Here is a 57671-nt window from a genome sequence, read left to right as displayed (position 1 = left end):
ATGCCGAGAGTTAGGCGTTTCAGTTCCTGAAGAAGTCTCCATAACTGGTTTTGACGATCTGCCTTTGTGCGAGCACCTCACCCCAAGCTTAACCACGATACATGTCCCTTCTCAGATGATGGGGGAGAGGGCAGCAGAGTTTATTCTGGATAAAATTGCTGGTCGAGAATGCCCCAGCCACATCGAAGTCCCAACACAATTGGTTGTTCGAGAAAGCACTGCACAGGCACCGAGCTAGGAGTGCCACGCATAGTATTATTCACAAACCACTTAATCTCGATTTGATTTGACCTATCCCCCCGATTGATGTGCTCACCAACATTCCATCTAGCCATACGCACCTACAGTCGTGAGAGCTTTGCGTAAGCCATTGCCCTGAATGGCTCAGACTTCTTGTTTCGCTTCCACTAGCTGGCATAGCTGACCTTTTTGGTCGGGTTCTGATACAGATTCATTGCGTTTTATTCCTTAGGTCTAGCCTTACTAAAGGTAAGGAGTTTGAGCTAAATAGGAAATACTATTGGTATTGAAATTTGTTCATAAATTGCCAGTTCAAGATAATGCCCAACATTTTTCATCTTTAACATAATGTTTATATGTAACTTATTTTTAACATGTGATCTGCTCTTAACTTATAAACATTACGTCAGTATTACAGAGCTCATTTTAATCCTTTAGTTTTTGTATTCTACAAACAATGAGTACGCCAAACTATAAAAAATACTGTTACATAAGAAATGATACATTTGTTCAAAAAAATACTAGAAAAGTTGTATTATGAATAAGGATATGTTCAACAGGAAATGTTGACCTTTTGCCATGTTTTCATTGTGACTATTACATTAACTTATTAAGTTATTAATAAAATTTATAAGATAATCAAATATATGTGATGTTAAAGTAGAATGAGAAATGAAAATGTTTGCTATGATTGCCTTTTATAAATCTTCGCCTGAATGTTTTTTGCACGAAGCTTAATCAAGGGAGAGCGGTAATAGCATAAATGGTTAGGCGTCATTTCTTATTTATTAAAGTGGTGCTTATTTGTCCACAAGGATTTGTTGCTTGCAGCAACAAACGTGCGGTGTTATCACTATGATGTTTAGTTGTGAATTAATTGTTATATTTTGAATTGATACCTTACTCCTTCAAGGGATCAGAAAGTTTGTATAAGAATTGATAAATTCTGAAGCCCTTGCCTTTCGGGGTGGATACTGAATTGAGCTAAATATAAAACATATGATTTGCCCTTCTGGGAAGCTCAGATGTTTTTAAATAGTGAATTCAACAACAACTAATAGCTAACGAAGACCCACGAATAGTGCTGGCAAGTTTACGTCAACCCAAGTTGATTGATGAATGATGTCAGCAGAGGTTTGTAGTGACTCAATTTAGAAAGAGAAAGTAAAAATGTTGAGAAATGTAATAGAAATTAAATACTTAAAAACATTCTCATGTGTGGCGAAATGTAAAAGCTTCTCGGCAGCAGCGGAGTCGCTGTTTATTACGCAACCTGCTGTCTCACAACACATAAAAAAAGTAGAAGCCCATATAGGTGCAAGCATTTTTGACAGAGAAGAAGGCTTTGAGTTAACCAAAGAAGGCGAAATTTTGCTCAGGTATACCGAATTGAGTTTGGACCTTTATGAGCAATTATTTGATGAGTTAGGCAAAGCCAAGAACAAGGAACGCTATAAGATCGCCGTGTCCGATTCCTTTTCAACGGAGCTAGTGGACGAAGTTGTAAAAGCGTTCAGAGTATTGAGTCACTTAGATTTGAGCCTAGTCAACTTTAGAAACCCAAAAGATATCGATGCAAGCAAGTTTGATATCATTCTCGGTGTAAATTCGGAACCTTCTCGCAGTGGTCATATGGTGAATGTGAAAAGGACTCAATATGTTGTATGTGATAGGCCCAATGATCCTACACTTACGCGAAAGAATCCAATCCGAGTGGTGCATTGTAACTCGTTAGAACGTGAACAAGTCATCACCTTGCTTGAAGAAACGGGGTTCGGTGTAGAAAACATTCAAAGCTGGTTTAATACTAGCAGTGCCAGACTAATGAAAAGTGAGATGGAAGAGCCTGGAACGGTTTTAGTTTGTCCAAGCTGGTGTATTAAGTCAGATCGATTGTATGCTCATAAAACCTCTAACGCTATTAACTGCTATGCATGGTGCAATGAATCAACATTCAATGAGCTGAGTCAGATTGGATTGACGAATCGAATTAAAGAACTTTTTGTTCACACAGATTCAGCTCTCGAAGTAATGTGATTAATAATAAATAGCATACTTGTATTTTAAGGCGAACATTTTGTTCGCCTTTTTATATCCAAAAATATAATTATATATGTATAAAAATTATTAATTTGACTATCATTTTCATCCCTAAATTTATCTTTTTATCTAATCTATAAGTTTTTGTGATATTTGTATTAATAAAGATTAATTGTTTATCTGATACTGAGTGATATATTAACTTTGTTTTGATAGCCAAAGGAATATATAAAAATGTTATTGAAGATAAGAAAAGTTGTAGGAAAGTTTAGCCGTGATGAGCGCGGAGTAACTGCGGTTGAATACGCAATTATTGCCGTGGTTATTTCAGGTATTGTTTTAGCTGCATTTAACTCTGGTTTAGGTGGTGAAATTCAAAAAGCAATGACTAAGGTTCAATCAAATCTATCCGATGCTCATGAAATTACTACCAAAAAAGAAGGTGAAGACCCTGCAACAGAGACTCCCGAGAAAATATAATTTAAATATGAAGTCTCTTCATAACTAAATTATTGAATATGAATTATTGGGTAGGAATTCCTGCCCAACTTTATAAGTGATCTGTATGAGTAAGCCTGTCCTGTTTGTACTAATTTCAGCTGTTTTGTTTCTAGGGTTGCTTTATGGCAAAGACATCTTCTTTGCCGAAGAGCCTGTCCCCGTAAAGCCTGAGCCTATCGTTGAGACTGTTAAAGTACTTCGGTTGGTGAAACCTGTTAATAAAGGAAGCTTTTACAGCGAACTGGCTACAGAAACTGTGGAAATTTCAGAAGTTCAGGCAAGAAATAACGGACTGATAACAGAAGAACAGAGAATCCCAGATGGTGCTTTGTACAGGGAGCCTCTTAGTGAAAATACTTATTTAAAACATGACTTTATTGCATATCCGAGTGATAAGGATTACATGAACTTCACTCTGTCTGAAAATCACGTACCTTATTATTACACAACAAATGGTAAAAGCGCGGTAGATGCAATTGGGTTGTCCACTGGGGATGCAATAAGTTTTATTTCCACTACGAGTCAGTATTCCAATATTAACAATTCAGGATTCAAAGACATAAGTAATATTATTACTGAAGTGCTCGTACATAAAGCACGTATCGTTCGAGTTATAGACGTAAATGAAGAGAGTCAACAAGACGGCGTATCAATAAATAAAAAGCAGATCGTTGTTGAACTAAAAATAAACGATGTAATGAAGTTGGATATTGCCACAAGAATCTCAAAAATAACTGTCGTTCCGGCGAATATGGTAAACCAATATCTGTCTGTCCGTAGTGTCGATATATTAGAGAAACAACACGGAGTCCGTGAACTTAGAGCAGGAGCAAAGTAATGAGAATTCTGAGTTTAGTGACTTTTTTATTTACAATAAGTTCTCCAATTATTGTGATGGGCTCCGAGCTTGTTTCCATTGATCAAGGTGCTGCAAAAACAGTTAAAACTAACCGCACAATAGATACTGTTTTCGTATCTGACCAGAAAGTGGCGGATTATAAAGTTATTGATGAAACCAAAATTGTCATTCACGGTGTGAGTGTTGGTACTGCAAGCCTCATTATTTTTGATAGAGGTGGAAATGAAATCTATAACTCTGAAATTGTGGTGAACAAAAGCCTTCGTCAGGTGAAACAAATGCTAGTTGCCCATTTCCCTGATGAGGAAGTCAACATCACTAATGTTGGTTCCCAAATCGTGCTGGACGGCACAGTGCAGAGCGAAGAAGTCAAAAACAAGATCTATCGTCTGGTGGGTGAAATGCTACAAAAAACACCCAGTCGCAGTGTATTGAACCCGAGCTCATTGGAGAAAGGATTGAGTAGCGAACTTGCATACACGGAGAAGTTCGTATTCAAAGGCATCATCAACAACCTTAAAGTTCTTTCTACCGAACAAATAAACGTAAAGCTCACTGTTGCAGAGGTTTCAAGTAATTTCCTTTCTGAATTGGGTGTGTCATACAGCAATGTGGGTCAACCAGGTCGCTATGTAAAACAGATCCTCGAATTTTCTGCAGAAGATATTGTCGCTGTTATTGCGGCAAGCAAAGACGACTCTATTGGTCAGGTATTGGCAGAGCCCAACTTATCTGTCATCTCCGGTGAAACAGCCAGCTTCCTCGTTGGTGGTGAATTGCCCCTAGTTGCACGCGATGGGGAAGGTGTGAGTGTTTCTTACAAGGAATATGGCATCAAATTGTCGATGGTCGGAAAGGTAACGGATTCGGAAAACATTCGCCTTACTTTGATGCCAGAGGTGAGTTCGATAGACGCATCCAATAGCCAGAGCAACGCATTCTATAACATGCCTTCTCTTCGTACGCGAAAGGCGCAGACCACCGTGCAGCTCAAAGATGGACAAAGCTTTGTTCTTGCGGGCTTATTAACCACTGAAGAGCGCGAAACACTAAGCCGAATTCCCCTCTTAGGAGATATCCCGATTCTGGGCGCCTTATTTAGTCACACCAAGTCAGACCGAACCAAAACAGAGTTGATTATTGTTGCCACGGTTAACCTGGTGGATCCGGTACAAGCGAAGGACATTAAATTGCCAAAATTCAAAGCCAGCAGCGATTTAGAGCGACTGTTCCGAATCAATTTATCTGACCCTGAAGTAGAACAAACCATTAAAGCGGGAGGATTCTAATGTTATTGCGACTAGCGGTTTTTGCCGTCCCGTTTCTCGTTGGGTGTAGTTCTCCTGTTCCCTCAAACCTAACGCAGGTGGATGAGTTAGAGCAAGTCTATGAATTCAATGTGGTAGACAAGCGTATTTCACTCAAGCGAAGCCTGAGTTTTATCGAAGACGTGAATAAGTCACACCAGAAATCTCTGTTTGAAGTCTATTACGACCCCAAAGAAAGTGAATTTGTCGCTGAATTGATCGAGAACGCTCGTCAAAAAGGCATTCATCGCCACCGTATTAATGCAACGGTTAAAGGAGAAGATTCTGCTCGACCTGATTCTCAACCCTTGTCAGAAAAGTCTATTTCTATTGTTACCAAATACACACTAGTGAACGACAAGCATTGCCAGACGTTGCACATGGGTAATGCCAGTTCGTTCCAGTTTGGTTGTGCTGTCGAATACAACCGGATCAAAAGCCTCGTGAAACCGTTAAAAGGTACAGAATAAAAGATGGATCTAAACAACTTATTTAAGACATCGACCGCCACCAAAAAGCCATCGTCTGAATTTGTTGACCTTCTGGTATCGGACGACGCTGAGTTTATTCAGTCTGTCAAAGATCTGTATGCCATTGAAGGTTTTCCAGCTCCGCTTGAAGTACCCGACATCGATTCAGGCAAAATGCCTGAAAATCAGAAAATTAAGCACGTGATTCTGGACTTTCGAAACTCAGAGAATCTGAATCATGAAATAAGCGACATCACTACCAAACTGGATGTCGGCATTCGCATCATCGCAGTGAGCGATTCAGACTCTATTCGGCTGAAAAATCAAGTTCAGGCGTTAGGTGCAGAATATGTGTTGTGGGATGAACACCTCCAAGACTTGCTGAATACCATAAGTGTCAGCGCACCTAATACGGCTGTCGCCAATAACACTCGGGTTGCGAAACGAGTACTGCTTCTCTCTTGTAAAGGAGGAATTGGGCTTTCGACGATTTCTTCTCTGTTGAGTTATGGGCTATCTGAGCAGGCGCACTTAAAAACCTTACTGGTCGATCATGATTCTAATGCATTTGCGTCCGATATTTTTCTGGGGATGAAAAGCGTCAAGCCACGTCATAACAGTATTGAGTTAAACCAACAGGATATCGACAGCGCGATAGCTCAGACTTATGTTTCCTCAGCCAGCGAAAAGCTCGACTATCTGATTCTCGAAAAAACCACCGCCTGTGTCGGAGACCATGCTTCAACGCTTCACAATCTGTCGTATCAGTTAATCGGCAATTACAACTTCATCGTGGATTCGGTTCCTCTTACTTCGTTCGAAGAGATTCACGATCAAGATTTGAGTGAAAAGTATCACCGAATATATGTTGTGTGTGACCCTTCAGTCGCGTCACTTAGGGCTTACAACATCATTCGAAAAAAAATGGGTAAAGCGGAGCACCAGGTGTTGTTCAGTCAAAACCGCCCGGCAAAAGATTACATGGTTTCTTTGGAGAACGCGAAAGAGCGGGTAAAGCAAAAAGAAGCACTGACATTTAGCTATGAATCTGGGTTAGAAAAGCAGCTTATCCAGGCCGGGATGAAAACAGTCATTAAGAATAAAGTCGCCCAGCCTGTCGTCCAGATGATTCAGGATCTGACGGGGAAAAGCATTGGCTCTAAATCTAAGTTCTCACTGTTTAAGAAGTAGGTGAGTGCAATGAGTCAATTTAAAGAAATTTATATAAAGCTGCGAGACGAGATATTTGACGCACTAGATGCTTCCACTCTGGTTGAAATCAGCAATGAAGAGTTAGAAGCCCAGCTAAAAGAAACGGTAAATCTGCTGATTGACCGCGGCGGACTGCAGGTCTCTAACTCCCAGCGAATTGAGTTGGTGAAAGCACTTTTGGCGGAACTAAAAGGATTGGGTCCGCTACAAACCTTGCTGGATAACGATGATATATCGGACATTATGATCAATGGTCCGCATGATATTTTTATTGAAATTGGCGGCAAGGTGCAAAAATCACCCATTGAGTTTGTCAACGAAAAGCAGCTCAATACCATCGCAAAGCGCATTGCATCTAACGTAGGGCGCCGAATCGACGAATCCAAACCTCTCTGTGATGCCCGCCTTGAAGACGGAAGCCGTGTAAACATCGTGATCCCCCCATTGGCGATTGACGGCACCTCGATCTCCATCCGTAAATTCAAGCAGCACAAAATCAAATTGGAAAACCTTGTCGAATTCGGCGCTCTCTCCATTGAAATGGCGAAACTGCTTTCCATAGCAAGTCATTGTAAATGCAACATTTTGATCTCTGGTGGTACTGGTTCAGGTAAAACCACCTTGCTGAATGCCCTTTCAGGCTACATAGGGGAATCGGAGCGCATTGTTACCATTGAAGACGCGGCCGAACTGCAGTTACAACAACCACATATCGTTCGTCTGGAAACCCGTCAGGCGAGTGTGGAAGGTACCGGTGAAATAACGGCTCGTGACTTGGTTATCAACTCACTTCGTATGCGACCCGATCGCATCATTGTGGGGGAATGTCGAGGCGGCGAAGCTTTTGAAATGCTTCAGGCGATGAACACAGGTCATGATGGTTCTATGTCTACTCTGCATGCCAACACACCACGAGATGCCATCGCACGTACAGAAAGCATGGTGATGATGGCGACAGCCAGCCTTCCTATTCAAGCCATCCGCCGCACCATTGTCAGCGCGGTAGACCTGATCGTTCAGGTAAAGCGCCTTCACGATGGTAGCCGTAAAGTCCTTTATATATCTGAAGTGGTAGGGCTTGAAGGTGACAGCGTTGTAATGGAAGACATCTTCCGGTTTGAGAACAAAGGAACGCTCGAAGACGGGAAAATCGATGGTGAATTTCGCACCCCAGGTCTTTCAAAACGTTCCATTGTTTATGAGCGCGCACAGTTCTTTGGATTAGAAAACGTTCTAGAGGAGCTTTTTTCATGATCTGGGCATTTTTGATCTGGTGTGTTGTCGCGCTTTTGTTTTGGTTGTCGTACCGAAAAAACAATAAAAAAGTCACGGCTCTGATAGAGCAGGGGAATGAGTTCGACGGTATTGAAGGAGTGAAAGCCGTCATCGATACGGATCATTTTGAAACCAGTATCCGGATACAAGCTAAGTTTGTTTTCAAAAAACTGCAAAAGCTGCTTGAACCGAATATCCCTTTAAAACTGATCCTGTTTTTTGTCATCAGTGGCGCGTTGATTTTTGTGGTGAATTTATTCCTGTTTAAACAGGATATCTTGGTGTGTCTGGCGATAGGGCAACCGATCCTGTTTGTCGTTTTCCTATACAAACTGGCTGATATTCAGGAAGAAAAATTCAAAAGTGACTTCCCCGATGCGTTGAATATTCTGTCGGGTGCTATCGCTGCTGGGCAGAGCATTATTCATGCTTTTGAATACGTTGGGGAAAAGCTCGACAACGATGTGGGAAAAGAATTTAAGTACATGGCTGAAAGGTTGCTGATTGGGGAAGACCCAGACGATGTACTTTCGCGTAGTGCGTCAACTTTTCCTTATGTCGAATACTTCTTCTTTATTTCGACGATCCGCATCAATCTGAGTCGCGGCGGGCAGTTAAAGGATGTGATTACCAAAATTAACCGCATTATGTTTGATTCTCGCGCATTAGAGAAAAAGAAAAACGCACTCACATCTGAAGCTCGTTCTTCGGCAAAAATTGTCGCGTGTTTACCGATTATCTTTTTGCTGATCCTTCGCTTTACCAGCCCCGAAGACTATAACTTCGTGATGTTTGAAGAGGGAGGAAAACCTATCTTCTATTACGTATTGGTCAGTGAGCTAATCGGCTTCTTCTGTATTTCCATGATACTGAGGAGTGTGGATTGATGACTGCCTCAACTCAGTTATACCTAGTGATCGCATTTCTGGCTTCGATGCTGGTGGCCTGGGTGTTAATTCGGATGTGGGATTCGATGGTCGCCAGGTTTTACACCAGCAAGATCATTGGCTCTACCAAAGAAGAAAAACGTCAGATAGAGCTGATGACCAAGGTGTTGGATGCGTTCAGTTTTAACCACGAAGAGAACAGACAAAAGCTCATCGCAGCAGGGATTTACAATGAGTTTGTTGCCAAGAGCTACTACCTCTTTAAATTCATCCCTTTCCTTCTGGTGTTCTTGAGCACTTTGTACGGTTTTTTTATTGGTGATTTAGAGTTTACAGAATTCTTTATGCTTTCTGGTATTGCACTGGTGATCTTTTTGATAGGACCAGATGCCTATGTAGCAGCTCGCACAAGGAAAAACATTAAGCACATCAGTTCCCGTTTGCCATTTTTGCTCGACTTGATGAACGTTTGTGTCCACACCGGTATGACCATTGAGTCCAGCCTTGATTTCCTCAGTAAAGAAATTGCCACGGTAGATGAAAACCTTGCATATGTTCTTCGTAAAACGACCGAGCGTTCTCGTTTGGTGGGGCTGGAGAAAGCGTTGGAAGAGTTCTATGAAATGGTGCCTACAACCGAAGCGCAGAGCTTTGTAATGACGCTGACTCAAAGCCTTCAATATGGATCTTCTGTTGGTCCTGTACTTGCTACTTTGGCTACGGATATTCGAGAAATCAATATGATGGAGCTGGAAGAAAAAATTGGAAAAATGGGTGCAAAAATGTCTATTCCTCTGATCGTTTTCATCATGGTACCGATTGTGGTGCTGATCGCCGCCCCCGGAATCGTAAGGATGCTTGCTTAATGGTTAACTATAAAAACGCGTTACTCGTAGTCTTGTTGTTAGGAGGGTGTGCTTCGACTAACAGCGAACTGGATACCAAAGAAGATTTGCTACTGAGAGCCAATGACAAAACCCAGTTGGTGGAATTCTATAAAGCGAATTTAAAAGAGAATGACGATTACAAGATCAAGTTGGTAAACGTCTACATCGATTTGAAAGATACGTCATCGGCAGAGCTCTATCTGAATACTTTCAGTCAATCTGAAAAAGACGAACCAGGAGTTATTTTAGCGGAAGCCAAAATTGCATACCTCAAACGCAATTACGCCCGAAGTGAACAGTTGTTGGATATGTACCTAGAAGAAGGCGGAGGCAAGTACCAACATCATATCCTGATGGGACAAATTAAAGCCCAACAACGTCAGTTTGGATTAGCCATTGATTACTTCGAACAGAGCCGAAAACTGGGGGCTTCAGATCGGGAAGCGAAAAACAGTATTGCAGTGGTTTATCTGATGCAGGGCAGGTATGACGAGGCTATGGCGTCACTTTATGAACTCTATCTGGATCACCCTAATGACGAGAAAGTGCGCTCTAACCTGATACTGGCATCGGTGAACGCAAATCGACCAGATATTGCCTTGGATGCACTACGAGAACAGTACCCCGAGGAACAGGCACGTGAACAACTGAAAAAACTAATGAAGTCAGTAAAGAAGAAACCTGTTCCTGTGCTTGCTCGCTCTCAGAAACCTCGACCACAGCCCGTTGCTGTGAATTATCCTGCAAGAACGGAGGACAACGCTTTGTATAAGCCACATAGCCAATTGCAATCTGAGGTCCTCCCTGTCGATAGGGTGGGTAAACAGCCCCCCGAGGCTGGGAAAATGGTGTTTAACCCCAATAGCCTAAAGGCAAAAACGCCGTCGATTTACCGCATTCAGGTGCTTGCGACCTATAAAGCGATAACAAGTGAGTATCTGGACTATTTACGTAATAACTACGGTACGGTTTACGCCTATTCACACAATCTGTGGAAGCGATACTGCATTGGTGAGTTCAGCTCAGTAGAAGAGGCAAAAGCCTATCTGAATCGGATTCAAATCAAAGGGGCGTTTGTGGTGGATTACACCAAGAATCGTCATATAGAACTATAGCTGTTGTGGTATGAAATCAATTTCTTTTTATCGCAAACGCTCGAAATCTAAGGGCGTGATTACGATTGAAGCCGCGATAGGATTCCCAATTCTAATTGTAATGATATTGACTTGGATGGAGCTGTGTTTGATGGCTTTTGCGATTGCGATTACTGACCACGCTATTACTCGCGCCGTTGCCGATACTAAGAAGCTGGGTCGAGCTGATAGTGTGACCACAGTAAATTATGACCGAGCTATCCGCTCTGCAATCCGGCACAGTGGTGGAATTGTTATGCCAGCAGTCATCGAAGATGGCTCTTTGTCCTCAAACATCTATTACATAGATGGCTACCATACGTTAGTGGATTGCAGCAAAAAATCTGAGCATTTTAGCTCATGTAATGGCGTGTCTGAACAACCGAGAAACAAAGCGCTGGCCATGTACGAAGTGTCTTTTAGCTACTCACCCATTTTTAACTTCTTTTTACCCAATATAGATATGCGCCGCGAAGTAATAGCCATTCAGGAATACGAACGATGCACCTTCAAACTGGGGGGAGAAGCTTGTGCTTAACAAACAAAAAGGCGCGTTTACCATCGAATTAGCACTGATTCTGGCATTTGTTGCAGGCTTTTTTGCCCTTCAAGTGAACTATGTGGTTGCTACTGCCAAAAAGGGACAAATGGACAGACTCGCTTATTCTCTGGCGTCTGTTTTGTCTGAACGTAGGGAGCTTTTTCGAGATGAGGGCAACATTTGTCGAAGGTCTGGTGAGTGTGAACAATTAATTGAAGACATGCATTCTATTGCTGAATCAGCGATGACTCGAATGTCCAATGTATTTGTACCAAGCCGGTTTGGGATTCGTATTGAGGAGTTGGTTGTACATACCGCCCATGCTCGCTACGTGGTCAAAGAGAAGGGATATGTAGGCTGTAATTTTGTCCCACTGAGTAAGCTCCCTGACATCGTTCCAATAACGACACGTAATCGTAAGCTTCCGGTCTACAAGGTTTCTCTTTGTTATCAAACCCCGTTCAACATACTTGGTGTTGCGCGAGGGGAGTTTGTTGACATGGTTTCCTCTTCATTTTCATTCGCGAGGATTTAACTATGAAGAACTTTTCCATGTCTCGCTCTATGCGTAAACAGGAGGGAGCGGCTTTCATTGCCTTTGTTTACTGCCTGCCGTTTATGATTGGTATGTTGGTATTGGCTATGCAAACCACCCAGCAGCTTCACACTCACGCCAAGCTAGGGGAAGCCGCTGAAGTGGCCAGTTTAGGGCTTATCTCATCTTCAACGGGAAAAAATGAACCTGATATTGAATTAGCAAAGAACATTGTTGATTACTACATGCCCACCAATAAAGGTGAGGTTCGGGTCACTATTGATGATACGCGTTGTGACTATGATACCGGGTGTGTACAGGCTGCTGGAGAACTCTCGCCTTTTGCCGATTTTTTGGTGACCGCAACGACGAAACATGACTCGTGGATCAGTTTTAAGCAATTTGGCATGGGGCCAGAGTTTGAGGTTTCAGGTCAGTCCACAAGCCGGAAATACCTGCCCAAGCCAGTTGATATTTACTTTGTAATTGACTTTAGTGACTCAATGAACAGAGCGTTCAAATTTGGGCATAGTCGCTATAGCAAGCTTCAGGTAGTGAAAGGTACTGTCGGTAGAATTCTGGATGATCTCGAAAATTTTAACCGCTTTAACAGCCATAAAAGTCGTGTTGCTCTGGTTGGGTATAACAATTTCAACTATCAAAGAGTAAATGGAAAGCGAGAAGTTTTTGAGCACATTATTTCGGACAGAATCAGTGAATCTATTCGGTATAGAAACGCCGAAAAAAGGCATGTGTATATATCGCCACAGACAATGGCTTATCTGAGAAGTGTTAACTATCAACCAATACCTCTATTCAACGACATCGATCTTACTGATAACTACAACGCTTTTGTTAGAGAGTTCAGTACCTTTAGTGCGGGAGGTTTAACTCACTCCTGGCAGGGGTTACTGCGTACGGCCGAGCTTTCCAATAGCCAAGAAGAGTACAACCCCCACCAAGTGATCATTGTCCTTTCTGATGGTGAAGATACCAGAAGGGAGTGGAAAATACACAGCCCAGACGGCACATCCCGCGATACACGTATCTTAAAGGAGTTCACCAAGTACGGGCTCTGCGACCGTATGGTGGAAGACCTGGAAAACAAGAAAGACCGATTCGGAGAACCTATTACTGTCACATTTGGTGTAATTGGAATCGATTTTCAGATGAATCGAGCAGAGAACGGTTTCTTTGATTGTGTGGGAGAAGAGAATGTCCTACACGCATCAAGCGGTAGCGACGTCTACAAGCACATTTTAAACCTGTTGAATGAAGAGACAGGTCGATTAAAAGGCAATGGAATATAACGATGAAAACACTAACCTTTATTCTCCTTTTGGTATTTTGCGGTAACGCGGCAGCTAACTGTCTGGCTCAGGAAAATACCTATTTAAAAACAACGCGAGTTTTGGCGCAGAACCATCTTGGTACACAAACTAGCGGACGCCTACTTAGCCATCATATCACTCAGGCGGAAACCCCCGTTCTTATCAATGAAGAGACTGAGAAAGAACAGTTTTCAGTCAGCAAAGAGTGTATTTACGACAGGGTATCGCAAACTTTGGTGCTGAATTATGAGTTCGACAAAGACAAGCTTAGCGACGACCACAAACACATTTTGCTCGACTACATGAATCTATTGGACAAAAGCGTCTCGATAGCGGTGGAAGGGCATGCCGATGAGGTTGGAACGGAAGCATATAATGCGGCATTGTCGCAACGCCGAGCTTCAAACGTTTCCAGGTTTCTTAAGAAAACGTTTGGAAATGACAAGCAGGTGATTGAAAGGGCGTATGGTGAAACCGCCCCCATCTGTGAACAGTTGGAAAACAAGCTAAAGGGGTGCAATCGACGGGTAGTACTCACCGTTCAAAGCTAGAAAAAGTTAATCCAGATAAAAGAGAAGGGCGCTGAACGAGCGCCCTTCTTCTCTATGAATCTTATACAGATCGTGTCATTGGAATTGCTATTCTGCGTCTTCTTCCAGAATCTCGATAACTTCTGAAGAAGAGCGTTCGTGACCAATCAGGAACAGGGCAAGAAATGCCTCTGCTTTCATACTGGTGTCGCCTTCTTCTTCTAAAATAGTTCTGATTTTGTCTCTCAACATTGAGATTTCATGTTCAACAAATCCGCGACCTTCTTCATCTCCACCCTGATCTGCGGGCTGCTGATCGAAATGAAGAAACAGAAAATCCTCGTTCAGCTTTGTTGTTAGCAAACGTTCTGGCAACCACTCTTCTCCCGTCACAACGTGAGGATCGTTGTTATCGGAGAATTTACTTAATATTTGCAATAATTCAGATACTTTCACAATGATTCGTTATACTGTACGCCTCTACTTAGTGTAGCGGCTAATTTGCGGGAATCTTAAAGTAATTTTACTGATTTTACTACGAATGTTGACATTTGACTCAATAAAATGGCTGTCTTTCGTTCATCCTGCCATCAATCTCCCGAGTATGAATAAATAGAGGTAAACAACATCTATGCGCGCTTTAATTCACCTAACGCCGTTGGCGACGTTAATGGGTGCTATGACTTTTACTGCCACAGCTTCTGAAGTGAATAAGGTGAAAGAGCAAGAATGGGGAGTAGGGATGGCGTATCGCAATGCGTCCATTGTGTACAACCTTCCCGGTGAAGACGATGCTTCCGTTTCAACGTTTACCCCGCTTTTTTATTACAAAGGCGAATCGGTATTTCTTGATGGTTTGGAAGGTGGTGTTCATCTGTACAAACAAGATGACTATCAGATTAATGCCCTTACTCGCCTCAGATTTGTTGACCTGCCAGCATCTCAGCAAAACCGCTACGGTGGTCATTCATTTGATTTAGGTTTCCAGTACCGTCACTTTTTTCAGGATTCTGACTGGTACATCGATGCTGAGATAATGAGTGATGATGCCGCTCGGTTGTTCGGTAATCTTCGCGCAACAGCAAAGAGTTCAACAGAAAACTGGGACTTTAAACCAAGTGCGGAACTCCGTGTTAAATCTAACGACTTTAACTCTTATTACTATGGTGCCAACGGGCTAGAAGGCTCTCCGGGTTTCGGAAAGAACATTGGCGGTGGTGTTGAGTTTAAAGTGGGTTTTGAAACTCGTTACCGCGTCACTTCAAATTTGTATTTATTGGGTAGTGCTTACGCTACTAGGTTAGACGACAACGCTTACGATAATATTGTGGTGAAAGAGCGGTGGGGTCACGAGTATTTCATTGGCTTCGGGTTGTTCAATGACAAAAACACACCAACGCGTTCAGACATCAAAACACGCCCTTACCTGAGAGTGGCACAGGGTTTTGCAACGCCTTCCGATATGGGAGACATCTTCCAGTTTAAAGGTGTGCCGGATGAAAACGGCAATAAGATGACTTCGTTCTTTTATGGTCACCCGTTAACAGATGAATTGTTCGGTGCTCCCATTGATATCTACCTGACTCCAGGGGCAGCGTGGCACTGGTCCAGTTCTACTCAGAGTGCCAGTCCAGAATACGTGATTGCGGTGAAAGCGTACTACACCTTTGAATGGCCATTCCGTTGGAAATTTGGTGCCGCAGAAGGTATCTCCTATGTTCAAAACATCACTTACATTGAAAGTAGTGAGCTGGAAGGCAAATATGAAAACATGAGTAATTTGATGAATTACTTGGATATTTCCTTCGATTTCAATATAGGTGATATGGTTGGAAAGCCAGAATGGGATCACCTGTGGGTGGGCTATGGATTGCACCATCGTTCTTCCATTTTCGAAAAAGCCTCTCAGTTTGGACGAATTAAAGGCGGCAGTAACTACAACACAATTTACCTGCAATACGATTTTTAATTGGTATGAAGACAAGAAAACGGGGCGATGGATTCGCCCCGTTTTTTTTGTGATTTAGCCATGCCTGAATGGCATTGATGCAGGCTTCAAAAACCTTCATAAAATTACGTATTCATACCTGACAAATGAGCAACGCATTCAACAAGCTAAGATGGTTTTCTACCATACCAGAAGTGGTCTTCTACCATACCAAAAGTGGTTTGAATTCCTACCTCTTATAGAACCACTCTCTATCATCTTTTCAATAAAAATTCACAAACTCAATCGTTATACTCAGCACTTTTTATAATGTTAATTTCTATAAAATTCAATAATATAAATTTCTTAATGTTAAGCTTTTCTGTGCAAGTTAGAGCGTTCGTAACCTGTTAAATTCGAGCTGTGCGCCTGTTTTTGAAAGGTACTAAACTGGTATTGAAGCATTTCCAATCGCCACGAAAAATTGGTAGTAATTGCATGCCAATTAAATAGTATCCAATGTTGTAAAAAGGTGGTTTTTGATAACTAGATCAACAAAACGATCAAAAAATGATCGATTTAAATTGAAAATCGAGTTGTTTGTCGGTTAATTTGAGCTCTGTTAACAATGTGGTCACAAATTTTGGTTGCCACCGTTACATTCTAAAGAAATAAACTGGTATTTAATAAATACCAAAATGTGAGTGTAGTTATCAGTAAAGGATTAATCACGTATGTCCGATGAATCAAACGATATACCTTATTACCGCTCGGATGTGGCCAGGCTAACGCTCAAGTCACAAATTGCGGACAAACTGAGTGATCTCATTGCGTCTAAGATGATTGCGGAAGGTGAAGCCTTACCTTCAGAGCGAGAACTTGCCAAGTCTTATGACGTCAGCCGGGAAACCATTCGTGGGTCGTTGGCTTTACTGAGCGAACGTGGGCTAATCACCGTTTCACGTGGACGAAAAAGTATTGTGACTAAAGGCTCTGCGGAGATCATTCAGTCCAACCATCTTCTTGAAGACATTCAAAGTTACGACGCATATACAGTTGCGGAAACAAGAAAGGTTATCGAGTCATCCATTTTGCGTTCAGCCGCCATCAACATCAAAGAAGAAGACTTAGAAAAACTCACAGCGTTAATCGAATATCAGGAAACGGTGTTAGACGACCATGTGGCGTTTCAGGTTTCTGATAAAGAGTTTCACGAGATCATTTATCAATCCTGTCGCAACGATTTGTTATCGAAAATTGCTATCGATGTTTATTCCTACGCGCTGGAGCATCGAACTGCTGCAATGGCAGAAGAGAAATCTACCGTCAGAAGTCTTCGAGAACACCATCAAATCCTGCGGTCATTAAAGAATCACGATCCAGACGCAGCGGAACGTTCCATTTTAGCTCATGTCGATAGCATCTTTAAATCGACACTTATTATGCAAAACAAGGACAACGAGTAACGGATTATGCCTGTAATAACTTTGAACAAACTGACAAAAAGATATCAATCGAGCGAAGTGATCCATCAAATCGACTTAGTAATGGAAGATAACGAGTTCACCGTATTCGTTGGACCGTCAGGGTGTGGGAAATCGACCACGCTTAGAATGATTGCAGGTCTGGAGACCGTCAGTGATGGCGAAATCAAAATGGATGACAGATCCATTTCGAATCTTGAACCTATTGATCGAGACATTGCCATGGTCTTTCAGGATTATGCGCTTTATCCGCACATGGATGTCTATAAAAACATGTCCTTTGCACTGAGGTTAGCAAAGCATCCAAAAAGCGACATAAAAAAACGAGTCACCGAAGCGGCTGAAATGTTAGGTCTTACTGAATACCTGCATCGTAAACCGGCAGAGTTATCCGGTGGACAAAGGCAGCGTGTGGCAATGGGGCGCGCTCTGGTTCGCAACTCTTCAACGCTTCTAATGGATGAACCATTGTCTAACCTGGATGCAAAACTTCGAGGTCAGATGCGTGCTGAACTGGCAATGATGAGCAAAAACATTAAGAAAAACATCATTTATGTTACGCACGATCAAATAGAAGCGATGACGCTTGCTGACCGAATCGTCGTGATGAAAGACGGGTACATTCAGCAACATGGCACACCAAGAGAGTTATTTGAAAAGCCAAGCAATAAGTTTGTAGCGGGTTTTATGGGAATGCCTCCGATGAACTTCCTCAATATGACGGTAGAAGAAGAAAATGGAACGCTATATGCGGTAGGGGAGTCATTTAAGCTTCAGTTGCCTAAACTCGATAATTTATCGTTTTTACCCGAATCTGGCGAAATTATTGTAGGGATTCGTCCTTCTGCATTAATTCCAACAGATTCAGGTGAATCTCAAAATACCATTACTTTTAAGATAAACGTCAATGAGTATATTGGAAATCAAACCGTTTTGATTTCTACAATTCAAGAAAGCCGATTTATGGTTGAAGTCGATTCATTAAATGAATTTCGTATTGGAGATACTGTTAGTTTTAAAGTTGATCCAGATGACATTTATGTTTTTGACAAACACACGGAAGAAACAATTTACTAATTATTAAATCATCATAAAGATGAAGGGAACACAAATAACGTAATTTGGAACATCAACTTTATTCGCTTGCTCTTAGGAGGCAATATGATTAAGTATCTGAAAAAGGTGTTTAATAAGAAAGCACTGACTGCAATTACTGTCAGTGCCATTACAACATTTTCTTATGCTAGCCCTTACGATTCATTTAAAGGCACAACTCTGGTTGTGAATTTTCCAGCGCACCCGCATTACAATGCGGTAATGAAAGTATTGCCGGAATTCACTAAAGAAACGGGCATCAAAGTAGAAGTCGACCAACTTCAATATCTGAGAATGCGCGAAAAGCAAACACTGGAATTAACTAAAAGAAAAGGCGACTACGATTTAATTGCGTACGTTGTATTTTCAAAAGCTGATTATGTTTATGCCGATCAACTAGAAAATTTGGCGAGATATTTCATGAATCCGCTTCTGGCAGATCCCAATTTTGATGCAGAAGATTTGATTGACGGTTATGTCGCGAATATTGGCGTTGCCGGAGGTAAAAAAGGCTATCTTAAAGGACCTACAGGTTCACTATTTGGACTGCCATTCGGTGCAGAGACTTCTATATTAGGTTACCGAAAAGACATATTCGAGAAACACAAACTGAGAGTGCCTCAAAGCTACGAAGAATTGCTTTACCTGGCGTGTGAGATTCCAAAGCTAGAACCGGGTATGGGTGGACTGGCTTCACGAGCGGCTTCTGGTCACCACGCTTCGCATGCGTTTTTACTTCACCTGGCACCTTTAGGCGGTCGTATCTTCGACGACCAGTGGAAGCCAATCGTCAACAATGCAGAGGGCGTAGCGGCGGCAAAAGCGCTGAAGAAAATTGTTGATTGTGGAGCGGAAGGAGCCAAGACATTTGGTTTTGCAGAAGCAGGAACCTCATTCTTGCAAGGGCAATCCGCGATGTTCCTCGACTCTACAGTGTTTGCTGGTCAAGTGAATGACCCAACTAAATCTAAAGTGGTTGGTAAGATCGGCTGGGCACCGCATCCGATGGGTGTTCGCAGAGGCTCGCAGACAGGTGGATTTGGTATCGGCATTCCTAAAAACGCGCAGAATAAAGAAGCGGCCTTCCTGCTGATGCAATGGCTAACCTCGAAGAAAGTAGACAAAATGATTGCTTTGGCTGGTGGTAACCCATCCCGTTACTCTACTCACTTCGATGATGACGTGAACGCGAAATTCCCTCACATGGCAACCTTTGGTACTGCACTTAAACATGCGGATCCTGACTGGCGACCAATCATTCCTGTATGGGGAAAAATCAATTCAGATTTAGGCACCACTTTGTCTAAAGTACTGACCGAAGATCTGGACATTCAAGAGGCCCTTGATGGAGTAGCGGAGCGAGCAGAAAAAATAATGGCTGACGCAAACTACTATTCTTGGAGTGAGAAATAACCTGGAATAAATAGTGATATACCTAAGTGGAGTATTAGAACACTTGGGTGTATCCCCGACTCACTCCCTTCGGGTAATTTGAGATAAAGAGATTATATCGTCGTTTTATTACGCTTGGTATGAACTCTAGCCTTTGTAATCTCGGTATATTTTAATGAAAGCTGATAATTTAAATCGCATGACTCCATATCTATTTTTAGCTCCGGCTGGAATAGCATTAATATTTGGACTTTTATATCCGATATTTTACATGATGTATGCGAGTTTTTTAGACTGGAACCCCAGTCAATTAATAAGTGAAGCTGAATGGGTAGGATTTAAAAATTATATAAACCTATTCCAAGATGACTCTTTCCGTGAGTCTTTAGGCGTGACTTTAAAGTTTGCAAGTGTCGTTGTTATTCTTGAAATGTTTATTGGTGTTGGTCTTGCCTTATTATTGGATAGAAATATAAGAGGGATGTCCCTGTTAAGAACTATATTTATATTGCCAATGATGATTGCTCCTATTGTTGTGGGATTAATGTGGCGATATATGTATCACCCAACCATTGGCATATTTAATAGAACATTGAATGCTTTGGGTTTTGAATCCATTCCTTGGCTATCAGACTCTGGTTGGGCATTGTCATCCATTATTATCGCAGACGTCTGGCAGTGGACTCCTTTTATTTTCATTCTTTCTCTGGCTGCCTTGCAGTCTTTACCAAAGTCGACGTTAGAAGCTGCAAGAATTGATGGAGCGACGCAATGGCAACAAATTCTGTACATCAAAATACCTCTGATGATGCCGGTGCTTATTGTGACCTTACTTCTCAGGCTCATCGATGCATTCAAAGTTCTTGAAGTGATATTGGTGATGACCAATGGTGGCCCCGGGTTATCAACCGAGATTCTTGCGCTCCGAATTTCCCGAACAGCCTCTGAATTCAGAGAGTTGGGTGTGGCAGCCGCGATGTCAAACCTACTGTTGATTGTACTCCTCGTCCTGACTTTAGCCATGTTTATTTACAACAAAGTCAACGAAAAAAGGATCGAGAAACAAGCGCTGGCAAATAAGGAAGAAGAACAATGAGCAAAGATAAAGAGAACAGGCAAAACCCTGCATTTTATGCCTTATTGGTCGCGTTGATCGTGATGTCAATCGGACCCATCATGCTAATGATCATGACCTCGTTCAAGCTGAATGTAGACATAATGAATGACAGCAGCAGCCTGTTTTTCACACCTACTTTAAAAAATTACGAAACGGTCTTGTGTGATGTGCTCTGGTACACGCCTGACCACGTAGATTTCTGCAGTCCAACGTTCACACGATCACTGGGCAATTCCATATTTATTGCTCTTGTTTCCACTGTGATCACCCTGACCATCGGGTGCATGGCAGCCTACGCTCTGGTTCGCTTCAAGTTTATGGGAAGAGGCGTGGTCTCTCTGACTACTTTGATGATGCGCATGGTGCCACCAGCGGTACTTTTGGTGCCTGTTTTCGGGATCTGGACGTTCGACTACGGATTAGACGGAACATACAGCGGGATCATCTTGCTGTACGTCGCCATGAATCTTCCCTTTGTTATTTGGATTCTCCAGAGCTTTATCGTGCAGGTTCCACTGCCATTAGAAGAGGCCGCGAAAGTGGATGGCGCTCGTCCACTGCAAATCTTCTTCCTTGTGGTGTTGCCCATTATAAAACCGGGCTTAGCAGCCGCGGCCATCTTTACTTTCCGAATCGCGTGGAACGAGTTTCTTCTGGCGAATGCCTTGTTACAACGTGACACGAGAACTGTTCCGGTCACCATCGTGAACTCTTTAACCGAATACGACATTGACTGGGGCGTCATTATGGCGACGGGGATGTTGCTTGCTGTCCCACCCATTATTTTCACCTTCGTCGCTTCAAAGCAAATTATTACGGGCATGACTGCTGGTGCAGTTAAAGGCTAATAGATTGAATTTATAAAGTTTATTTAAGGTATTAATATGAAATTAGAAAAGGACTACCAGCTTGTTATTGGTACATACAGTGACATCGACGCACTCGCACACCAACCTTATTCTCCAGTTCCGGGCGAGGGGATGTACTGCGCTACTTTGACTCAACAAGGCAAGCTTGTAGTGAATAACTCGGTGGAATCACTCAATCCAGCGGTACTGATTCCGAGTGCAGACAGCAAATACCTTTACGCAATCCTCGAAACCATTCGAGAGAACGGAACCGTCATTCAATACGAAGTGCAGAAAGATGGCAGCCTGAAAGAGCTGTCCAGTTTTCAGGCAAACGGAAAATCGACCTGTTATGTATCGTTTTCTCCAAATAACGATGCGGCAATAGTGATCAATTACTGGGATGCCATCATTGATGTTGTTGCCGTTGATGCCGAAGGTCGTCTGGGCGAAGTGATTCAGACCTTTAAGCAGTACTACCGCCCTGAGACCGAGTGGCGTCAGGTTGAAAATCGTGAAGATCACTGGGGGAATCGTCAGGTTGGTCCTCACGCGCATTGTGCTCACTTCTGGCATGACTGGGTGTTCATTCCTGACCTTGGAGAAAACGCAGTTTTCCAGTACCGCTGGGATGCCCAAAGCCGAACTTTGACACGTGAAACCTGGATAGAGTTTGAACCTGGCTCCGGTCCACGACACATGGCAATGCACCCAACGCTGGACATCTGCTACGTCTCAAATGAATTGTTCAATACAGTCTGCGCCGCGCAGCTCGACAGTTCTGACCCATCAGAGATAAAACCGCGTCTGATACCGTTCCAATATAAGTCGACGCTAGAGAATCACGATCAGATCAGTTACGTGTCAGAGATAAAGCTGTCACCGGATGCTCAATTTCTATATGTCTCCAATAGGGGCGATAACTCTATAGCAGTGTTTAAAGTGTTGGAGGACGGTAAGTTAGATCTCGTTGATATCACTTCTACAGGCGGTAAATTCCCGCGCCACTTTGCCATTTCTCCCTGTGGTCATGCGGCTGTTGTGTCTAATCAGGATACGGGCAATGTGATTGTTTTCTCGAGAGACATTGAAAGCGGTTTGATCTCAATGACGGATGAAATCATCGATATACCTGCTCCAAACTACATTCGTTTTCTGGACCTATGACGGCGTAAAGGATGACTAAGATGAGTTATTGGTTGGGAATTGATTGCGGAGGTACTTACCTCAAAGCCGGTTTATACGACAAGAGTGGCAAAGAAATTGGCGTCGCGCGTGAATCCCTTGAACTGATTTCTGAACATTCTGGCTGGGTGGAAAGAAGTACCACCCAACTCTGGGATTCGACCTGCTCAGTGATCAAAAAGGTGATTGCGAAAACGGGTGTCGACGCTGCTCAGATTCAAAGTATCGGGATTTCTGCTCAAGGGAAAGGGTTATTTCTGCTAGATAAAAACGATGAACCTATGGAAAGAGCAATTTTATCGGCCGACCAGCGTTCAATTGACATTGTTAAACGCTGGCAGAAAGAGGGGATACCGCAATCTATTCATCCGAAAACCCGACAATCGTTATGGACCGGGCACCCGGTATCCATTGCCCGTTGGATAAAAGAGAATCGACCAGAGCAGTATGAGCAGATAGGCACTGTGTTCATGAGTCACGACTATCTGAGATGGTGCCTGACGGGTGAAAAGCACTGCGAAATCACCAATATCTCGGAGTCAAATTTATACAACTTTGATACTCAGGATTACGATCATTCTCTGGCAGACACGTTGGGTATTCCAGAAGTGATGGAAGCGCTGCCACCCATAATTGGTGCAACAGATATTGCAGGGAAAATTAGCTCTTCTGCCTCTAGGCTGACGGGGCTTCGGGAAGGGACCCCAGTTGTAGGTGGTGTATTTGATGTCGTTGCAACCGCCATTTGTTCTGGAGTTAGGGATGACAGTGCATTGACCTTAACCATGGGGACCTGGTCGGTCACTACAGGGGTCACAGACCATCTGTTTGATATTCGTAATCCAGAAGCCAAACCTCATGTGTTTGGACACTATGCCCAAAAAGGTCAGTACATCACACATGACGCCAGCCCTACATCGGCTGGCAACCTAGAGTGGTTTACCGATTTGTTTGGTGATGAAAACTTTGAAGTGATCAATCGCTCTGTTGGTGAACTTCCTAAGTTGAGCTCTGAGCTTCTGTTTGCCCCATTTCTTTATGGTTCAAATGCAGGTCTGGGCGTGAAGAGTGGGCTTTATGGCATGCAGTCACTTCACACCAAACCGCAGGTTTTTCAGGCGATTTACGAAGGCGTGGTGTTCAGCCATTTGTTCCACCTCGATCATGTCAGGCTTCTATATCCAAATCTCACACACTTGATTGTGTGTGGTGGTCCAGCGCGCTCAAAGGAGTGGATGCAGATACTGGCAGACGCGAGCGGGCTTCCGGTGCTACTTCCACAAATTGAAGAAACAGGCTGTTTTGGTGCGGCAATTGTCGCCATGGTTGGCAGTCAGGCTTACGCCTCGACAGACGAAGCCATGTCCGTGATGGACGTCAAGGTCAACAAGGTCTCACCAGACTCAGATGTCTATGAACAGTATCAAGTGAAGAAACACAAATACCGGGTGTATGTCGAATCTCTGGCAAAACTTGAAGAGGGGCTTCAACACCCAATCACAGGCAAATCCGAATCAGGAGGATTGTCATGATTCCGAAATTACAGGTTGCACTGGATGTAACGACTGAAGCTGAAGCACTTGATGCAGCGAGAACGCTAGCACCAGTAGTGGATGTGCTGGAAGCAGGAACCTTAATCTGTTTTTCCGAAGGCATGTCGGTTGTCCGATCGCTTCGAGCCCAGCATCCGGAAAAGCCATTAGTCGTCGACATGAAACTTGCCGATGCAGGGAAGGATTTGGGGGAAATGGCGTTCAAGGCGGGTGGTTCGTTACTGACGGTTATATGTGCTGCGCCTTTAGCCACAATGGAAAGTGCTCTGAACGTTGCAAGGGCGCATAACGGTGACATCCAGATTGAGTTGTTCGGAGACTGGACTTTTGAGCAGGCTCAGGAATGGAGAAAACTCGGGATCTCGCAAGCCATTTATCACAGAGGAAGAGATGCTCAGGCTGCCGGTCAGACCTGGCATCAGGAAGATTTAGACTGGTTACAAAGGATGTGTGACTTAGGGTTCAAGATGTCAGTAACAGGAGGTATCACCCCTGAACTTCTGCCGACCTTCCGTCATCTTCCAATCGACACCTTTATCGCTGGCAGGGCACTTTTAACCGCACCCGACCCAAGAAAAGCGGCCATGGATTTCAAAGAAACCCTGTCATCTCTCTGGAGGGAATAACATGAATTATGATGATTTAGATGGAATACCTCCAATAGGTATCTATGAAAAGGCACTGCCCAAACAGTTGAGCTGGTCGGAAAGGCTGGCTCTAGCGAAAGCGTGCGGTTTCGACTTTGTTGAAATGTCCGTTGATGAAACGGACGAAAGACTGTCTCGATTAGACTGGACAAAACAAGAACGCAAAGCGTTAACCAATACCATTATAGAAAGCGGTATTCGGATTCCGTCCATGTGTTTGTCTGGGCATCGCAGGTTCCCATTTGGTAGCCGCGATCCAAAGATTAGAGAACAAGCTTATTCAATCATGGAAAAAGCCATCACTCTTGCGCAGGACATTGGCATACGCACCATTCAGCTAGCCGGTTACGACGTGTATTACGAAGAACAGGACGAAGGAACGCTTGCAAGATTTGAAGAAGGGCTAAAGTGGGCGGTCGACTTAGCAGCGAAATCTCAGGTCATGTTATCGGTGGAAATCATGGACACGTCGTTTATGAATTCAATTACCAAATGGAAAGCATGGCAGGAAAAAATCAATTCTCCCTGGTTTACGGTTTACCCAGATGTGGGGAATCTGTCAGCCTGGGGAAACGATGTAACGGCGGAGCTTGAACTGGGTATTGATCAGATAGCCGCATTACACCTTAAAGATACCTATGCCGTGACAGATACGTGCCCGGGTCAGTTCAGAGATGTTCCGTTTGGAGAGGGTTGCGTGGATTTTGTGCAGGCATTTAAAACGTTAAAGCGTTTGAATTACCGCGGAAGTTTCCTGATAGAAATGTGGACTGAAAAAGCGGATGAGCCTGTGCAGGAGTTGATCAAAGCCAGACGTTGGATGGAAGACAAGATGGTACAGGGAGGATGGAATGTATAAATCACTAAAAGAAGAGGTACTTGAAGCCAACCTGGCGCTTCCAAAACACGGTTTGGTTACCTTCACATGGGGGAATGTCAGTGCCGTTGATCGTCAACGTGGCGTCATCGCAATTAAACCTTCCGGGGTCGAATATGACGTCATGAAAGCCAGTGACATTGTGATACTAGATTTAGAAACAGGAGAGGTGATCGAAGGTGACAAAAAACCTTCATCAGACACCCCTACACATCTATGCCTGTACCGTGCATTCACTGACATTGGAGGGGTTGTTCACACGCATTCGCGCCACGCAACGATTTGGTCGCAGGCAGGTCTCGATATTCCTGCGTGGGGAACGACCCACGCCGATTATTTCTATGGTTCAATCCCATGCACGCGCCAGATGTCTTTGGATGAAATCGCGGGGAATTATGAATGGGAAACAGGACAGGTCATTGTAGAAACATTTGGACGCCGTCAACTGGATCCGAATCAGATGCCAGCGGTGCTGGTTAATTCCCACGGTCCTTTTATCTGGGGAACAAGCGCGAGCAGTGCGGTTCACAATGCTGTTGTGCTGGAGGAAGTGGCGTACATGGGGCTGTTCTCTCGTCAGTTGTCGCCTCAACTCGGTTCAATGCAGCAGCCGCTTCTGGATAAGCATTATCTCCGAAAACATGGGGAAAACGCCTATTATGGGCAATAGATACTAGATCCAGTTAATCCACGCTGAACCCAACACCTTGGGGTTACTTGGGTATGGATTCACTTTTAAGATTCAATTTTCAATATAGGTCTGGCTTTGTTGATGTATGAATATGGGTTACTCAGTTTAGACCTCTATATTTTTCAATACGCAATATTGATCAAACTCACTTCGTGTATTTGGCCAAGGTGAGGGGATACTTCTCGGTATGACTGCAAGTACCTTGCGATGTTTATACCGGAGAAGAGATAAAGTTTAGGGAGAGGAGAATGAGTAAACTACTGGCACTTGATATGGATGGTACACTGCTCACCGACAGGCGAGACATACCAAGCAGTGTGATCAACGCAATTCGGGTTCTGAAAAATCGTTGTCACGTTATGCTGGTGACCGGGCGTCATCATACGGCTGCATTGCCTTATTACTCGCAGTTGCAGTTAGACACGCCAACGATCTGCTGCAATGGCACTTACGTGTATGATTACGCTCAGGCTAAAGTGCTCAGCCATTCAGATATAGACAAAGAATTAGCGTTGGAATTTCTTTCTATCGCGGAGCATTACCAGCTAGAGCTGGTGGTTTATGTCGATGAGATGATGGTGTACCACAAATCTTCGAAGAGCGGTCACATGCGTTCTCTTCAGCTTTGGGCGGACAACATCAAACGCAGTATCCGACCTCAAATCAAACCCTGCAGCAGTTTCAAAGCTGTTATTCACAATGCTAACCATGTTTGGAAATTTGTGGTGGAAGGGAACAGCCCGCAAATGGAAAAATTCATGGGGCACCCGTTAATAAACCAGCACTTTATCGGTGAACGTTCATGGATCAACCGGATTGATTTTGCACGCAAAGGCAACACCAAAGGCGCTGCCTTAGCGACTCATATTGAAAAACTTGGCTTAACCTGGAACGACGTGATAGCGGTGGGCGATAGTTATAACGATCTCTCGATGCTGGTAACTGCCGGAGTTGGTGTAGCAATGAAAAACTCTGAACCTGCCATTCAGGAAGCATCCAACCGAGTGACCAAAAGCACAAACAATGAAGGGGGAGTATTAGAAATCATTACTGAACTGCTCCAACAAACAGACAATTACAGGCGGATTGCACTGTAGGTTATTACTTAAGTGCTATGTGTAAGCGGCACACACCACAAGGCGAGCCAAAAACTCGCCTTTGTAACTTTAAGAATCCGGGTGACCTTTGATTAACGTGTCGACAAGTCTGTCCAACACGGGTCCTTTTCGTTTTTGTAGCCCCGTGATGTTGGATAGCGCGACGTATCCAGTCTTTTCCTGAATATCAATCATCATGCACGAGCTATAGCCACCAGTTCCACCGTTGTGAAAGTAATAGCGTTCTTTCTCATCTGGTTCCCCCAGAATTACCCAACCTAAACCGATGCGCGCCCCATGCTCCGTGCTGACTGGCTGTCTTTGCAGTTCAAAAATGGCGTTATCTTCTTTTAGGCACCACAAGATATATTTTGAAAAATCCTCTACTGTAGAAAGCACCGCTCCAGCGCCAGCCAAAACTCCGAGATCCCAATTTGGCGTTGGCTTTCCGGCGCTATTTAACCCCTGAACTAATCTAGACTGAACCAAGGACAATTGAGACGTCGAATTGTGCATATCCAAGGGTTTAAAAATCGACTCTTGAAGTAGGTCTTCATAGGTTCTATTGGATTGCTGGCTGAGCGTGTAGCCGAGCAAGCCCATACCAAGATTTGAATAAACAGATTTTCCTTTGCCTTTCAGTTTGAGCTTATGCTCAAGGTAAGACAGCAGCTGGGGTTCCAGGTAATCTCTGTAGGGGTTCTTAGCATTCTTAAAAAGCGCGCCCCAAATCAAACCGGGTGGCAAACGAGGAAGCCCAGAAGTGTGGCTGGCGAGTTCTTTGAATGTGATGGAAAGTTTATTCCTGAAGGGTACTGCGATGTGATGATTAATTGCTTCATCCAGCGCAATTTCACCAGCAAGAACGGATTTGGCAAGTAATTGACAGGTCAGAACTTTGGTTATCGAACCAATTTCGAATACCGACGCAAAGTTTTCAACCGCGTGAGGAGTTCCAGATTCGTTTCTCGCACCATAAAATGCAACCTGATCACTTTGAATCTTAGCCATTGCGATCTCAGTGTCGTCGTCAAATTGCTGGATAGCGTTGTGAATCTCATGGATTTCTTGTTCAGTAAAACTCATCGTAGACCCTAAGCTTTAGAAGCGTGTTGTTTAAGAATGTGTCATAAGGCTACCGAACGATAATAATACAAATGGGTTAACAGGCAATTAAGTCTGAAAAAAACTATTACTTTCAGACAAATAAAAAAGCCCACCATAAGGTGGGCAAAGAGACAAGGTGTATTAAGAAACTAATGCATTAAAGTGTAGGAAGTTGCTGTTTTGCGCTTTCGATGCCTTTAGCGGCAATTTCTTCACCCATACCCAGAGCTTCAGCGTAAACAAAATTCACATTGTGGATGCCAACGAAACCTAGAGTGGTTTTCAGGTAGCTTGTCACGATGTCATTTTCTGTGTCTTTATGAACACCGCCACGTGTTGTAATAACCGTCGCTTCCTTGACATTGGTTAACAGACCAACGGGACCATTCTCCGAATACTGGAACGTCACGCCAGCACGAGCAATCATATCAATCCAGTTTTTTAACTGAGTGGGTACGGTAAAGTTGTACATCGGAGCTGCGATAACCAGCTTGTCTGACTGCTTGATTTCTTCAATCAACTGGTCAGATTTAGCCAGAATCTCTTGCTGTTCTTCAGTCAGATCTTCTCCACCGCCAAACGCCGCCAAAACGTTGTGATCAAGAATTGGGAGAGGATTTTCAGCCAGATCGCGGATAACCACGTTTGATTCAGTCGCATTTTCAGCAATCACATTGATGAGAGCATTAGATTGAGAATGAGCACCTAGAATGCTTGATTTAAGAATCAGTACTTGAGCCATCATTTCGTCCTTTGTTTATCTGTTTTGGTTTTGATGGTGTCATTCTAGGCAGACCGAATCTCAAAGATAATACGCTGTTCACGATTAAGTCATTCAAATTTTTCGAATGAGTTTTGTTGTCTGAAATGTCGAATAACCTATTGACCCGTCTATAGGTTCAGGGTGCATTCTGGAAATGAATAAGCAAAAAGGCAGGTTATATGAACAGCATCATTTCTCAGGAAGACAAGATCTTTTTACAGCAAGTGGAATCTTGTGATTTTCCGATATCAGAATTCAATCACAAAGCGCATATTAGGCTAGGCTACATTTACTTAGCGGGCATGTCGCTTGAGTCAGCATTAGACAGAATGCGTAATTCGTTGACCAATCTGCTGTCTCACAATGAAATTGCGCCCGAAGGTAAGTACCATGAAACACTCACCAAAGCATGGCTCATGGCAATTCTGTGCTTTATGAAAAAGTCAGCAGGCTGTGTTTCATTCGAGCATTTTATTGAAGCGAATTCAGAGCTCTTAAACAGCGATCTTCTGTCGCACCATTACGCCAAAGCGACGCTATTTTCAGACCAGGCAAGAACACAGTTCGTTGAACCAGACGAGTTGCCATTTCCTGATTTGTCGTGATTTAGGTGGTCAACTGTCTGGCTTAGCCACTCAGTTCGCTCTAGAAGGAGAGCGCATCAAGTAGTACAAATCTCGGCTTAAGTGCTTGAGCTTACGGAATTCTGGTGCTCGTCTTAATGATACCCAATCCCAACGCAATGCCTTTTTGGCCTCTCCCTGTTCGCGGTGATACTCCGCGTAACCTTCCTCAAGCCGTGACCACGCAAGCTCACATGCTTTGTCAGAGGCTGGATAACGGTTTATGTAGCCAGTGATTATACGGCGCATTGCTTCGAGTCGATTCAGGCGGTTTGATGTTATGGATCCGGCTCTCATCAAATATTGCATCTGAATTCTTGGATTCGCCGATACTTTCCCGCACTGCGCCAGTTTCAGCCACATATCCCAATCGCTGGCCGATTTCAGTTCACTGCTAAAACCTCCGACTTTAAGAAGGGCGTCTCGTCTGGCAACAACCGTAGAAGTGCCTATCATATTGGTCGCCAGAATTTCGTCTCCGGCATTATCGATATCGAAAAAGCGATTGGCATTCGGAAGGTGATTGAAGACTTTCCAGTAGCCAAAACAATCGATGATCTCTTTACCTTCCTCATTGAAATGCATGTAGTTGGTGAAGCTGAGAACGTGGTCTTCACTTGCCATGTGCCAGTTAAGCTGGCACTTGAGTTTTCCGGGAAGCCAGTAATCATCCGCGTCCAGAAAGGCGATGTATTCGGAGCGAGCCATTTCGATTGCGTGATTTCTCGCCGCAACCACACCAACGTGATCGAGCCTGACAGGAACGATCTGCGGGTGCTGCTCGGCGATTTTCTCTAGCCAGGCGAAAGTGCCATCTGTGGAACCATCGTCCATCACCAGAATTTCAAGCTCCTCCAAATCTTGCTCAAGTACACTGCCTATCGCTTTGGATAGATAATCAAGGCAGTTATAGGTAGGAATAACGACACTGACTAATGGTTGCATGATGATTACCTCTGCTTGTAAAAATGGGAAACTGAGTTCTTACTAAGCAGAATCCAAGCCAACTGTGAACTGTCAATTTAACTCTATGAATATTCGTGTTTTTCCTCGCTAAATTACATATTCACTCAAGTCAGTATGCTCGCGTTCTGTCATTTTGCGAGGGGTAATCTCAAATTGCGTGTAGATTTACTCATGCGTATTTTTCAATTTAACAATTGTTGTTAGAGGGGGCGTAAAGAGATCTAACTAGCCGAAATTGCGTAAAATTTCCTGACATCGCCTTTGGTTCCACCATGAGGTGACTTTCGCGCAGTTGTGATACAATTCGCGCCAGTTTTATCGAGAGAATTAAAAATAAGAAGGTATCGCTTTGACCTCGTCACAGCAAAATGCAGCTGGCAACGTTCCAAACAGCCCATCCAAGCTAAGAGCTGCACTCAAAGATTGCATGATTAAAGACCGTTTTCGTTTTTCACGACGAATTCAGGGTGCAAGTAAAATAAAGAAAGAAGAATCCAGACTCGCGGCATTCGACGACATTGCATTGGACATCGCAAAATCCATGATGACCGCCGAGCAGCGTTCAGCGTACCAACCAACCATCGAATATCCAGAAATCCTGCCTGTAAGCCAGAAGAAAGACGACATAGCCGCGGCAATCGCAGAGCATCAAGTCGTGATTGTGGCAGGTGAAACCGGATCAGGTAAGACAACTCAGCTTCCGAAGATTTGTGCGGAACTTGGTCGCGGAAAGTTCGGATTAATTGGTCATACTCAGCCACGTCGACTGGCAGCGCGATCGGTGGCTAACCGTATTGCAGAAGAGATGGAAACCAAGCTCGGCGAGTTCGTCGGTTACAAAGTTCGTTTTAACGACCAGATTTCAGATAACACCCAAATCAAATTGATGACCGACGGTATATTACTGGCGGAAATCCAGCATGACCGTTTCTTAAATCAATATGACACCATCATTATCGATGAAGCGCACGAACGCAGCTTAAACATCGATTTTATTTTAGGTTACCTGAAGGAATTACTTCCACGTCGCCCAGACTTGAAAGTCATCATTACCTCGGCAACCATCGATCCAGAGCGTTTTTCTAAGCACTTTAGCAATGCGCCCATTATTGAAGTTTCTGGTCGTACCTACCCGGTAGAAACCCGTTATCGTCCGCTTTCTGGTGATGACGACAATGATCGCGACCAGCTTGAAGGCATATTCGAAGCGGTCGATGAATTGTGCGACGAAGGATTAGGAGACATCCTGATCTTCATGAACGGTGAGCGAGAAATTCGTGATACCGCCGATGCGTTGAACAAACGTAATCTTCGTGACACAGAAATCGTGCCTTTGTACGCGCGCCTTTCAGCTGGTGAACAGAACAAAATCTTCCAGCCTCACGCAGGCAGACGTATCGTCCTTGCCACCAACGTTGCGGAAACATCGCTGACGGTTCCGGGTATCAAATACGTTATCGATCCGGGTACGGCGAGAATCAGTCGTTACAGCTACCGAACCAAAGTGCAACGATTGCCGATTGAGCCTGTTTCTCAAGCGAGTGCGAATCAGCGTAAAGGTCGCTGTGGTCGTGTGGAAGAGGGTATCTGTATTCGTCTTTATTCTGAGGAAGATTTCGAATCACGCCCGGAATTTACCGATCCTGAAATCCTGAGAACCAACCTTGCCTCTGTTATTCTTCAAATGACTGCGCTCGGGTTGGGTGATATTCAGGCTTTCCCATTCGTAGAGGCGCCAGACAAGCGCAACATTCAAGATGGTGTCAGGTTGCTTGAAGAGCTGGGTGCCATTAACGACAAAGCGAAGGATCCTAAGAAGCGCCTCACACCCGCTGGTCGTCAGCTTGCCAGACTGCCTATCGACCCGCGTTTGGCACGCATGGTACTAGAAGCACCAAAATACGGCTGTCTGAAAGAGATAATGATCATTGCGTCGGCGTTGTCGATTCAAGATCCACGTGAGCGCCCATCAGACAAACAGCAATCGTCGGACGATAAACATCGCCGTTTCTTCCACGAAGAATCGGACTTCCTGACGTTTGTGAACCTTTGGGAATACGTTCAAAAGCAACAAAAAGCGCTATCAGGCAATCAGTTCCGCAAGCAGTGTAAGCAAGACTATTTAAACTATTTACGCGTTCGTGAATGGCAAGACGTGTACTTCCAGATCCATCAGGCGATGCGCGAGATGGACTTTAAACTGAACGATGAGCCTGGCGGTTATCAAGGCGTTCACAGTGCGATATTGGTGGGCTTGCTTTCTCATATTGGTGTGAAAGACCAAGAGAAAAATGATTACCAAGGTGCGCGAAACGCACGCTTCCATATTTTCCCTGCTTCCGGTCTGTTCAAGAAGCAGCCTAAGTGGATCATGTCTGCTGAGCTGGTTGAAACGTCCAAATTGTGGGGGCGAATCATTGCCAAGATTCAACCTGAGTGGATTGAGCCACTCGCCAAGCATTTGATCAAACGTACATACAGCGAACCACATTGGTCTAAGAAACGCGCCGCCGTTATGGCGTATGAAAAGGTGATGTTGTACGGAGTGCCGATCGTTCCTAAGCGACTGGTCAACTATTCCAACATTGATAGCACGGTGAGCCGAGACATTTTTATTCGTAGTGCGCTAGTGGAAGGTGAGTGGGAAACCAAGCACGCCTTCTTCAAGCAAAACCGAAAACTGCTGATGGAAGTCGAGGAGTTGGAGCACAAGTCCCGACGCCGCGATATTCTGGTCGATGACGATGAGCTATACGACTTCTACGACCAACGCGTTGGCACTGAAGTGGTATCGGGGCGTCATTTCGATACCTGGTGGAAAAAGGCATCCCAAGAGAATGCTGAGCTGCTCAACTTTGAAAAAGAGATGCTCTTCAAAGGGGACGCCAGCCACATCACCGATCTGGATTACCCGAACTTCTGGCATCAGAACGGTTTGAAACTCAAGCTGAGCTACCAGTTTGAACCGGGTGAAGACAGCGACGGTGTGACGGTTCACGTTCCGCTACCGATTCTCAACCAGGTGGAACCTGCCGGGTTCGATTGGCAGATCCCTGGCTTAAGACATGAATTGATCGTCAGCCTGATTAAGGCATTGCCAAAAACTTTGCGCAAAAACTTTGTGCCAGCACCGAACTATGCCGACGCGTTCTTGGCGCGTGCAACACCAATGGAAGCGCCATTGCTCGATTCGCTAGAGAAAGAGCTGCGCCGAATGACTGGTGTGGAAGTACTGCGTGAAGACTGGAATTTAGATCAGGTAGCGGAGCACTTAAAGGTAACGTTCCGTGCTGTCGATCACCGCAACCGCAAGCTGAAAGAGAACAAAGATCTCCACGAGCTAAAAGAAAGCCTGAAAGATAAGGTGCAAGAGACCTTATCAAAGGTGGCGGATGACGATATCGAGCAGCAAGGTCTCCATACGTGGAGCTTCGGCGAACTGCCAAAAGTCTATCAACAGAAGCGCGGTGGTTACGATGTAAAAGCGTACCCAGCGATTGTGGACTCGAAAGACAGCGTTGAAATTAAGCTGTTTGAAACCGAGCAGGAGCAGATCTCTGCGATGCAGGCGGGTCAGCGCCGTCTGGTGTTACTGAATGTGCCATCGCCTATCAAATACCTGCACTCGAACCTGCCAAACAAGTCTAAGCTTGGGCTTTACTTCAACCCTTATGGCAAGGTTCTGGATCTGATTGATGACTGCATCGCCTGTGGGGTCGATAAGCTGATAGAAGAGCAAGGCGGTTTGGTTTGGGAATCGGACAAGTTTGAAGCCCTGAAAGAACACGTTCGCGCAGAGCTGGACGATACAGTTGTCGACATTGCGAAGCAGGTAGAAACGATTCTGACCACGGCTTTCAACATCAACAAAAAGCTTAAAGGGAAGATCGATTTCACTATGGCGTTTGCCTTGTCAGATATCAAAGCTCAAATCGAAGGTTTGATTTTCAAAGGGTTTGCGACAGAGTGCGGTTGGAAGAAGCTGCCAGACATTCTTCGCTACATGAAGGCGATTGAACGTCGAATGGAAAAGCTGCCAATCGATCCAAACAAAGACCGATTGCACATGCTGAAAATTGAATCAGTGACGAACGACTATAAAGAGCTGTTGAACAAGATTCCAAAAGGCGTGGCAATCCCGGACAACGTGAAAGAAGTGCGTTGGATGATTGAAGAACTCAGAGTGAGTTTCTTTGCTCAACAGTTAGGTACGCCTTATCCGGTGTCAGATAAACGTGTTAAGAATGCCATTTCTGAGTGCTAAGGATATTCCAACGATAATAATGGTCTATTCTTTGCAAGAAGGAATTAAGCTGACGTAAATACTGACGTTGTTCTAATGTGTTACGTCAATTTACCGGGGGATAAATTGTTATTCTCTGAACACGTATTTGAGGGAATAGAAATGAAAAAAACATTGTTGGCTCTGGGTTTAGCGAGCATTGCAGCAACAGCCAGCGCAGATTCGTTTTTTTACGCAGGCGGCAACTTTGGTCAGTCTGATTTCGGCAGCGGCGACAAAGAAACGGCATTTGGTTTCCACGTAGGTACCGGTATTTTGCCGATTTTGGGTTTGGAGGCTGGCTACTGGAGCCATGGTCGTGATACCACTTCTTTGTTTGCGGCAGTCAAGCCAAGCATTGATTTTGGTCCTCTTCACATTTACGCAAAAGGTGGTCTGCACTCTTGGGACAACGATGGCGCGGGTGATGGAACTGGCTTAATGTACGGTGCAGGTGCGGAATATTTCTTAGTGGATAATCTGTCCCTTGGTGGTTCGTGGCAGTCATTTAACCGTGGTGACAACTACAGTGACATCACATCCTTTACTGTGACGGCAACTTTCCACTTCTTGTAAAGAAAATTTGAGCTGTTATCTAAAATGCTGGCGTTTGCCAGCATTTTTATTGAGCGTCTGAATAAAAGTGCTTTTTGAGCATAAAAAAACTTAAAAAGTTTTACATCTAAGTATGGCTAAAGCGCATTGTTAACCTTAAAATAATCTCGCTTCGGTACAATTCGAGTTTTCCTTAATAGCAACAGTTTTCCAATGGTTGAAAATCATACCCAAATGACTTGGGTGAGTATGAGCAAATCTCACCGTCGTCAGGTTATTTAGGTATGTTCGTGGTTCATGATGAATCATGGTTGTAATTGGAAACGCGTGGAGCGGGACGTTTCACACGATCAGAAGTAAAGTTGTACGAAATGAAAAAAACACTTTTAGCTTTGGCATTAATGGGCGCAGCGACAACAGCTAACGCAGACTCTTGGTTGTATGGTGGTGTAAACGCAGGTCAATCTGATCTGGACAGCAAAAATGCGACTGCAACCAGCTTCCATGTTGGTACCGGTATTTTACCTATCATCGGTGTAGAAGCAGGCTACTGGAATCACGGTAAATTTGATGGTGGTATTGAAGGCAGTTCTGTTTACGCGGCACTAAAGCCAAGCATCGACTTTGGTCCTCTGCATATCTACGCGAAAGGCGGCATGCACAACTACGATTTGGACAAAGGTTCCAACAAAAAAGGCTCTGGCACTAAAATGATGTACGGTGTCGGCGTAGAATACTTTGTTATCGACATGCTTTCTGTTGGTGGTTCATACCAGCAGTTTGAAGTGAACAAGAACGATGTAGGTTCAATCGGTTCATTCACACTGAACGCGACGATTCACTTCTTGTAAGAAAGACGGTTCAATGCAAAACCTCCCAATATGGGAGGTTTTTTTGTGTCTGATATCTATATATCTACGATATCTATGTCCGCAGCGGTTTGGTTATCCAGCGCCACAATTGAGCTCCCAAACTCGCAATGCCCAGCGCTGTAATAGCAAAAGTCACTTTGCTCGGTTCGGTGTACGCTTTCTTCCAGATTTTTCTCACTGTGGGGTAGGAAAGATCGCCCATCACATGAAGAGGGGAACGCCAGCACTGAGCAACGGTAATTCCAAACTCATTGTCAGTTGGTTCTATGCCATGCCACCAGAATGGTGGGATATACATTGCGTCACCTGGCTCAACTAGGGCAGTAAATGGTTTGATTGCGTTTGACTTACTCTGATCAAAACAGTCCCCATTTTCCAAGTATGCATCGGCTTTAAAAGCATCAAATACTAAGTCATCGGTTAGCTTGTCAGGTGGCAGTAAACCGACTTTTTTCGTTCCAATCACCTGGCTCATTAACGTTTCATCGGTTACGTGAAAATGCCAGCCTGTTCCGGCACCTTTGTACATAAAAGCTCGGGATTTGGGATAAGCAATGGGCTTAGGCGGATTGGGCAAGAATCGATAACCGTTGGTATCAGGAGCCAATACTTTAAATGGCTCTTCACTCAATACGACAGACGGCGCACTCAGTATTTCCTCAGTACCGGAACGAAGCAAATCAAGCACATGATGAAAAGGTTCGACTTTTCTGCCTTCTCCCATTCTCTCTGCACTTTCATAGTTCATGTGAGGATAATAAGGTGTTGGGCTGTCTCCATTTTTTTCTTTGAGATACTCAGGATCCTGCCATTTATCCATAGCCTCCCAGTGGCTGATTGCCCCTTTGATTAAGCAGGGCTGATTTTGCGACACGTATCGATCATAGAATTCTTTGGGAGTGAGTTCGCTGGCAAGTACGGTTTCAATTTCAGGAGCGGAGTCCATGCCCGGTATGAACTTAAAAACGTGCTCTTCCTGAACCTTATCTGCCATTTCCATTACGTAGTCTCCCTGACCGATCATCCCAAAATGTGCATTCAGAATGATGTTATATATTTTTATAAAAAATGATAAATTTTGTTGCTTTGTATGTGATCAAAACGTTGTTCTTTTGTCGGCTGACTATAAGCTTATAAACAACCTCTTTATCATCAGTATCTTATCTGGCAATCTTCTTTGATTGCTTTTGTTCTAATTGTCTATGGGGAGAAGAATTTCCAGATGAATCGATTGCAGCTCAGTCATCGCTATGGTCTTTTTATGGGGCTGTTTTTCGTCTCTCAATTCGTCGTATTACCCGTTATGACACCTATTTTTATGAGTTTCGGCATGACTATTCCCCAAATAGGGATGATCATGGCGACAATGGGCATTACCGTCATGCTTCTGGAATTGCCGACTGGTGGGCTGGCAGATCAGATTGGTCGGAAAAAAGTATTTCTTGGCTCGATTGCCTTTAGTGCTTCTTCCTATTTAACACTCCTCCTTCTTCCTACTTTTGCTGGTGGTGTCATTGCCATGTTTCTATGGGGAGCGAGCATAGCCATTAGCTCTGGCACACTTACAGCCTGGTTTGTCGAAACCTTTAATCAAAGTGAAGGGGATATGACTCTGCAAACTGGTTTTGCAAGGGTAGGGGTTAGAACCAGTTTCTTTGCTGCTGTCGGTGCTCTGCTGTGCGCAGGCATCATGTTTGTCGGTAATCAATGGGGCTATGATGATCGGACACTGTATGACTTTGCTTTGAGTGTTGGTCTTATCTGTCTGGTTCTGGTTTTTGTTATTGGTTTGGTGTGGGTTAAAGAACAGAGAGAGTTTCAACCATTTACGCGAGATGTGTTTACCACCATACCTAAGCAGGTCCGAACGGGAGTCATCGCTGCCAAACACCCAGTTTTGTGGCGTTTGCTGTTTGCCATGTTCTTAACCATTCCCATTGCCAGTGCCATCGAAAAATTCTGGCCAGTTCGATTTGAAGATCTGGCAGGTGAACAACCGTTAGAGTGGGTTTATGGTTTTACTTACGCGGTGACCATGTTTTTGGGCAGTGCCGCAGCGGCGTTTACCAATTGGATGACAGAAAAACTCAACCAGCAAATGGGCAAAGTATTGCTGGTGAGCGTCATGTTTCGTCTTATTGCCGCTACCGTTTTTGCTCTTTCCGGTGATCTGATCTTGTTTGTTCTATTGTTTATTTGCTACGACTTTACCAATCACTTAGGAAAATCTGCCTATAACCACCTTTTGCATCATGCGACGGATGATAACGTTCGCTCAACCATTGATTCTCTTAACTCTTTGGTCATGCGAGTCGGTGGAGTGACGGGGTCACTGCTATGTGGGTTTGGAGCAGCCTATGTAGGGCTAATCAACATATGGCTGCTGTGTGTGGTGATTGGAGTTGGAGCTTTGTTCCTTTTCAAAAGCCCGTTGCTCAATGAATCTCACGAACCAGCGGATTCGACAAACTGACTTTAGTCTCTCTGAACTCGCATGACACCTAACGCTGCATGGTTGGCTGTGCAAATCACGCCTTTACCTGAAAGTGACTGACGGACGCAGCCTCCTCCAAATAGGTCATTGAGCATGAAGACACCAAGTACCATAGTCTCGTCAGACTCGACAAACACGCCTTTCGGTGTCATTGATATGGCAGGGTGTCGTTTTCCAACCACTCGCTTTTGCAGAATAAATAGGGAAGAGTTAGGGGAAGCGGCGTCTGACAGGATTTGATGCCAAGTATCTTCATCGCATTCCCAGCCGCACGTGACACCATGTCCACCATAGCCGATGGCGCTTTTTAGTACCCAATCCTTCTTATCGAGTGTTAAAAGCTGCGACAGGTTGGATTCACCGACGGCATACGTCTTAGGAACAGACGCCTCAATGAGCTTTTGTTCTTGCTCAGAAACCGAAGCTAAAACATCATCTTGGTGCAAAATTGCCAAAGCAGCTTTGCTCATGTAAAGCTCACTGAACGGGTGAATGAGCGAATGAATTTTCCCGTTTTTCAGACCATTCAAATAGCCTGAGTAACCATCCAAATCCTTTGCCATATCACTCAGCGTGAATACTTCAAAAACAGCAATATCACCCGTATGCGAGGCGAGCACATTCTGTAGCTCATTGTGGGGGATTGTGCTGACTTCGATATCCAGATGTGTGCTCAGGGCACCTGCAGCGCTGTTGGCGACTAAAGGGCTGTCTTTAAACTGAATGAAATCATCAACAACGACAAGTTTTGGGTTATTGAGGGACGCTAGCCTTTGAGCTACAGCGGGGCAGATATGTGAATAAGGAGAATGCCAGAACTCGTTGATTTTAATGGCTGAATCTTCGTATTTTTCGTTTTCAAGCGCCTGATCATACAGTGCCTGTATACCGTCATAGGCAAATCCACCTATGGCGCCGCCAACATTGACTTCCATAACTTTCCAATGGTTGCCGTCATCCAGAATGTCCCACCTGCAAGGTATGATTCCGTTGACGTCTCTCAGTTGTTCCATCAGTGAGATCACTCTCTCATCTGAAAAGCCAAGGGCATTAGCAAACGCCTCCATCTCTCCATCGAAAGCGATATTGGGGAGGTTACGAATCAGGTTAAATAGCTCATGTAGAATTTTTGTCTGTTTTTTAACCGATTTCTCGGGATATACCACAGGGGTCATCAATAAATGCCAGTCGGGTCGGGAAAATCGACTGTCCGCGCCACTTAGTCGAATGTCATCGGCTAAGTCGTCTGCCAAAGGATTCTCTTCAAAGTAGTCGAGCCAAAAATCATTTGATTGCATATTTATCCCTAGAAAAAGAATCTAATTCTTTGTTTTTAAAACAAATGTGAGAGCTATGAAATGAATAAGTCAATATTTATGAGCAAACCATTATAAACTTTAACAAGTCATTTACAATTGTCTCGATGTCGTATAAGAATATGTAAATTTTTGTATCAAAGTTTAGGCATTATCAGATGATTACAATCAATAATAAAAAACAAAAAGATCTAACTCATTCAATAGTAAGACAATTTAACTACCTCGCCTCACAAACCCCTGAATCTATAGCCATAGAAGATAATGCCGAAATTTTGACCTATAAACAGGTCGATGTGCTTAGTGACCGGGTTGCTCATTGTCTGGTTGAGCAGAACATTGGATCCGCACCAATTCATGTGGGAGTGGTAACAGACAGAAGCTATCGAATGATCATCGCCATGTTGGGAGTCTTAAAAGCGGGGGCGGTTTATGTACCCATTGACCCTAAACATCCAGCAGAGCGACAGCGGTATATTTTTGAAAATGCTCGTTGCTCGATTCTTCTTACCGACAATATCGCCCCTCACTTTTCTCCTAAACGCACTTTTCATATCGATTCTCTTCTGGAGAACAGCGCCAACAAGCCGCTTTCTCAGGTCCACCCTCACTTTGATACCGCTTGTATTCTTTATACTTCTGGCACAACGGGTAAGCCCAAGGGCGCAATGTTGACCAGCAAGGGCATAATGAATACCTGTGAGGCACTTAGCGAAACAATGGGTATCTCTCCGAACTCGATCATGCTTCATTACGCATCGTTAGGGTTCGATTCCGCCACGCTAGAATGGCTGATGGCGCTGACAAATGGGGCTAAGCTGTCGATCATTTCGGAAGACCAACGTACCGACCCGGAGGCGCTGTCGTCTTATCTGGTTGAAAAGAAAATTACACACGCCATCTTGCCTTCGGCGATGCTTCCGTATTTGAAAAGTGATCGAGAATACGTACTTGAATCGTTAGCCGCGGTAGGTGATGTGTCTGATGAAAAACTGCTGTGGCACTGGTCAACCAAGTGCAATGTATTCAACGGTTATGGCCCGATGGAGATGTCTATTTGCACATCGATCCATCAGGTTGAAAATGGTCGGCCTGTCAATTTAGGGCAGCCGATTCAGCATACACAAGTGATGGTGATGGATGAGCAAGGTTGTCAGGCAAAAGAAGGTGAATCGGGCGAACTGTGGGTAACAGGTGTCGGGTTGAGCCTCGGGTATGTGAACAACCATGAGCAAACCGAACTGGCATTTGTGACCGATAAAAATGGGCGGACTTGGTATAAGACAGGTGATTTGGTCAAGCAAGATGGAATGGGTAATCTCCATTTTAATGGGCGTTATGATCATCAGGTCAAAATCCGTGGAAATCGGGTCGAGCTGGAAGAGATTGAACAGACACTCAAGACAATAAATACGATTGACGATGCCTGTCTTGTTACCCCGACGCACTCAGATGGAAGTAAGTATCTGGTTGCTTTTTATAGCGGGTTTGGCGATGAGAAATCTGTTCGAAATACTCTTACCCAAATGCTTCCAGAGAGCCACGTACCTTCCAGTTTTATCAAACTAGATACCTTACCGCTTACTACTAACCTCAAAGTTGATCGTCGAGCTCTGCACGAGTTGTACGTCAGCGACTACGCCGATAAAGCCAAAACTCTAAAGGCAGATTCCGTAAACAATCGAGAAACCATAGCGGCTTTATTCTTGTCGGAACTTGCTGTCAGCACACTGAATGAAGGAGAGAGTTTCTTTCAGCTTGGAGGTGACTCTATTGGCTCCATTCGCCTGATCAACAAGCTTAATCAGACCTTCAGCTGTGCCGTCTCGATGCGCCAGTTTAGAGAAAAACCAACGGTTTCAGGTGTGTTGGGTTTAATTCAAGAGAGTGAAACAACTGCGAATGATGATTCGAAGTCTAAAGTCCTTACCATTTCCAAACATCGCCCAGATACTTTTGAACTGTCGAGCCAGCAATTGGTAGCGTGGTACATGGCGCAGCAACAACCTGACAGCAAAGCATACCTTGCTGAAGCGGCAATTCATTTTGAAGGTGAACTCAATGTGCCCGCGTTAGAGGCAGCACTGAACGATGTGTATGCCCGACACGATATTTACCGCACTATTTTCATCGAAGAAGAGGGAGAACCTCGCCAACGCGTACTGCCAGAAATCCAATACAAACTCAGGGTGGTAGAAGCCGATTCGCAAGACAAAACCGAAGTGATCAACCGCGTGCTGGCAGAACATCTTCCGGGTATCTCCGATCTGTCCCAATTGCCGTTAGCGGAATTTGTCTTGATTCGATTCGCTGGCAATGACCATGTTCTGATACATCAGGAACACCATATCATTCATGATGGCTGGAGCGGCAGCGAATTCACACGCGAGATGATGGATGCGTATCGAGCCCGTTCCAGTAATTCGCTGTGGCAACCAGAGCCAGTGGCGCAATATTACGATTTTCATACCGCTCAACAAGGTTGGCTGGAATCTAACGAAGCCGAAAAGCAACAGAAACACTGGTGCGAAAAGCTTGAAAACTGCCCTCAGGGCGTTCCATTGTTTGGTAAGCAATCCCACGCGCTTGGGTTTTCAGGTGGTCACCAGAAAATGGTGTTTAGCCAAAAAGAATGGCAAGCAATGGAAGCACTGTGTGGGGCGCAAGGCATTACCCCGTTTGCTTTTACCTCTGCCGTTTTGTATCTCGCGATGTGGCGCTATTCAGGGCAGAGCGATCTGACATTTGGTTCCGCGTTTGCCAACCGAAACTGGCAAAACTCGCACGGTGTGCTGGGCATGTTGGTGAATACATTGGTGCTTCGTCAATCGCTAGATCGCACCTCTACGCTGAGTGAACTACTTGAACAAACTCAGCAAACCATAGACGAGGCACAAGACAATCAAGAGTTGCCTTTCACCAAAGTGGTGGAAGCGCTGAACCCAGACCGAAGTGCGGTCAGCAACCCGTTTTTCAATGTTCTGCTTGGGTTTCACGATACCCCAATTGATGTTGAGCCAATTGAAGGTTTGAATTGGCACAAAGACGAAACCATGATCTCAGAAACGTCGAAATTCGACTTAGACTGTCTGGTCGTGCCAAGAGGAAAATCTTTCAACAAAGACGGGGAAGTGCACTTCCTTTGGGAGTACCGCAGTGATGTCTATTGCGCTGAAGAAATCGCCTTGTTCTTAGAAAGTTTTCAGTACCTGTTCCTGGATTTAGTCAATCGATTCGAAGCGGTGTCGAATCAACCGATTGATCGTCTGACAGCAATAACCCCTCGTCAGCAAACGCTTATGGATAAGCAGTGGGGAACAGGACCGCAGCTTTCTAATGCCGTGCAAGCGAAATATAGCAAGCTGTCGCTGGTGGCAGCGATCGAACTCGCTGCGCAGCAGAACCCTGATAGTATTGCGCTGGCTTGCGGTGCCCACTCTTATACCTATGCTCAGCTTGAACTTGCCTCTAATCAACTGGCTATTGAGCTTGATAAAGCGGGCGTGCAGCCGGGAGAGCGAGTCGGTATTGCGGCGAGCCGTTCACCAGAACTGATCGCTGCCATGTATGCCACCTTCAAGCTTGGTGCTTGTGCTGTAGTTATTGAACCGAGCCTGCCACCTCAACGCCAAGCTTTTATACTGCAAGATGCTGATATATCCGCTGTGCTGGGCAGTATTTCTGAAAGCAAAGTATCCGTCATTTGTATTCCGATTGAGAGTGATTTTACACATCAGGAAACTTCACGAGTTTGGAAAACACCGAGGTTCGAACACGACCTAAGCGCCTACATTCTTTACACATCTGGTTCGACTGGCGTGCCAAAAGGGGTAGATGTGCCAATGTCGTCTCTTCATAACGAATGTTGCTGGCACATTGATGAATTCAACTTAACACAAGAAAGCACAGGAACGTGTCTGGCGTTTGCGGGTTTTGATGCCTTTATGGCAGAAGTCTTCCCACTTTTGATGGCGGGCGGGCAGGTGTTGATTCTGGATGATCAGGAACGCGACGATCTTTCTGTTCTCAGTCAAAAGTTGGGTGAAGCTCAGGTCACGCATTGCTGTTTACCAACAGGGCTGTTAGAAGCGGTCTGCGCGTCGGAGTTTACCTGGTCGGATTCGTTGCAGACCCTGCTTGTTGGAGGCGATGCTTTGGGGCAGGTTACCTTCCCACAAGGCTTTAACGCTAATTTTTACAATTTGTACGGTCCAACTGAAACCACAGTTGATGCCACATTTGCCAAGCTCCTCCCACAGGTTGCCGGGCAAGCTTCAGAACCACAAACGCCCACCATTGGTCGACCTATTGCCAACGCCTATGCCTGCGTAGTCAATCAGGCAGGATCTGCAGAGAGTACACCTTCGCCAGTCGGGGTGCCTGGCGAACTGGTGATAGGTGGTAAAGGCATCACTAACGGGTATCTTAACCAGCCAGAACTGACTCAAGAACGATTTGTTCAGGGGCATATTGTGCCTGATTCCGTAGACACCAGATGGTATCGAACGGGGGATCAGGTGCGCTGGTCTCCGTCAGGGGAATTGGAGTATCTCGGACGCCTGAATGACGAAGTTAAAGTGCGTGGATTCCGTGTTTCTCTAGGGGAAGTTACCGCACATTTGCAAGACCATGATGAAGTATCTCAGGCGGCGGTGATCGTCCGTCAGGGCGCGATTTATGCTTACGTGACACTAGTTGAAAGCGAGGTCGCGCAGTGGCAAAGCAACACCACCAAATATGAGCGACAACTGGCGAGGAAGATTCGCGTGTCGTTGAAAAAGTCTCTTCCAGAGTACATGCGCCCAAGTGCGACACTGATTCTTGAATCCCTGCCACTGACCGAACAAGGCAAGCTGGATAAGCGCAAACTGCCGTCTCCATTTGAAGAAGACACTACGTTTGAAGCTGCCAGCAGCGAGATGGAAAACGTCATGCTGTCCATCTGGTCGGAATGCTTGGAACTGCCCAAAATCAGTGTTACGGACAACTTCTTCTCTATAGGCGGACATTCACTTTTGGCGATGCGAATCATAGCGCGACTGCGTATGGAATTCAGTGTTGAGCTGAAAATGAGTGACTTCTTTGAGTTTGGCACCATTCGCGAACTTTCAGGTTACATCGAGAGCATTTTGGCGGTACAAACCGACGATGCACTCAACGACATGGATGTGATGGAAGAGGGCGAAATATAATGGCACACGAACTGATTCGCCTGGCTAAGTCTCAGGGGGTGCACCTGTATCTGGAAAATGGGGCACTGAAATACAAAGCTAAAAACGGTTTAAGCAAGGAACTGGCAGGGCTGCTCAAAAAGAACAAACCTGAAGTGATGGCATTTCTGGAAATGCACACCACTTCATCGGATTCTAGACCTAAGCCACGTCCAGACAAAACACGTTTTCCTCTGACTTCGGCGCAGCAAAGGCTGTTCTATCTTGAATCGCTCTACGGTGAGAAAGCACCCTATAACATGGCGACCGCTTTTCGCTTGAGCAAAGTTCCCGATATTCAGAAGTTAGAAAAGGCGATTCAAACTGTTGTCTCGCGCCACAGTGTGCTGTCGACCTGTTTTCTGATGGAAGAGGGTGAACCGTACCAAACCGCTAAAACCGATCTTCCATTTACCATTGAAATCGACCAATCCAATGAGCGGCAGTCAGATTCATCATGGATGGCGCAGCAAGCCAGTCATCCATTTTCATTAGCTCAGTCACCTTTGTTCCGAGTTGTCACCAAGCCATGTACTGAAGGCGACAATCATCTACTGTTGTTTGTTTTCCATCATATGGTGTTTGATGGCTTGTCTTATTCTCTGTTCTTTAACGAGTTGAATTTGGCGCTCAAGCAGCAATCGGAAAGGCTTCCAAGTTTGGATTACCAATACGGCGATTATGCACTTTGGCAACAAGATGGAACTGGAGAACCGCACCAACATAGCGAGCAATACTGGCTGCAGAAAATGAAAGGTGCCGAGGAACTGAACAGCTTGGTGACGGATTACCCGCGTCCGGCAACGCCAGAATTTTCGGGATCCATTTGTCGCCAAAGGTTGGACAAATCTCTGACGGCAACTTTAAGAGCCTTTGCGCAGCAGCAAGGAGTGTCCGTATTTACATTGCTTCACAGCCTGTTTACTTTGCTAATTGGGCGCTGGACGGAACGCTCTGACGTGATCATTGGGACGCCTGTCGGAGGCAGGCAGGTATCCGGAACGGAATCGTTGATCGGTTTTTTCGTTAACACCTTAGCACTAAGAATTGGGGTAGACGAGAACGACCACTTCCTTTCATTGTTACAAAAATCCAAAACCACGCTCTCAGAGGCATTTCGCTACCAAGATGTTCCGTTTGAACGCATTGTTCAGGCGCTAGGTCACGAGAGAAAAAGCAGTTACGCGCCCATCCTTCAAATCTTGTTTGCGTTGCATGAAGACGGCGGATTTGTTCTCGATCTGGATGGTATTGAGGTGGAAAGCCTCAGTGTTGAGCGCAGCAATATTAACTTCGAGTTAGAGCTTCATGTGATGGACAAAGGTGAAGAGCTAGAAGCAACATGGGTGTACGCGGATAACCTGTTCAGAGCAGAAACCATAGATGCTCTGCAAGACGCTTTTCTTACCCTAATTCAAGGTGTACTCGCGAACCCCAGTGAGAACGTTCATCAATTGCCGATGATCTCACTGGAGGTGGAGCAAAAAATCGAAGGCTGGAATGAAACCAGCCGCGATTTTCCTAACCATCACACCTTCGTCGATATGTTCGAGCAGCAGGTGAAAAAGACCCCCGACAACATCGCCTGTGAGTGGCTGGGGGAAACAGGTACAGAGCAGCTTACGTATGCTCAGCTCAACAAAAAAGCCAATCAACTTGCCCATTTTCTGATTGCTCAGGGGGCGAGCAGTGACCAATGTATTGGTCTGATTGATGCGTGGTCTTCGTCGGCATTGGTCGGAATACTGGGGATACTCAAAAGCGGTGCAGCATACTTGCCTCTGGATCCAAACCATCCGGTTCAGCGACTAAACGAAATCCTGGAGCTGACAGATGCCAGCATTACCCTTGCGGGCCGCCAATCTCCAGAGGGTTGCTCGGCTAGTGAGGTTTTTGATCTGGCATGTGACGAAACTTGGAAAGCACTGGATAGCTATTCAGCGCGAAACCCGAGTGAAATGGGTGTGCTCACGGATTCAAACGATTTGGCATACGTGATTTTCACTTCCGGTTCGACAGGGCAACCAAAAGGGGTGATGGTCGAGCATAAAAACGTGTCGAATTTCCTGTTCTCAACTCAGTCGGTTGTGTGCATTGAAGAAGACGATGTGGTGGCATCTATTGCACCGCCAGCGTTTGACATCCACGTCACCGAAATGTATCTGCCGCTGATGTTTGGCGCAAAAGTGGTGCTGATGAACTGGGAGCATACGCGTTCTCCTGCCTTGATGGCAGAGTGTCAGCGCACCCACAAAATCACCGTTATGCAAGGCACACCTTCAACGTGGCAAATGTTGATAGACGATGGCTGGAAGCCATACCAAGGGCTAAAAATGCTGACCGGAGGCGACGCACTTGGCAGGCAGTTGCATGACAAGTTGCTCGACAGCGATGCTCGCTTTTACAACCTTTACGGACCTACCGAAACTACGGTGTATTGCTCAGGCACAGAAACGCATCTGGACGTCGAAAAAATCCATGTCGGGGCAGCTTTTCCCAACAACCGCTACTACGTGTTGGACGATCATCGACAACAAAAACCGATTGGTTGTGTAGGGGAAGTATACCTTTCTGGTGACAACGTCACTAGAGGGTATTTAAATCAGCCCACACTTACGGCAGAAAAATATGCCGATAACCCTTTTGTGTCACACCAAGAGCGCATGTATCAAACTGGGGATCTGGGACGTTGGCTTCCTGACGGCACGATAGAAATCGTCGGGCGTAAAGATTTTCAGGTGAAGGTGAACGGCTTTCGGATTGAATTGGGTGAAATCGAATACCAGCTTCGTCAACATCAAGACGTTGAGCAAAGCTTAGTGACCACTGTATCGGTCAATGCATTGAAAGGTGACGACCCAGAAAGCCAAGGTACTCAAGTCGATCAAGGTTCTCAAGTACTGGTGGCGTATGTCAAAAGCCAAACCAGCCAGTCTGAATTGGTGCCAAGGCTGACCAAAACGCTGACGCAATCTCTTCCACAATATATGGTGCCGCATTACTTTGTGGTTCTGCCTGTGTTCCCACTGACCGACAATCGCAAGGTAGATCGCCGTGCTTTGCCTCTGCCAGTACTCAGTGAGAGTGCCGAAGGAAAAGTTCCATCCACCGAGACTGAAAAACGGCTTGCCGCCCTTTGGTCGGAGTTGCTGGAAACCGAGGTGAGCAACATCGGGCTGAGTTTCTTTGCCTTGGGTGGGCACTCGTTGCTTGCCATCAAGATGGTCAGCCGAATTCAAACTCTTTTTGGCGTATCGTTATCGCTGAAAGTCCTTTTCGATGCTCCGTCGATTGAAAAGCTGGCGCAGTTGATTGATGAACAACGCTCATCGGATCCGACTACACAAGATGAAGCAATCCTTGCAAAACAACAAATGAGCGCGCCATTGTCGTATTCCCAGCAACGGTTGTGGACGTTAGACAAAATGGACGTTCATGGGCGTTTTTATGCGATCCCACTTATCTATGATCTTCATGGCGACCCTGATCTTTACATTTTGAATCAGGCAATCAACGCGCTGATTCAGCGTCATCAGGTACTACTCACTGCCTACATCACTTCTGAAAACGGAATAGACCATCAGCAAGTGATACCGCGTGATGTCGAAATTCAATGGGTGGATGCGGTGGACAACCCATCCGAATTATCGGCATTGGAAGCGAGCGTGGTGGATGCCCCCTTTGATTTGGCAAAAGGGGAAGTGATTCGAGTGGGTTTAGCGAAAATCAGCGAAGATCACACCCGCCTGTATCTTGCGGTGCATCATATTGCGGCGGATGGCTGGTCACTGAGTATTCTTATTGAGGAACTCAACCATTTCTATCAGCAGTTTTCTAAAGAGAACCACGACTCGCCATTGCCTGATTTACCCATCCAGTTTTTTGATTACGCCCTGTGGCAGCGAGAACGATATGGCAAAGGTACGTGCATCGCCAAATCGCTAGAAGCTTACTGGCAGCAAAGGTTGAATGGGGCACCGGAGCAACACAGCCTGACGCTGGATTTTCCAAGACCTACCCAGCCAAGTCACCAGGGAAAGAGTCTGGTCACAAGGTTAGACAGTCAAACCACTGACAAGCTGGCTGACCTCGCTAAAAAGCACCAAACCACATTGTTCAATGTGCTCTATACCGCCTTTTCTGTCTTACTGGCGCGTTTCTCTGGTACGCAGGACATTGTTATTGGAACGCCCGTAGCCAATCGAGAACGCCCTGAGCTAGAAGGGCTGATTGGCTTTTTCGTCAACAATTTACCTTTACGAACTCAGTTGGATGAGCATTCAAATTTTGACGACTTGTTGGCTGTTAATCACCGCCAGATCTTGGAAGATTTTGAGTATCAGTCTTTGCCGTTTGAACGCATGATTACTCTGGCGAAACAAAAGCGCGCATTAAACACCAGCCCGTTGTTTCAGGTGATGTTGTCGATCGAGCAAGACAATTTGGAACAGGTCGAGCTGCTGGGGTTAGATGCCGAGGCAGTCGCACCTACGGAGACAGAAGCACGATTCGACCTGACTTTAGGTGTCCGCCAATCCAAGCATCACCTCGATTTCTCATGGAATTTCGCCACTGATCTGTTTGCCGAAACATCGATTCAGGCAATGGCAGATGCGTTTAATCGTCTATTGAATCATGTGGCAGAAAACCCACGACGAGCCATTGAATCTTATGCACTCGCGAAGCCAAGATTCATTAGGGAGTCGCTGGCAGCGCCTAGCCAGACGTTGCTGGATCTGTTTGAACTCTCACTTGCCAGCAACCCTGAATACACGGCTTTGGTTTGTGGCGGCGAGACCCTTAGCTACGCATCTTTAGATGCAAAATCCAACCAGTTAGCGAATCGGTTGGTGTCTCACGGGGTAGACGTTGAAGCACCTGTGGCTTTGGTGTTTGAACGTTCGATAGACATGATTGTCGCTATGTTAGCGGTGGTGAAAGCTGGCGGCGCGTACGTTCCTGTCGACGCCAGTCAGCCAGCGACTCGAATTGAGCAGATCATTCAAGATTGCGGAGCGAAAGTTGTTCTTTCCCAACAAGCTCTGATCCAAAGTAAGTTATTGGAGCTAAACGATTGTAAGCTTATAGAAATCGCTCATAACAACTTAACGGGTGAGCCCTTAGCATTTGAACGAACGGTTCTGCCTAATCAACTTGCTTACGTCATTTACACATCGGGGTCGACGGGCAAGCCCAAGGGTGTAATGGTCGAACACCAAGGGGTGGCAAATTACATACAGAATCAGCAGCGCTATCTGGATCTGGATTCAGAAGAACTGCATCCCAATGCGGGCTTTTTGTATCTTACCAACTTTGCGTTTGATACCTCTGTGGCCAGCATATGGGGAGCACTCGCAAGTGGTAGACCGCTGCATATTGTGTCTGAATCGGTTCGTTTTGATTTGGATGCACTCAGTGAAGCCTTATATCAAGCAGATCGCTACGCAGTGGCGTACATTCCTCCAGCGTTGTTGAAAGAGCTGAATACCGATACCGATGAGGCGTTGATCCCGAGAATTGTGGTGTCGGGGGAATCGACTCATCCAGACCTGATTCAAAAACTTGTAACGCGAACTCGCCTTTTCAATGAATACGGACCTACTGAAAACAGCGTCTGTACAACGGTACACGAATATCAAGAGGGTGATGACCCAAGTGTGATTGGTTGCCCTATTGGAGGTGTGCAATGTGTGATTTTGGATGATGTTGGCAATCCCGTACCTGATGGCGTGTATGGTCAGTTGTATCTGACGGGGGAAGGAGTGGCGCGTGGTTACCTACGTTCACCCGAGCTGACCAAAGAGAAATTTGTTTCGCTGAACGGCTTAACAGAGCGATTCTACCAAACGGGCGATATCGTCCGTCTCAATCACTTAGGGCAGTTAACGTTTGCTGGGCGGGCTGACGATCAGGTCAAAGTTCGAGGGCATCGTATCGAGCTGGGCGAAATTGAACACGCCATTTGTTTAGCCTCTGGAGTGGCATCTGCACGAGTCTGGGCAGATGAAAATGCACGTTTGCAAGCGTATGTTCAGCCAGAGAAGAGCGTTGATAACCCATCTGAGTGGTTGGCAAGCGTTCGTGAAGAACTGGTAGATCAACTTCCGGATTATATGATTCCGGCTACCTGGGTATGTGTAGAATCCTGGCCATTAACGGTTAATGGAAAAATTGATCGAAATGCCTTGCCTCAAGCCAAAGCAATTCAGGTTGAAAATAGTCAATCCAAAACCGAAACGCCCAAGACGGAAGCAGAAATCGTTATTGCAGAGGTCTGGCAATCTCTGCTCAATCTGGAAGTGGTGAACGCCAACGATAACTTCTTTGCCCTTGGTGGAGACTCCATCTCGGCGATGCAAAGCGTTTCGCGTTGTGCGGCTATGGGTGTGCACTTTTCTGTTCGACAGCTATTTGAAGCACAAACTGTAACAAAATTAGCGAATGCCGCCGCTTTCGACACACCAGATGAAGCACAAAAAGCGAGTGAAGGAAGTGTTTCACTCACGCCGATCCAGCGTGAATTTTTCCGGTTCGCTCGTGAGGAATCACAACGAAATCACTTTAATCAATCGTTGCTCCTGAACGTTTCCAGCACAATCGATCACGCGTCTATTCTGAACATCGTTAAAGTGATGGTGGCAAGACACGATGTGTTGAGGCTTCGCTTCGAAGCGACTTCTCTTGAAGGTGAAAATTCATCAAAACAACAGAGGCAGGGGGTCTTCCAACCACTGGAAAAATTGGACTTCCAATCTGTGGTATCGAGTGAGTCTCTGATCGAGAGTAATTTGTTTACGGAGCGATGTAATCAGATTCAAACCGAACTGGATATTCAAAATGGTCCTCTTTTCCGATTCGCTTTGTTTGGGGAAGGAACCAGTCATGCCAAGCTGTTCATTGTTATTCATCACCTAGTGGTGGATGGGGTGTCCTGGCGAATTCTGCTCGATGATCTGCAAACTTTGGTTGAGCAGCATGATAACGAGCAGCCGCTTACCTTGGCGGCTAAGCCTGTTACCTTTAAGAAATGGGTTGAATTCAATCAGCAAAGAACGTGGCGCGCATCGGAGATTGCATTCTGGCAGCAAGAAGAAAGGCAAATACGACCGAGATTTGAATCTGTTTCAGGCATCGATACCCAAACCGTTCGGTTTTCTCTCAATTCAGCCGACACTGAACGGCTGACCAGTCAAGCGAACAGAGCGTTTGGGACTCAAACTCAGGATTTGTTGCTGGCAGCTTTGTTCCAAACCTTGTCTACCGAAGAACCTAATCAAGGATCATCAAGTCATACAACTCGACGTCTTTCTCTTGCTCTTGAAACTCACGGTCGCCATACGGAAGGCTGTGACCTGAATTTGAGCGAAACCCTTGGCTGGTTTACCTCTATTTACCCACTCAATCTGGTGTCTGATGATTCGACACTGGCCGATGTGATTTGCGCAATTAAAGAAAAAGTTCGTCAAGTTCCTCAACATGGGCTGGCGTATGGCTGGCTAAAAGATAACTCCTCCGAGCTTGATGCAAACGCTCAGTCTCCAGATATCTTATTCAACTTCTTGGGGCAAATATCCAGCGGAGAGTCTGGCGCGGAAGACCAGAGCCTGTCACTGGTGACGGGGTTTGAAACCGATGATGGCACGCAAAATCAGATGATGCCAAGAGCCTTGTCTTTTAACGGGCGCATCGTTGATGGTGTGTTGTCGATAGACTTGGATTACAACGCCAATGTTATCAACCAAGCAGAAGTCACACGCCTGACGCAGAGCTACATTGAGCACCTACAAGCCCTTATCGGACATTGTTGCAAGCAAGAACAAATTCGAAAAACGCCGTCAGATTTTCACTGCTTACAACTCAGTCAGTCGGATGTTGACCAGTGGCTACAGGCGCTTGAAAAACAAGGCAGAAACTTGCTGGATGTGTATCCGGCAACTGGCATGCAGCAAGGCATGATTTATCACAGCGAATTGGAGCGAGACGCTTACATTACCCAACTTACGCTGTCGCTCAATCACGTAGATGGACAGCGAATCAAGGCAGCGTGGGAAAGGGTATTGCATCGCCATGATATTTTCAAAAGCTCGTTTGTTTTGGGTTCTGATGGCAGTCATTACCAAAGGGTCGCGGATCAGGCTGTCTTGCGATGGCAGGCAGTCAATCTGATTGGAATGAGTGAGTCTGATGCGCATTACAAATTGTCTACCATCCAGAAAGAAGAGCGAGCTTCCGGCTTTGAACTGAGTGATACCACTCAGACCAAGTTTTACTGGCTCCAAACTGAACAAGACAAAGGAAAACTGGTTTGGTCTACCCATCACGCACTGACCGATGGCTGGTGTCTGCCTATCTTGATGCAAGAGCTGTTTGAATGTTACGCCTCAGTTGATTCGGTGACAGACTCAAATCTCGATGATCCCATTCCTTACAGGCGCTACGTAGATTGGTTGCAGCAGCAAGATTCCGATTCTGCCCGTTGTTTCTGGCAAGCGAAGCTCGGTGATATTGAAGAGCCGACCCAACTACCAACCAAATCGTTCAACGAAAAAATGTATGAAAACCTTCAAGGCAAAGGCAGTGTGCCTATTGTGTTGAATGCAGATCTTACACGTCAGTTGGAATCACTGGCGAAAGAAGCGCAGTGCACCTTAAACACGGTATTACAAGGGGCGTGGGCGTGGCTGTTATCGACATACTCTGGTGAAAGTCGGGTAGTGTTTGGCTCCACGGTGTCAGGGCGTCCGGCAACCTTAGCCGGGTCGGAGTCGATGGTCGGCTTATTCATCAACACCTTGCCTGTTGTCGCAGAGATTGAGCGCCAAACAGGGGTATTAGATTGGCTGAAAGGGTTACAGCAGGGCTTCGCTGAATCGGAGGAGCACGGATATTTGCCTCTGCACGAGATTCAAAGCCTGTCCTCGGTAAAAGGGCGCAATCTGTTCGACAGCATTGTGGTGTTTGAAAACTACCCGATTAATCACTCAGAGCAGCAAGTCGCTAAGAGCGGTTTTAGCGTGGACAAGGTCGAGGCAGAGGAAGAGACCAACTTTGGTCTTGCACTGCAAGCCTTCAAAACTCGAGATGCAGAGGACTCACGGTTAGAGCTGTCGCTGCAATACGATCGCACTCAGTTTGCAGATTGGCAGATGACCCAGTTGATGGAGCATCTCAACAACATTTTAAATGGCTTCGTGACGCATAAAGCTTCCGCGTTACAACACGTTCAATTGTTGTGCACGTCAGAAGTAGAAGAGCTGACGTCCACTCTGAATGGCAGTACGAATCCCATTCCAGATTGTTCCATCCATGAACTGTTTGAGCAGTATGCCCGAGAAACTCCCGATCAAGTTGCGTTGATCGATGGGGAAAGGCAGTGGAGTTACCGAGAGCTGGATAACGTAACTAACACCTTGGCACGACATTTAAAAGCGTCGGGCATTGACGAAAATGACCGCGTTGGAGTGTGTGTTCAACGTTCGGCAGAAATGGTGGTCGGCGTGTTGGCAGTGCTGAAAGTCGGGGGGCTTTACGTTCCGATGGACGCCAAACACCCACAAGCGCGAATCGAATTGATTGCTGAGCTGGCAAGCGTTCAATGCCTGCTGACAGACGACAGCGCTGAGATAGCAAAAAGTGAAAATACACTTCCTATTTTCCGGCTTTCAGACTGGATGAATGCTACTTCTGAGAACGAATTTGAAAGCACGTACCGAAACCCACAAAACAGCGCCATGGTGATTTTTACCTCCGGTTCAACGGGGCAGCCAAAAGGCGTTGAAATTGCCCATCAAGGTGTTGTCAGGCTGCTTAAAAACACCAATTTCGTTTCTATTCCCACCAATAGCTCGGTCGGGCAAGTCAGCAGTTTCTCGTTTGACGCGTCCAGCTTCGATATCTGGGGAGCGCTGATTAACGGTGCAACCACCGTCATTCTACGTGACGAAGATATTCACAATGTGGATGCCTTTGCAGACAAGATTGCACGCTACAACATTAAAACCTTCTGCATGGCAACGGCCTTGATGAATCAACTCGTAGAGTTGAAACCAGATTTGTTCGCCAGTGTTGACTACCTGTTGTTTGGTGGCGAAGCCGTTAACGGTAGTGTGGTGGAACGAATGTTCGAGCATGGCAAGCCAAAGCACTTGGTGAATGTGTACGGACCGGCGGAAAACGCCACCATTTGTGCGACCTACGATATCCAAGCGATACAGCCCGATTACCCAATGGGCAGAGCAACCAACCATTCCACGGTGTATGTGCTCAATCAGCACAAGCAATTGTTACCCAAAGGGGTTGTAGGAGAGCTCTACGTAGGGGGCAAAGGTATCGCCAAAGGCTATTTTGGTCGAGACGATTTAACGCAGGCGAAGTTTGCCGACCACTCGTTTGAAAATGGTCGTGCAGAAAGGCTTTATCAGACAGGGGATCGGGTGCGTTACAACCAGGGTGGGCTGTTGGAATTTGTATCGCGCGTTGACCACCAGGTCAAAATCCGCGGGCAACGTCTGGAGCCTTCTGAAATTCAATTACGATTGCTTTCTCTGCCTAAAGTGGAAGCCGCGCACGTTGCCACGTTGGATGGGGCGACGGAGAAACAACTCTTTGCGGCGGTCCAGCTGACCTCGAATTCAAATGATGAAGAGTTAGAGCGGATAAAAGCGCAACTTATCGACACGCTGCCTAGCTACATGGTGCCAAGCATCTGGCTGAATGTGAAAGAGATGCCACTAACACCGAATGGAAAGGTAGATGCTCGCGCATTGATCACCATGGCTCAAAACAGCAACAACCGGCAGGTCAATACGGGGGCACCTCGTGACGACATTGAGATGAAGCTGTATCAAATATGGCGAGACATCTTACTGGAAAAAGAAATCGGCATTCGCGATCACTTTTTTGATGTGGGAGGATCATCCATTTCCGCCATCAAAGTCATGCACTTTGTGGAGAAACAGTTTGGTGTGAGGATTCCGGTGGTTGACTTAATTAAGCACCCAACTATCGAAGCCTTGGGTGGTCTGGTTCGCGGGCAGTTGCAAACGCAAAAAGGGGAGTGTGACTCCGAAACGCCTTCCTCGTCTTGGTCGCATGGTGTGATTGAATTTCGCCCTAGCCAGAACGGAAAAAACGTCATCTGCATCCACCCGGCAGGGGGCACAGCATTTGGGTATTTGCCGTTTGCCAAAGCGATGCCAGAAGAGTTCGGGATTTACGGCATTCAAGCCAAAGGCGTCGACACTGATGAAGACTTTCTGCCCACCGTTCAGGCAATGGCGGAATATTACTTAAGCCAAGTAGAGCCTTTGCTGGCTAAGCCACATGTGTTTGTCGGAGCTTCTTACGGTGGCATTGTCTCGTTTGAAATGGCGAGGCTGATGAAAGAACGGGGCTGTAACCATTCCACTGCGGTGGTGCTAGACAGCGAAGCCACCGAAAAGCCAGAAGTGCAAGCGATGATCGCACCTGTTTCTGCCGATGTTTTCCGTGAAAAACTGGTGAAGTACAACGGGATGTATCCGGGTATTCAGGACGAACAAATCGCCCGTTACCACCGACTTTATAACCATCATTTAGCCACGCTCAAAATACTCAGGTTGGAAGAATCCAACGCCCAAACGCTATTGGTGATGGCAACCGAAGACAAAGACGATGAACACCTAGGTCTGATGGAGGCGTTCTGGTCTTCCAAAGTGAGTACGCCACTTAAGGTTGAAACCATCAAGGGGGATCATTCAACGTTACTGGAGCCGCCTTACATCAACGATGTGGCTGAAATGATCGAAAAGGAGCTATCTGATGATTGAGTTGTTTGAAGAGAT

The 57671-nt window shown here is 45.4% G+C and carries 41 protein-coding genes (2 of these 41 only partly in view); 35 read left to right on the top strand and 6 right to left on the bottom strand.

The features are described 5' to 3' along the window. The 15 genes from INR79_RS10515 to INR79_RS10445 form a co-directional block, all read left to right on the top strand. Window positions 1-238: the final stretch of a LacI family DNA-binding transcriptional regulator gene (locus INR79_RS10515; RefSeq protein WP_223094076.1), read on the top strand. Its footprint begins 809 nt before the window's first position; the window shows 238 of its 1047 coding nt (coding positions 810-1047); its start codon lies beyond the left edge, outside the window; the stop codon is at window positions 236-238. 1172 nt (window positions 239-1410) lie between these two features. Beyond that, the gene (locus tag INR79_RS10510; RefSeq protein WP_223094074.1) at window positions 1411-2277 is read left to right on the top strand and encodes a LysR family transcriptional regulator; all 867 of its coding nucleotides are present in this window, start codon (window positions 1411-1413) and stop codon (window positions 2275-2277) included. Between the two features lie 237 nt (window positions 2278-2514). Further along, window positions 2515-2760, top strand: a complete 246-nt coding sequence (locus INR79_RS10505) for a Flp family type IVb pilin (RefSeq protein WP_223094072.1) — start codon at window positions 2515-2517, stop codon at window positions 2758-2760. Between the two features lie 85 nt (window positions 2761-2845). Beyond that, window positions 2846-3619 carry a hypothetical protein gene (locus INR79_RS10500; RefSeq protein WP_223094070.1) on the top strand — a complete coding sequence of 258 codons (774 nt, stop codon included), beginning with the start codon at window positions 2846-2848 and terminating at the stop codon, window positions 3617-3619. Further along, on the top strand, window positions 3619-4929 hold the full coding sequence (locus INR79_RS10495) for a type II and III secretion system protein family protein (RefSeq protein ID WP_223094068.1): 1311 nt from the start codon (window positions 3619-3621) through the stop codon (window positions 4927-4929). The genes INR79_RS10500 and INR79_RS10495 overlap by 1 nt, the downstream gene beginning before the upstream one ends. Next, window positions 4929-5417: a hypothetical protein gene (locus tag INR79_RS10490; protein WP_223094066.1), complete on the top strand. Its 489-nt coding sequence runs from the start codon at window positions 4929-4931 to the stop codon at window positions 5415-5417. Before INR79_RS10495 ends, INR79_RS10490 begins: the two co-directional genes overlap by 1 nt. Before the next feature lie 3 nt (window positions 5418-5420). Next, a complete protein-coding gene (locus INR79_RS10485; RefSeq protein WP_223094064.1) occupies window positions 5421-6608 on the top strand; it encodes a CpaE family protein in 1188 nt (395 codons plus the stop codon). 9 nt (window positions 6609-6617) lie between these two features. Continuing rightward, complete coding sequence (locus INR79_RS10480) at window positions 6618-7883, top strand: CpaF family protein (protein ID WP_022604643.1); 1266 nt, start codon at window positions 6618-6620, stop codon at window positions 7881-7883. After that, complete coding sequence (locus INR79_RS10475; RefSeq protein ID WP_022598283.1) at window positions 7880-8791, top strand: type II secretion system F family protein; 912 nt, start codon at window positions 7880-7882, stop codon at window positions 8789-8791. The genes INR79_RS10480 and INR79_RS10475 overlap by 4 nt, the downstream gene beginning before the upstream one ends. After that, a complete protein-coding gene (locus tag INR79_RS10470; RefSeq protein WP_004402909.1) occupies window positions 8791-9657 on the top strand; it encodes a type II secretion system F family protein in 867 nt (288 codons plus the stop codon). Before INR79_RS10475 ends, INR79_RS10470 begins: the two co-directional genes overlap by 1 nt. After that, complete coding sequence (locus tag INR79_RS10465) at window positions 9657-10793, top strand: tetratricopeptide repeat protein (RefSeq protein ID WP_223094062.1); 1137 nt, start codon at window positions 9657-9659, stop codon at window positions 10791-10793. Before INR79_RS10470 ends, INR79_RS10465 begins: the two co-directional genes overlap by 1 nt. Window positions 10794-10803: 10 nt before the next feature. Beyond that, entirely contained in the window at window positions 10804-11349 is a 546-nt protein-coding gene (locus INR79_RS10460) for a TadE/TadG family type IV pilus assembly protein (protein ID WP_223094060.1), read from the top strand. Continuing rightward, window positions 11342-11887 (top strand): tight adherence pilus pseudopilin TadF, encoded by a 546-nt coding sequence (gene tadF, locus INR79_RS10455; protein ID WP_200767154.1) that lies wholly within the window; start codon window positions 11342-11344, stop codon window positions 11885-11887. Before INR79_RS10460 ends, tadF begins: the two co-directional genes overlap by 8 nt. A 2-nt stretch (window positions 11888-11889) precedes the next feature. Beyond that, on the top strand, window positions 11890-13197 hold the full coding sequence (locus tag INR79_RS10450) for a TadE/TadG family type IV pilus assembly protein (RefSeq protein ID WP_223094058.1): 1308 nt from the start codon (window positions 11890-11892) through the stop codon (window positions 13195-13197). 2 nt (window positions 13198-13199) lie between these two features. Beyond that, on the top strand, window positions 13200-13769 hold the full coding sequence (locus INR79_RS10445) for an OmpA family protein (protein WP_223094056.1): 570 nt from the start codon (window positions 13200-13202) through the stop codon (window positions 13767-13769). An 87-nt stretch (window positions 13770-13856) separates the two neighbouring features. Here INR79_RS10445 and INR79_RS10440 read toward each other — a convergent pair whose 3' ends face one another. Continuing rightward, entirely contained in the window at window positions 13857-14204 is a 348-nt protein-coding gene (locus INR79_RS10440) for a hypothetical protein (protein ID WP_004406872.1), read from the bottom strand. A gap of 175 nt (window positions 14205-14379) precedes the next feature. Between INR79_RS10440 and INR79_RS10435 the strand changes: the two genes are divergently transcribed. The 12 genes from INR79_RS10435 (at window position 14380) to INR79_RS10380 (ending at window position 27661) form a co-directional block, all read left to right on the top strand. Next, the gene (locus tag INR79_RS10435; protein ID WP_022550858.1) at window positions 14380-15717 is read left to right on the top strand and encodes a MipA/OmpV family protein; all 1338 of its coding nucleotides are present in this window, start codon (window positions 14380-14382) and stop codon (window positions 15715-15717) included. A 692-nt stretch (window positions 15718-16409) separates the two neighbouring features. Continuing rightward, window positions 16410-17141, top strand: coding sequence for a FadR/GntR family transcriptional regulator (locus INR79_RS10430; RefSeq protein ID WP_223094054.1), 732 nt, complete (start codon window positions 16410-16412; stop codon window positions 17139-17141). Between the two features lie 6 nt (window positions 17142-17147). Then, a complete protein-coding gene (locus tag INR79_RS10425; protein WP_004406867.1) occupies window positions 17148-18236 on the top strand; it encodes an ABC transporter ATP-binding protein in 1089 nt (362 codons plus the stop codon). An 84-nt stretch (window positions 18237-18320) separates the two neighbouring features. Beyond that, window positions 18321-19667 (top strand): extracellular solute-binding protein, encoded by a 1347-nt coding sequence (locus INR79_RS10420; protein WP_022610800.1) that lies wholly within the window; start codon window positions 18321-18323, stop codon window positions 19665-19667. 154 nt (window positions 19668-19821) lie between these two features. After that, window positions 19822-20742 carry a carbohydrate ABC transporter permease gene (locus INR79_RS10415; RefSeq protein ID WP_022550856.1) on the top strand — a complete coding sequence of 307 codons (921 nt, stop codon included), beginning with the start codon at window positions 19822-19824 and terminating at the stop codon, window positions 20740-20742. Next, window positions 20739-21611, top strand: a complete 873-nt coding sequence (locus INR79_RS10410; RefSeq protein WP_004406860.1) for a carbohydrate ABC transporter permease — start codon at window positions 20739-20741, stop codon at window positions 21609-21611. Before INR79_RS10415 ends, INR79_RS10410 begins: the two co-directional genes overlap by 4 nt. 36 nt (window positions 21612-21647) lie before the next feature. After that, window positions 21648-22778: a lactonase family protein gene (locus tag INR79_RS10405; RefSeq protein ID WP_004406858.1), complete on the top strand. Its 1131-nt coding sequence runs from the start codon at window positions 21648-21650 to the stop codon at window positions 22776-22778. 20 nt (window positions 22779-22798) lie between these two features. Continuing rightward, window positions 22799-24328: an FGGY-family carbohydrate kinase gene (locus INR79_RS10400; protein ID WP_223094052.1), complete on the top strand. Its 1530-nt coding sequence runs from the start codon at window positions 22799-22801 to the stop codon at window positions 24326-24328. Next, entirely contained in the window at window positions 24325-24975 is a 651-nt protein-coding gene (locus INR79_RS10395; RefSeq protein WP_200767161.1) for a 3-dehydro-L-gulonate-6-phosphate decarboxylase, read from the top strand. The genes INR79_RS10400 and INR79_RS10395 overlap by 4 nt, the downstream gene beginning before the upstream one ends. Before the next feature lies 1 nt (window position 24976). Further along, window positions 24977-25855, top strand: a complete 879-nt coding sequence (locus INR79_RS10390) for an L-ribulose-5-phosphate 3-epimerase (protein WP_223094050.1) — start codon at window positions 24977-24979, stop codon at window positions 25853-25855. Continuing rightward, on the top strand, window positions 25848-26543 hold the full coding sequence (araD, locus tag INR79_RS10385) for an L-ribulose-5-phosphate 4-epimerase (protein ID WP_223094048.1): 696 nt from the start codon (window positions 25848-25850) through the stop codon (window positions 26541-26543). The genes INR79_RS10390 and araD overlap by 8 nt, the downstream gene beginning before the upstream one ends. A gap of 269 nt (window positions 26544-26812) precedes the next feature. Then, window positions 26813-27661 (top strand): Cof-type HAD-IIB family hydrolase, encoded by an 849-nt coding sequence (locus tag INR79_RS10380; protein WP_022603553.1) that lies wholly within the window; start codon window positions 26813-26815, stop codon window positions 27659-27661. Between the two features lie 69 nt (window positions 27662-27730). Here INR79_RS10380 and INR79_RS10375 read toward each other — a convergent pair whose 3' ends face one another. Continuing rightward, on the bottom strand, window positions 27731-28747 hold the full coding sequence (locus tag INR79_RS10375) for a serine hydrolase domain-containing protein (protein ID WP_223094046.1): 1017 nt from the start codon (window positions 28745-28747) through the stop codon (window positions 27731-27733). A 178-nt stretch (window positions 28748-28925) separates the two neighbouring features. Next, window positions 28926-29510 (bottom strand): FMN-dependent NADH-azoreductase, encoded by a 585-nt coding sequence (locus INR79_RS10370; RefSeq protein ID WP_223096996.1) that lies wholly within the window; start codon window positions 29508-29510, stop codon window positions 28926-28928. 200 nt (window positions 29511-29710) lie between these two features. Between INR79_RS10370 and INR79_RS10365 the strand changes: the two genes are divergently transcribed. After that, window positions 29711-30136 carry a hypothetical protein gene (locus INR79_RS10365; protein ID WP_223094044.1) on the top strand — a complete coding sequence of 142 codons (426 nt, stop codon included), beginning with the start codon at window positions 29711-29713 and terminating at the stop codon, window positions 30134-30136. A 30-nt stretch (window positions 30137-30166) separates the two neighbouring features. On the opposite strand, the gene INR79_RS10360 is transcribed toward INR79_RS10365, so the two are convergent. Next, entirely contained in the window at window positions 30167-31099 is a 933-nt protein-coding gene (locus INR79_RS10360) for a glycosyltransferase family 2 protein (protein WP_022606438.1), read from the bottom strand. Window positions 31100-31469: 370 nt separating this feature from the next. Between INR79_RS10360 and hrpA the strand changes: the two genes are divergently transcribed. The 3 genes from hrpA to INR79_RS10345 all read left to right on the top strand — a co-directional run bounded on the left by hrpA (window position 31470) and on the right by INR79_RS10345 (window position 36808). Then, window positions 31470-35384, top strand: coding sequence for an ATP-dependent RNA helicase HrpA (gene hrpA, locus INR79_RS10355; RefSeq protein WP_262415332.1), 3915 nt, complete (start codon window positions 31470-31472; stop codon window positions 35382-35384). 141 nt (window positions 35385-35525) lie between these two features. Next, on the top strand, window positions 35526-35978 hold the full coding sequence (locus INR79_RS10350) for an outer membrane beta-barrel protein (protein WP_004406845.1): 453 nt from the start codon (window positions 35526-35528) through the stop codon (window positions 35976-35978). Between the two features lie 350 nt (window positions 35979-36328). Continuing rightward, window positions 36329-36808, top strand: coding sequence for an outer membrane beta-barrel protein (locus tag INR79_RS10345; protein WP_022550847.1), 480 nt, complete (start codon window positions 36329-36331; stop codon window positions 36806-36808). 73 nt (window positions 36809-36881) lie between these two features. On the opposite strand, the gene INR79_RS10340 is transcribed toward INR79_RS10345, so the two are convergent. Further along, window positions 36882-37829 carry a cupin-like domain-containing protein gene (locus INR79_RS10340; protein ID WP_004406841.1) on the bottom strand — a complete coding sequence of 316 codons (948 nt, stop codon included), beginning with the start codon at window positions 37827-37829 and terminating at the stop codon, window positions 36882-36884. A 222-nt stretch (window positions 37830-38051) separates the two neighbouring features. On the opposite strand from INR79_RS10340, the gene INR79_RS10335 reads away from it, so the two are divergent. Next, window positions 38052-39302, top strand: a complete 1251-nt coding sequence (locus INR79_RS10335; RefSeq protein WP_223094042.1) for an MFS transporter — start codon at window positions 38052-38054, stop codon at window positions 39300-39302. A 2-nt stretch (window positions 39303-39304) separates the two neighbouring features. Here the strand turns inward: INR79_RS10335 and INR79_RS10330 are convergent, their stop codons facing one another. After that, complete coding sequence (locus INR79_RS10330; RefSeq protein ID WP_223094040.1) at window positions 39305-40621, bottom strand: hypothetical protein; 1317 nt, start codon at window positions 40619-40621, stop codon at window positions 39305-39307. Between the two features lie 176 nt (window positions 40622-40797). On the opposite strand from INR79_RS10330, the gene INR79_RS10325 reads away from it, so the two are divergent. The 3 genes in view from INR79_RS10325 to INR79_RS10315 are tightly spaced (each overlapping or abutting the next) and all read left to right on the top strand, a layout consistent with a single transcriptional unit that may run on beyond the window. Then, entirely contained in the window at window positions 40798-45831 is a 5034-nt protein-coding gene (locus INR79_RS10325; RefSeq protein WP_223094038.1) for a non-ribosomal peptide synthetase, read from the top strand. Continuing rightward, window positions 45831-57656 carry a non-ribosomal peptide synthetase gene (locus tag INR79_RS10320; RefSeq protein WP_223094036.1) on the top strand — a complete coding sequence of 3942 codons (11826 nt, stop codon included), beginning with the start codon at window positions 45831-45833 and terminating at the stop codon, window positions 57654-57656. Before INR79_RS10325 ends, INR79_RS10320 begins: the two co-directional genes overlap by 1 nt. Beyond that, a protein-coding gene (locus tag INR79_RS10315) for a non-ribosomal peptide synthetase (protein WP_223094034.1) crosses the window boundary here: on the top strand, window positions 57649-57671 show its beginning. The gene runs 8758 nt beyond the window's last position; only the first 23 of its 8781 coding nucleotides appear in the window; the start codon lies at window positions 57649-57651; the stop codon falls past the right edge of the window. The genes INR79_RS10320 and INR79_RS10315 overlap by 8 nt, the downstream gene beginning before the upstream one ends.

This window comes from Vibrio sp. SCSIO 43132 (assembly GCF_019904195.1).
Classification (GTDB): Bacteria; Pseudomonadota; Gammaproteobacteria; order Enterobacterales; family Vibrionaceae; genus Vibrio; species Vibrio nigripulchritudo.
Note: the sequence above shows the minus strand (reverse complement) of the source record. Positions and strands in the feature narration are given on the sequence as shown.

Bases quoted from the DNA above. Each gene is read 5' to 3' on its own strand.
- INR79_RS10510 (WP_223094074.1), top strand. From the start codon at position 1,411: ATGTTGAGAAATGTAATAGAAATTAAATACTTAAAAACATTCTCATGT.
- INR79_RS10505 (WP_223094072.1), top strand. From the start codon at position 2,515: ATGTTATTGAAGATAAGAAAAGTTGTAGGAAAGTTTAGCCGTGATGAG.
- INR79_RS10500 (WP_223094070.1), top strand. From the start codon at position 2,846: ATGAGTAAGCCTGTCCTGTTTGTACTAATTTCAGCTGTTTTGTTTCTA.
- INR79_RS10495 (WP_223094068.1), top strand. From the start codon at position 3,619: ATGAGAATTCTGAGTTTAGTGACTTTTTTATTTACAATAAGTTCTCCA.
- INR79_RS10490 (WP_223094066.1), top strand. From the start codon at position 4,929: ATGTTATTGCGACTAGCGGTTTTTGCCGTCCCGTTTCTCGTTGGGTGT.
- INR79_RS10485 (WP_223094064.1), top strand. From the start codon at position 5,421: ATGGATCTAAACAACTTATTTAAGACATCGACCGCCACCAAAAAGCCA.
- INR79_RS10480 (WP_022604643.1), top strand. From the start codon at position 6,618: ATGAGTCAATTTAAAGAAATTTATATAAAGCTGCGAGACGAGATATTT.
- INR79_RS10475 (WP_022598283.1), top strand. From the start codon at position 7,880: ATGATCTGGGCATTTTTGATCTGGTGTGTTGTCGCGCTTTTGTTTTGG.
- INR79_RS10470 (WP_004402909.1), top strand. From the start codon at position 8,791: ATGACTGCCTCAACTCAGTTATACCTAGTGATCGCATTTCTGGCTTCG.
- INR79_RS10465 (WP_223094062.1), top strand. From the start codon at position 9,657: ATGGTTAACTATAAAAACGCGTTACTCGTAGTCTTGTTGTTAGGAGGG.
- INR79_RS10460 (WP_223094060.1), top strand. From the start codon at position 10,804: ATGAAATCAATTTCTTTTTATCGCAAACGCTCGAAATCTAAGGGCGTG.
- INR79_RS10450 (WP_223094058.1), top strand. From the start codon at position 11,890: ATGAAGAACTTTTCCATGTCTCGCTCTATGCGTAAACAGGAGGGAGCG.
- INR79_RS10445 (WP_223094056.1), top strand. From the start codon at position 13,200: ATGAAAACACTAACCTTTATTCTCCTTTTGGTATTTTGCGGTAACGCG.
- INR79_RS10435 (WP_022550858.1), top strand. From the start codon at position 14,380: ATGCGCGCTTTAATTCACCTAACGCCGTTGGCGACGTTAATGGGTGCT.
- INR79_RS10430 (WP_223094054.1), top strand. From the start codon at position 16,410: ATGTCCGATGAATCAAACGATATACCTTATTACCGCTCGGATGTGGCC.
- INR79_RS10425 (WP_004406867.1), top strand. From the start codon at position 17,148: ATGCCTGTAATAACTTTGAACAAACTGACAAAAAGATATCAATCGAGC.
- INR79_RS10420 (WP_022610800.1), top strand. From the start codon at position 18,321: ATGATTAAGTATCTGAAAAAGGTGTTTAATAAGAAAGCACTGACTGCA.
- INR79_RS10415 (WP_022550856.1), top strand. From the start codon at position 19,822: ATGAAAGCTGATAATTTAAATCGCATGACTCCATATCTATTTTTAGCT.
- INR79_RS10410 (WP_004406860.1), top strand. From the start codon at position 20,739: ATGAGCAAAGATAAAGAGAACAGGCAAAACCCTGCATTTTATGCCTTA.
- INR79_RS10405 (WP_004406858.1), top strand. From the start codon at position 21,648: ATGAAATTAGAAAAGGACTACCAGCTTGTTATTGGTACATACAGTGAC.
- INR79_RS10400 (WP_223094052.1), top strand. From the start codon at position 22,799: ATGAGTTATTGGTTGGGAATTGATTGCGGAGGTACTTACCTCAAAGCC.
- INR79_RS10395 (WP_200767161.1), top strand. From the start codon at position 24,325: ATGATTCCGAAATTACAGGTTGCACTGGATGTAACGACTGAAGCTGAA.
- INR79_RS10390 (WP_223094050.1), top strand. From the start codon at position 24,977: ATGAATTATGATGATTTAGATGGAATACCTCCAATAGGTATCTATGAA.
- araD (WP_223094048.1), top strand. From the start codon at position 25,848: ATGTATAAATCACTAAAAGAAGAGGTACTTGAAGCCAACCTGGCGCTT.
- INR79_RS10380 (WP_022603553.1), top strand. From the start codon at position 26,813: ATGAGTAAACTACTGGCACTTGATATGGATGGTACACTGCTCACCGAC.
- INR79_RS10375 (WP_223094046.1), bottom strand. From the start codon at position 28,747: ATGAGTTTTACTGAACAAGAAATCCATGAGATTCACAACGCTATCCAG.
- INR79_RS10370 (WP_223096996.1), bottom strand. From the start codon at position 29,510: ATGGCTCAAGTACTGATTCTTAAATCAAGCATTCTAGGTGCTCATTCT.
- INR79_RS10365 (WP_223094044.1), top strand. From the start codon at position 29,711: ATGAACAGCATCATTTCTCAGGAAGACAAGATCTTTTTACAGCAAGTG.
- INR79_RS10360 (WP_022606438.1), bottom strand. From the start codon at position 31,099: ATGCAACCATTAGTCAGTGTCGTTATTCCTACCTATAACTGCCTTGAT.
- INR79_RS10350 (WP_004406845.1), top strand. From the start codon at position 35,526: ATGAAAAAAACATTGTTGGCTCTGGGTTTAGCGAGCATTGCAGCAACA.
- INR79_RS10345 (WP_022550847.1), top strand. From the start codon at position 36,329: ATGAAAAAAACACTTTTAGCTTTGGCATTAATGGGCGCAGCGACAACA.
- INR79_RS10340 (WP_004406841.1), bottom strand. From the start codon at position 37,829: ATGGAAATGGCAGATAAGGTTCAGGAAGAGCACGTTTTTAAGTTCATA.
- INR79_RS10335 (WP_223094042.1), top strand. From the start codon at position 38,052: ATGAATCGATTGCAGCTCAGTCATCGCTATGGTCTTTTTATGGGGCTG.
- INR79_RS10330 (WP_223094040.1), bottom strand. From the start codon at position 40,621: ATGCAATCAAATGATTTTTGGCTCGACTACTTTGAAGAGAATCCTTTG.
- INR79_RS10325 (WP_223094038.1), top strand. From the start codon at position 40,798: ATGATTACAATCAATAATAAAAAACAAAAAGATCTAACTCATTCAATA.
- INR79_RS10320 (WP_223094036.1), top strand. From the start codon at position 45,831: ATGGCACACGAACTGATTCGCCTGGCTAAGTCTCAGGGGGTGCACCTG.